Below are 55224 nucleotides of genomic sequence, written 5' to 3' on the forward strand. Positions count from 1 at the left end.
CCGCAAGCGCGGCCTGGCGTTGCGGGAGCACGGCCTGGGCCTGGCCGCCCTGGACGCGCTCGCCGAGGACGCTCCGCTCTGGCGTCGTCACGAGCTGGTGTTCGCGATCCTCGCCTGCGAGTCCGAGCCGGTCGACCCGCGCCTCTGACCCCCGCCCACCCCGGGGGCAGGGGGTGGGCGGGTACCCTATGTGGCCGTGGACACAGCAGAGAAGACCCGGATGATCTCCGAGAACGTGGCGTTGAACCCGCTCGACCCGAAGGACCTCATCCACACCTTCGGGATGATCGGCGTCTGGGCGATCCTGTTCGCCGAGACCGGTCTGCTGGTCGGCTTCTTCTTCCCGGGTGACTCGCTGCTCTTCCTGGCCGGGGTGGCCGCCTCGCCGGTGGCCGACGCCATCTTCGGTGACGGCACCCGGTTGTCGCTGGCCGGGCTGATGATCGGCGGCCCGATCTGCGCGATCGCCGGCGCGCAGCTCGGGCACTGGCTCGGCGCGCGTTACGGCCGACGCATGTTCGACAAGCCCAACTCCCGGCTGTTCAAGCGGGAGTACGTGGCGAAGGCGGAGTACTACTTCCAGAAGTTCGGCCCGGCCAAGGCCGTGGTGCTGGCCCGGTTCATCCCGATCGTGCGGACGTTCCTGAACCCGGTGGCCGGGGTGCTCGGCATGCCGGCCCGGCAGTTCTTCGTGTGGAACGTGGTCGGCGCGGTCCTCTGGGTGGACGGCATCCTGCTGATCGGCTACCTGCTGGCCCGCCAGATCTACGACGCCATCGGCGACAAGATCGACAGGTACATCCTGCCGGTCGTCGCGTTGATCATCCTGATCTCGGTGCTGCCGATCTTCTTCGAGTTCCTCCGCGACCGGAGGGCGCGCAAGCGCGGCGAGGCGGTCGCGGTGATCGCCGCGGCGACCGCGGCCGGCGCCGTGGACGCCGCCCGGGACGCTCTCGACGGCGACGACCACCCGCACGGGCACGGCGGCCAGCACCGCCGCTGACCGGTTCGGACACACCGAAGGCCGGCCCCCGGGCGGGGGCCGGCCTTCGCGTCTGACCTGTCGGGTCGCGGGTGACACGGATGACGACAGCCGTCACCGTGCGTCGATGGCGCCACCCCTGGCACGCCACCGGTCACCCACATCCGGGCGGAACGGCCTGTCGGGTTCGACGCGCGTGTCAGCGCGCCGGGACCCGGCCGGCCGACCCGTCCGCAAACGGGCCGTGGTGTCAGCGAGCCTTCTTGGTGGCCCGCTTCCGCGGCGGGGTGAGCAGATCCGCGATCGTGGCGATCGCGGTCGGCACCAGCCGGTAGTACGCCCAGACACCGCGCTTCTCCCGCTCCAGCAAGCCGGCCTCGGTGAGGATACGCAGGTGGTGACTGACCGTCGGCTGCGAGAGGCCGAGCGGCGCGGTGAGGTCACACACGCACGCCTCCCCCTCGGGAGCCGACTGGATCAGGCTGAGCAGCCGCAGCCGGGCGGGGTCGGCGAGGGCCTTGAGGACCCCCGCCAGCCGCTCGGCGTCGGCGCGTTCGATCGGCTCGCCGGCAAGCGGCGAGATCTGAGGCATGGTCATTTCAGCCAACGCAGTTCCCACGTATTCCATCCTTCCACCAGCAGCATCGATCCGCCTGCATATCAGCAGATCCGAATCGGCAAACTTTTAGGCCACAAGGCCGAGGTCAGCCAACGTATAGGCCGCCCGATAAGGCAGTCCGGCGGCTCGCACCGCGTCGCCGGCGCCTCGATCAACAATAACCGCCACGCCCACGACTTCCGCGCCCGCCTCACGCAACGCCTCGATGGCGGTCAACACACTTCCGCCCGTGGTCGAGGTGTCCTCCACCGCCAACACCCGACGCCCGGACACGTCCGGCCCCTCGATCCGGCGCTGGAGGCCGTGCGCCTTGCCCGCCTTCCGGACCACGAAGGCGTCCAGCGGGCGGTCGGCGCCGGCCGAGGCGTGCAGCATCGCGACGGCCACCGGGTCGGCGCCCAGGGTCAGGCCACCGACCGCGTCGTACGCCCAGTCCGCGGTGAGGTCGCGCATCACCCGGCCGATCAGGGGAGCGGCCTGGTGATGGAGCGTGACGCGACGCAGATCGACGTACCAGTCCGCCTCACGGCCCGACGAGAGCACCACCCGACCGTGGACCACAGCCAGGTCAGTGATGAATTTACGCAGGTCGTCGTGGTCGCCCATGGCGATAGAGCGTACTTCCCGAGTCTGTACGCCGTCTGCGGGGCCCACCGCCGTCAACCCTCCGGGCGACCGATGAGTGGCGATGCCCGGCTACGCTGTGCGACCGTCCATCCCGGCCCGGCGACGGATCGACCCGATCGCCGGGTGCACCGCCCGGTCACCCACCAGCCCGGTCGACAGCTCCCCGGGTGTCGCGCGTGAAGCCGCGCAGCAGCCGTTTCGGCGCGTGCCGCAGCCCGGCCACGGCCAGCTTGTACTTCCAGTCCGGAACGCTCACCAATTTGCCTTTGCCCAGGTCACGCAGCCCTTCATCGACGACGGAGTCGGCCCGCAGCCAGGCCCAGGCGGGCAGTCGGGACATGTCGATGCCGGTTCGCTCGTGGATTCCGGTACGCGTGTAGCCGGGGCAGAGCGCCATCACGCGTACACCGAGCGGAGCCACCGACTGGCCGATCGACTCACTGAAATTGGTCACCCACGCCTTGCTGGCGGAGTATGTCGATCCCGGCATGGGCACCCCGAACCCCGCAACCGAAGAGACATTTATCACTGCCCCATGACCTCGTTCGATCATCGGGCCGAGAGCCGCGTGGGTGAGCCGGAGCACCGCCAGCACGTTGAGCCGCACCAACCGCACCTCGTCCGGGACCGCCGACCTGACGAACGGAGTGTCCAGACTGACCCCGGCATTGTTCACCAGCAGGTCCACCGGCGGGCCGGCGGTCAGCCGGCGCTCAACCACGGCCCAACCGTCGTCGGTGGACAGATCGGCCGGCACGGTCCTGACCTCGCCGCCGTGCCGGCCGGTCAGCTCGGCCGCCAGCGCGTCGAGCCGGGCGGCGTCCCGGGCCACCAGCACCAGGTCCCACCCGTCGGCGGCGAGCCGGCGGGCGAACGCCTCGCCGATCCCCAGGCTGGCGCCGGTGATGAGGGCCCGGCGACGGACGGGTGCGGCGGCGTCGGTCATGGACGATCCTCCGGAGGGGGCGGGCCGGACGGGGACGACGGGGGCGCGGACGGCGGCATCGACGGCGCGGACGCGGGTGGCGGCTGCGGCGCGGACGCGGGTGGGTTCGAGGGCCCGGTCGGTGCGGTCAGGCCGGGTGGCGGGCCCCAGGGCGTCGGCCCGGAGGCGGGCCCGCCGGACACGGTCGCGCCGTAGCCGGTGGCCGGGCCGGACCGCGCCGGGGCCGGACGGCGCAGGAAGGCGTTCGCCGAGGGCGCCGCGAGCAGCGCGGCGACCACCACGTACCCGAGGATCTGCGCCACCAACATGGCCGCGTTCGCCGCGATCCAGAAGTTCGGGTACGCGTCGCCGACCAGCCCCAGCAGGTCGGCGGTGACCCGGTCGTCGGCACCGAGCCGCAGCGGGGCGGCCCGCTGCCCGACCAGCGTCGCGAACCCGCAGCAGCCGCAGAGCAGCCCCAGCCCGGCGACCGCCCAGGTGGCCACCCGTGCGCCGGGGCGACCGGAACGCAGCCCGAGCGCGAGCCCGACCAGCAGCAGCGCGGCCAGCACGCCGAGCACGGCGGCCAGCACGGTCGAGCCGCGCAGCAGGCCGGCGACCCGGTCGATGTCGTCCCCGCCCGCATCGGTGCCCGCCGCGGCGGCCCGGAAGCGGTCCACCGTGCCGCCGGCGATCACCAGGTTCGTCGCCGCGTACGCCACCGCGCCGACCGCCATCAGCAGCAGCACCGCCACCGCCGCGACGACCGTGCCCGGCCGGCGGAGCGCGGCCCGATCGGGGTACGACACGACAGGTCCCTCCGGTAGGCGTCGGCTTGCAACCTACTCGGAGGGACCGTCGGCGTCGCTGATATCCGGACGTCAGTTTCCGGAGGGCGGCTCCGGGTCACGGCGCTCGCCCGGCTGACCGGTCGGCCCGGTCGGCCCGGTCGGTCCGGTCGGCCCGGTCGGTCCGGCCGGTCCGGCCGGTCCGGCCGGCGGCGTGGTCGGCGGCTGGTCGGGGGTCGACGGGTACGCCGGGTACGCCGGGTCGCCCGACTGCCCCGGAGCCGACGGGTAACCGGGGTCGGCCGACTGGCCCGGTGCCGACGGGTACGCCGGGTAGGCGCCACCCGGCACCGGCGGCTCCCAGCCCGCCTTCGGCTTGCGGAAGAACTCGTTCGCCTTCGGCAGCGCCAGCAGGATCAGCGCGCCCAGCAGCGCGAGCAGCGCGACGACGCCGAGCAGCGTGCTGACCGGGGCGAACCAGGACGGCAGCGCGTCCTCCAGCCGGCGCTGGATCTCCTGCCCGCTGGGCAGGTCGCCGCTGGTGTTGCCGCCGCCCATGGTGCCGCCGGAGACGCCGTTGAGCAGGCTGCCACCGGTGCAGCAGAACAGGATGCCGCCCACCACCCAGGTGGTGATGCGGGAGGCGTTCTTGCCCCGGTTGTTCAGCAGCGCCAACACGACGAGACCGGCCGCCAGCAGCAGCGACAGGATCGACGTGCCGATGGTGAAGGCGTACGCGACGTCGCCGGCCGACTCGGCCGAGGTGCCGGCGTACGCGTCTTTCAGCACGTCCCGGATCTTGCCGATGACGGACAGCGTCACGATCAGGTTCAGCACCTGGATCGCGGCGACGAGAATGAGCAGCCAACTGGAAAGCGTCACCACACTGGGACGCGCGCGGGGCGAGGTGCCCGGAGCATCGACCATGATTCTCCCTCCCTGGATGAGATCACCACCGTAGCGATCCCGGGCCAGGTGAGCACGGCAGAAGGGCTCAGCGGTCGGCGGCGCGGCGCAGCCGCCGGTGCTCGGCGGTGACCACGCCGAGCAGCGTCAGGTCGAGCGCCCCTGTCGGTCAGCCCGCCGGGCAGGCCGCTGAGCACCAGGTCGAGCGCGTAGAAGCAGTCGGTGCGGGCGGTGACGAACTTGCCGACCTCGTCGATGAAGAGCCCGAACCCGAAGCCACCGACCACCGCGCCGGCGGTGCGTGGCCCGCCGCCGAGGAACACCAGCGCGATGCCCAGGCCGACGACGAGCAGCAGGCCACCCCGGAGCACGTGCGCGATGTGCAGCCCACCGCCGCCGAGCTGCGGGTAGTTGGCGGCCTGGAGGTAGGCCCGGACGGCCAGCACGGTGACCACACCGGAGAGCACGAACGCCCGGAGGTACGCGGCGGCGTCGATCGCCCGGGTCGGCAGCCGGCGGTGTGCCCGCATGCTCCGAAACCTAGTAGCCGCGCCACTCCTCGCGGGCGTACTCCAGGACCCTGGGCTGCAACAGCGTGGAGGCGGGCACGTCCACCCGGCCACGGTCGGCGGGGAACGTGGCGGCGGCGGCGAGCACCGCCGGGGTGAGGAAACGCAGCGGCGGCGCGTCGGCCGGCAGGGCCAGCTCCGGCGCTGCGTCGCCGGGCGCGGCGAGCACGAACCCCCAGTCGCCGAAGCTCGGCACGTCGACGTGGTACGGCACGGTCGCGAACCCCGCCTCCCGCACCGACCGCTCGATCGACCAGTACGACCGGGGCGCGAAGTAGGGCGAGCCGGACTGCACCACCAGCCGCCCGCCCGGGGCCAGCACCGGCCGGACCAGCGCGTAGAACTCGACCGTGTAGAGCTTCGCGGTGGCCGTCTCGTCCGGGTCGGGCAGGTCGGCGATCACCACGTCGAAGCGTTGCGTGGCGGTCCGCAGCCAGCCGAACGCGTCCAGGTTGAGCACCCGTACCCGGGGGTCGGTGAGCGAGGCGTGGTTGAGGTCGCGCAGTTGCGGCTCGCTGCGGGCCAGCGTCACCACGGCCGGGTCGAGGTCGACGAGCGTCACCGAGCGCACGTCCGGATACTTCAGGATCTCCCGCGCGGCCAGCCCGTCGCCGGCGCCGAGCACCAGCACGTCGCCGTGCGGCCCGCGCATCGCCGGGTGCACCAGTGCCTCGTGGTAGCGGTACTCGTCGACGGAGCTGAACTGGAGGTCACCGTTGAGGAAGAGCCGCAGGTCGGTGTCGGTGTGGCCGACCTCCCGCACCGAGCGGGTCAGCACGATCTCCTGGTAGCGGCTGCGTTCGGCGTGCACCACCGGGTCGCGGTAGAGCTGCTGGCGGGCGGTCACCTCGAAGTCGTGTGCGGTCACCCAGGCGTACCCGAGCAGGAGCGCGACCACGACGGAGCCGGCGCCGAGGCCGACCCGCGCCCGGCGGCCCAGCTCGTCGCGGAACACCGTGAAGACCAGCACCACCCCGGCGACGGCGTTCACCGCGCCGACCACGAGCGCGCCCTTGAGCTGGCCGAAGATCGGCATCAGCAGGAACGGGAAGGCCAGCCCGCCGAGCAGCGCGCCCACGTAGTCGGCGGCGAACAGGTCGGCCACCGCGCTGCCCGCCGACTGCTCGCGGATGCGTTGCAGCATCACCATCAACAGCGGGATCTCCGCGCCGATCAGCAGGCCGAGCACGAACGCGGTGCCGACCAGCGCCGGGCCGTAGAGGTCCAGCCAGGCGAACGCCGCGTAGAGGCCGAGCACGGAGAGGCCGCCGAGCAGCGCGAGCGTCAGCTCGATCGCGGCGAACGCGGGCGCGGCCCGGGACTGCAACGGCTTCGCGACCAGCGCGCCGACGCCCATCGCGAAGACCATCACGCCGAGCACGATCGACGCCTGCCCGACCGCGTCGCCGATCAGGTAGCTGCCGAGCGCGACCAGCGCCAGCTCGTACACCAGGCCGCAGGCCGCGCAGACGAAGACCGCGAGCAGGACCGCCGCGCGGGCCGCGCGCCACCGCGGCCGCGCGGGCACGTCGACGGTCACGCTTCCTCCCGGGTACGCCCGGCGGGTCCCGCCCCGGCGCGCTGCGCGGGCCCGGCTCCCCGGAGCTGCCGTCGTCGCTGTCGCACGCCCACGGCGATGAGCAGCGCGGCGGCCAGCAGCAGGCCGACGGCGGTGAACAGCCAGCCCTTGCGGTCCCGCAGCAGGTCGTTGCCGGCGCTCGGCAGCGGGGCCGGCGTGCCGCTCGGCGTGGCGGTCGGCGTCGCGGCGGCGGGGGCGGGCTCGGCGAGCCCGACCTCGGCGGCGAGCAGCGGCAGCACGGTCGCCGATCGGGTGATCGCCCAGCCGGGCTCGTCGACGAAGGCGTCCTCGTCCAACCCGAAGCGGCTCAGGCCCGTCGCGATCGGGTAGAGGTCGGCGTGTTCGATGTCGGCGGAGCCGTCGACGCCGACACTCGCCGAGTCCCGCGACTCGCTGCTGGAGGACGTGTAGCGGACGACCGCGGAGACTTCGATCCAGCGCGGGCACCGCGGATCGTCCCGCACCGGCACCCGGTCACCGAGGTTGGAGCCGACGCTGATCTCGGTGCTGTAGTCGTAGAGCACCCAGCCGTAGCAGATGCCCTGACCGGTGCTCGCGGCCTGAAGGAGCGGCACGGTCGCGGTCCGCTGCTCGGTCGTCGGTGCGGGCACGTCGGTGCTCTCGCCGCCCCTGATCGCCCCGATGACGCAGGCGCCGACCGTGACCCCGATGATCACCGTCCAGATCAGCACCTGTTGGCGCTTGTTCGGCGGGGTGGTGGCCTTCCCGGTCATCAACTGATGGCGGCGGCGATGATCGCGCCGGTGGCGACGTGCACGGTGGCGGAGATCCACACCGCCGGGTGCGGCTCGGGGTCGACCAGCAGCTCGCCGAGCTTGCCGGGGGTGGCCACGTCGAGCAGCACGAACGCCGCCGCCATGAGCACCAACCCGAGGAATCCGTACGCGGCGGCGCCGACCAGCCCGAGCGTGAAGTCGTCGTCACTGGCCACGATCGCGGCGACCACGACGGTGCCGACGCCGACCAGGTTCGAGGCGAGCAGCAGCGTGGCGTTGCGGTTGCGCTCGGCCCAGATCAGCTCGTGGAGCTTGCCGGGGGTGGCCAGGTCGACAAGCAGGTAGCCGACGGCCATCAGGACCACGCCGACCACGCCGTAGGCGAGGGTGACCAGCAGATCGGTGACGAGATGCTGCACAGGAACTCCAGGGTGAGGGGGTCGGACGGGCTACTTGCCGGCGCCGGGGCCGCCGCCCCGGACGGTGCTGCCTCGGCCCCAGCCCCAGCTGTTGCCGACGACGCTGTGGTACCGGGGGTACGCGGTGGACATCCGCTCCAGCAGGATCACCGAGCCGACGGCGAGCGGGAGGATCACCACCGAGTCGTCGTCGTAGCGCAGGTACACGCCGCTGCCGTCGACGTACTGGTCGGCTGGCTGCCAGGTGTCGGTGATCTCCTTCGAGACCTGGCTCGGCGACCGGTTCGAGGTGTACGCGACGGCCTGCGAGCCGATGTCCCGCCCGGACGCCCGGGAGTAGTGGTCCTGCACGTAGCCGCGTGGTGAGAAGTTGCCGTAGAAGATCGCGAAGGCAGCGACCAGGGCGCCGACCACGGCGACCGCCACGCCCACCACGAACCACCGTCGGTACGTCACAGCTCCTCCACCACCGTCTCGGTCAGGACCAGCTCGTTTGTCTGGGGGTAGGCGTGCCAGGTGCGCCAGGCGACCGGGCCGCCCGGCGGGTCGGGTCGGACGGCGAGCGCGGTGACCGCGTCCTCGTCGCCGGGAAACACCCCGACCAGGGCGAACGGGTCGCCGGCCAGTTCGGCGCGGAGCGCCGCGACCCGGGTGCGCAGGCCGTCGCCGGCCGGCCGCAGCACGGTGGCGGTGAACCGGTAGCCGGCGTTCGCGTCGTGCAGCGTGTCCGGCAGGTGTGGCCGGCGGCCGGGCAGGCAGGCGACCGTCTCGGTCAGCCCGCCGAGGACCACCTGGTGGGAGGCACCGAGCAGGCGCAGCCGCAGTCGGGTCCCGCCGGGCAGGTCGACGTCGCGGACGGCCAGCGCCGGCAGCTCCGGGCCGCCGAGCGTCAGGCTCAGGTCGGCGGCGCGGCTGTCGACGTACGGGGTCTGAAGGGCGACGAGCACGCTCACTTCACCTGGTCCGGGCCGCCTTGCGGATAGATCATCACCTCGGCGCGGCGCAGTTCCTCGCCGAGGTTCACCTCCCAGCCGGCCTCGCCGTACGCCTCGAACGACAGCCGGGCCCCACCGGGCGCCTGGTAGTCGTAGTAGCGCATGGTGCCGCGCGGGTCGAGGCCGGTGCCCTCGGTCGCGGTGTAGCGCGCCTGGCCGGACTCGTCCCAGTTGTAGCGGCGGCCGGCGATCTCCAGCGTCGGGGCGCCCGGCGTCACCGTGGCCCCCGGCTCGCTGGTCCAGAGCACCATCTCCAGGTCCGGCTCCGCCTCGACGGAGAGCCAGCGCTTCACGCCGCCGGCGTCGTCGAGCAGGTGTTCCGCCCAGCTCCAGCCGCCCTCGACCAGGTGCACCGAGCCGCGCACGGTGTACGGCACCTGGCGGATCTCGACGATGTCGCCGGGCTTGAGCGCGCGCGGGTCGCCGCGCAGCGCATCCGCGTCCCGGTCCCGGAACGGGTCACCGGGTGCCGCCTTCGGGCGTGGCGCCGAGCGGGACCTGCGCAGCGCGATCACGGCGATCACCACGCCGGCCACCCCCAGCAGGCACCCCAGCGTGGCCACCACGTACGCCACCGAACCGTTCATGACCGCCTCCCCCCAACCTGCATTGGCGGAGACGGTAACAACCCCGCGCACCTCGGCCGAAGCGCTGTTCGCTGAGTGTGCGATCAGCTACGGTCTGCCGCCGCGAGCCGCTCGGCCGCGTACTCACGCAGCGTGGTGCGGCCCATCACGCAACCGTGGAACGTGGTGAACTCGCCGTCGTCGTCGCGCAGCCGTTCCCAGGCGTTGCGGCCGGCCGCCGGATCGACGGCTTCCAGCAGCGTCGCCGCGTACGCCTTCCCCGCCGGCGAGCCCTTCTTCAGCAGCCGCTCGACCCGCTTCCGGCCCGACTCCGGGTGCTCGCGCAGCTCCTGCTCCAGCCGCCGGTACGCGTAGGTCGGAGGCAGCACCTGCCCGGCGAACCCGACCCCGCCGAAGGCCAGCGTGTCCGCCCCGTCAAGCTCCCGCACCGCCTGATCCAGCTCCCGCTTCCCACTCATACCCCACTATGTGCCCACCCCACCCCCTCCCCACCCCTCCCCCTCCCCCCTTCCCCGCCCCGCCCCTCAGGCGTTGATCAAGGAGTTTGCGTCGGCCGAGGGCCCTTCGGGTGACGCAAACTCCTTGATCAACGAAGTGGGGGTGGGAAGTGCGGCCGGCAGGGGGTGGGTAGGGGAAAGGCCCGGCCGGGAGGCCGGGCCTTTCGGGGTGGAGCGGGTCAGGCGGCGGTTACGGTCAGGGCGTCCTTCGTGTCGGCCAGGTCGACCTGGACCGTGTCGCCGTCGCGGATCTCGCCGGCCAGGAGCGCCTTCGCCAGGCGGTCACCGATGGCCGACTGCACCAACCGGCGCAGCGGGCGCGCGCCGTAGATCGGGTCGTACCCGTGGTCGGCCAGCCAGGTCCGGGCCGCCTCGGTGACGTCCATGCCGAGCCGACGGTCCGCCAGCCGGCGCCGCAGCCGGTCGAGCTGGATGTCGACGATGGCCCGCAGGTCCTCGCCCTGGAGCGCGGCGAACACCACGATGTCGTCGAGGCGGTTGAGGAACTCCGGCTTGAAGTGCGACCGAACCACCGCGAGCACCCCCTCCCGGCGCTCCTCCTCGCTGAGCGTGAGGTCGCTGATCACCGACGACCCCAGGTTCGAGGTGAGGATCAGGATGGCGTTGCGGAAGTCCACCGTCCGGCCCTGGCCGTCGGTGAGCCGGCCGTCGTCGAGCACCTGGAGCAGGATGTCGAAGACGTCCGGGTGGGCCTTCTCCACCTCGTCCAGCAGGATCACCGAGTACGGCCGGCGGCGCACCGCCTCGGTGAGCTGGCCGCCCTCCTCGTATCCGACGTAACCGGGCGGGGCGCCGACCAGGCGGGCCACCGAGTGCTTCTCGCCGTACTCGCTCATGTCGATGCGGACCATGGCCCGCTCGTCGTCGAAGAGGAACTCGGCGAGCGCCTTGGCCAGCTCGGTCTTGCCGACGCCGGTCGGGCCGAGGAAGAGGAAGCTGCCGGTCGGGCGGTCCGGGTCGGCGACGCCGGCCCGGGCGCGGCGGACCGCGTCGGAGACCGCGCCGACCGCCTCGGCCTGGCCGACCACGCGGGCCCGCAGCGACTCCTCCATCCGGAGCAGCTTGGCGGTCTCGCCCTCCAGCAGCCGGCCGGCCGGGATGCCGGTCCAGGAGGCGACCACGGCGGCGATGTCGTCCGCGCCGACCTCCTCCTTGAGCATCGCGCCGTCGGCCTGGAGCCGGGCCAGTTCCTCCTCGGCCTGCTTGAGCTCACCCTTGAGCGTGGGGATCCGGCCGTAGCGCAGCTCGGCGGCGCGTTCCAGCTCGCCGTCGCGCTCGGCCCGCTCGGCCTCGCCGCCGAGCCGCTCCAGCTCCTCCTTGGCGGTGGAGAGCTTGGTGATGTGGCTCTTCTCGGTCTGCCAACGCTCGGAGAGCGCGGTGAGCTGCTCACGCTTGTCGGCCAGTTCCTTGCGCAGCCGCGCCAGGCGCTCGGCGGAGGCGGCGTCGGGCTCCTTGGCCAGCGCCATCTCCTCGATCTCCAGCCGGCGCACCGCCCGCTCGATTTCGTCGACCTCGACCGGGCGCGAGTCGATCTCCATGCGCAGCCGGGACGCGGACTCGTCGACCAGGTCGATCGCCTTGTCCGGCAGGAACCGGTCGGTGATGTAGCGGTCGGAGAGCGCGGCGGCGGCGACCAGCGCGGCGTCGGTGATGCGTACGCCGTGGTGCACCTCGTAGCGCTCCTTGAGCCCGCGCAGGATGCCGATGGTGTCCTCGATGGTCGGCTCGCCGACCAGCACCGGCTGGAAGCGGCGCTCCAGCGCCGGGTCCTTCTCGATGTGCTCGCGGTACTCGTCGAGTGTGGTCGCGCCGACCATCCGCAGCTCGCCGCGGGCCAGCATCGGCTTGAGCATGTTGCCGGCGTCCATCGAGCCCTCGCCCTTGCCGGCGCCGACCACGGTGTGCAGCTCGTCGAGGAACGTGATGACCTGCCCGTCGGAGTTCTTGATCTCCTCCAGCACGGACTTGAGCCGCTCCTCGAACTGGCCGCGGTACTGCGCGCCGGCCACCATCGCGCCCAGGTCCAGCGAGACCAGCTTCTTGTTCCGCAGTGACTCGGGCACGTCGCCGGCGACGATGCGCTGGGCCAGGCCCTCGACGATGGCGGTCTTGCCGACGCCGGGCTCACCGATCAGCACCGGGTTGTTCTTGGTACGCCGGGACAGCACCTGGATCACGCGCCGGATCTCCGAGTCCCGGCCGATCACCGGGTCGATCTTGCCGTCGCGGGCGCTGGCGGTCAGGTCGACGCCGTACTTGGCCAGCGCCTGGTAGGTCTGCTCCGGATCGGCGGTGGTGACCCGACGGTCCCCGCCCCGGACGGTCGGGAACGCGGCGACCAGGTTCTCCTCGGTGGCGCCGGCGTTCTTCAACGCGACCGAGACCGCGCCGCCGACCCGGGCCAGCCCGGCCAGCAGGTGCTCGGTGGAGGTGTACTCGTCGCCGAGCGGCCGGGCGATCTGCTCGGCGGCGCCGATGGCGTTGACGAACTCCCGGGCCAACGTCGGCTCGGCCAGGCTGGAGCCGCGCGCGGCGGGCAGCGCGTCGACCGAGCGCTGGGCGACCCGGCGCAGCTCGGCGGCGTCGGCGCCGACGGCGCGCAGCAGGCCGGCGGCGGTCGAGCCGTCGGTGTCCAGCAGGGCGAGCAGCAGGTGCCAGGGCTCCACGGTGGCGTGACCGCGCTGGTTCGCCAGCGCGACGGCACCGGTGATGGTCTCGCGGCTCTTGGTGGTGAGGCGTTCCGTGTTCATGGGCTCCCCCGGGATCGGCGTGTCCACTGGACATGACACAACCAGAGTTGAGTCTATTCCGCTCAACTCCGGGTGTGTGACCCGGGTCACTTCCCGGTCGACCGCCACCGCCAGTCGAGTTCACCGGCGGCCGGCGGCGGCCCGGGCAACGTCGGCCCCTCAGCGGTCAGGCCGGCCAGCAGAACCGCGAGGTGGCGACGGCGCAACTGCCGGGTCCGGTCCGGATCGGGTACGCGAATCGCCGCGCACCCCTCCAGCAGCAGCCCGACGTCCTGCGTCACCACGTCCGGCCGGAGCCGCCCGGCGTCGCGCGCCCGCCCGACCAGCGCGTCGACCAGCTCGTTCGCCCGCACCGCGGCGTGACCCATCTCCTCCGTCGGGGTGAAGGTGCCGGCCAGGTGCACGGTGAGGGAGTGCACGTCGGCGTCGACCACACGCTCCAGGAAGCCGGCGAGCGCGGCCCAGTCGTCCGGATCGGCAGCGGCCTCCTCAGCCGCCGCGACGAACCGGCGCAGCCCGTCGTGGCAGAGCTTGCGCAGCAGGTCCTCCTTGCCGGCGTACCGCCGGTAGAGGGCACTGATGCCGACGCCGGCCCGCTCGGCGACGGCGGCGATGGGGGCCTTCGGATCGTCCAGGAAGACCGCGCGTGCGGCAGCCAGGATCGTCTCGTCGTTGCGCGCCGCCTGCGCGCGCCGGCCGGCCAGCGGCGGGCTGTCGATCGGGTTGGGCATGGGTCGAGGATAACAGTGGAACGGATCGTTCCGCTCTGTTACTGTGAAACGGAACGAAACATTCCGTTCTGAAGGAGCAGTCATGTCGGACGCCACTCTCCGCCCGTTCCGCGTCGAGATCCCGCAGTACGCCCTCGACGACCTCGCCGACCGCCTGCGCCGGACCATCTGGCCGGGTGAGCTGCCGGGCGTGGGCGCCGCCTACGGCATGCCGACCGAGCGGGTGCGGGCGTTGGCGACGTACTGGCTGGAGAAGTTCGACTGGCGCGCGGTCGAGGCCCGGCTCAACGCCCACCCGCAGTTCGTCACCGAGATCGAGGGAGAGGAGATCCACTTCCTGTACGTGCGGTCGTCCCGGCCGGACGCCACCCCGCTGGTGCTCACCCACGGGTGGCCCGGCTCCGTGATCGAATACCTGGACGTGATCGGCCCGCTCACCGAGCCGACCGATCCGGCCGCGCCCGCGTTCCACCTGGTGATTCCGTCCTTGCCGGGATTCGGCTTCTCCGGCCCGACCCGCAGTGCCGGCTGGAACCGTTTCCGCACCGCCCGGGCCTGGGCCGAGCTGATGGCCCGCCTCGGCCACCACCGGTACGGCGCGGTCGGCAACGACGCCGGCTCGATGGTCTCGCCCGAACTGGGCCGCCTCGACCCGGACCATGTGCTCGGCGTGCACGTCACCCAGCTTTTCTCGTTCCCGTCCGGCGACCCCGCCGAGTTCGACGGGCTGACCGAGGCCGACCAGGCCGCGTTGCAGCACCTCCAGTGGTTCTACGAGAACAAGTTCTCCTTCAACCAGGTGCAGAGCCAACAGCCGCAGACGCTCGCGTTCGCGCTGGCCGACTCGCCGGTCGGCCTGCTCGCCTGGAATGGGCAACTCCTCGACGAGAGCCTTGACCCGGACTTCGTCCTGGCCAACGTCGCGATCTACTGGCTCACCGGCACCGTCGGCTCGGCGATGCGGTTCTACTGGGAGGACGCGCACGCCACCGAGCAGCCGACCGGGCCGACCACGACGCCGACCGCGCTGGCGATGTTTCCGGGCGACTTCCAGTCGATCCGCCGGTTCGCCGACCGGGACCACGCCAACATCGTCCGCTGGCACGCCTTCGAGGCGGGGCCCGAGCAGCGCGGGAGCGTCGGCGGACACTACGCCGCACACGAGGCGACCGACGTGCTGGTCGGTGACATCCGGCAGTTCTTCGCCGGGCTCCGCTGAGCGGGCCCGAGGCTCGGGTGCGAGCTGATCGCCCATCACCAGGTCTCCGCAGGGAGCAGCATGTGCCCGGCAGAGGTAGCCTCACCGGCGTGCGAGTACGTGTCGAACAGACCGCCTTACCGGGAATCGGCGTACGTCATGACCTGATGACGGAATCCGGCCGCCGGCTCGGCGTGGTCTCCCATCGCAATGGCCGCCGCGACCTGGTCCTCTACGACCCGGACGATCCCGACTCCTGTCAGCACGACATACCGCTGACCGACGACGAGGCGGAGGCGCTGGCCGACATCCTCGGCGCGTCGCTGATGCTGGGTCAGCTCTCCGGGCTGCGCGAGCAGGCTGCCGGGCTGCTGACCGAGCAGATCGTCATCCCGGCCGGCTCGAAGTACGTCGGTCGGCGGCTCGGCGACACGAAGGCCCGCACCCGGACCAGCGCGTCCATCGTGGCCGTGCTGCGTCAGGGCGAGGTGAACGTCTCGCCCGACCCCACCTTCCGGTTCGAATCCGGCGACGTGGTCGTCGTGGTCGGCACCCGACAGGGGCTCGACGGCGTCACCTCCATCCTCGCCGAGACCGACCCGGACGGCTGACGCGTATGCACGAAACCCAAATCCTGCTCGTCGAGGTCGGCGCGCTGCTGCTCCTGCTCGGCCTGCTCGGCCGGCTCAGCCGTCGCGTCGGCGTCTCGCCCATCCCGCTCTACCTGCTCGCCGGCCTCGCCTTCGGGCACGGCGGCCTGCTGCCGCTCAACGCCAGCGAGGAGTTCTTCGCCGTCGGCGCGGAGATCGGCGTGATCCTGCTGCTGGTCATGCTCGGGCTGGAGTACAGCGCGAACGAACTGGTCGGCAACCTCCGCTCTGCCGCGCCCGCCGGGCTCATCGACGCGGTGTTCAACGCGCTGCCCGGCTTCGCGTTCGCGCTGCTGCTCGGCTGGGGCTGGGTCGCCGCCGTGGTGCTCGCCGGCGTCACCTGGGTGTCGTCCTCGGGTGTGATCGCCAAGGTGCTCGGCGACCTGGGCCGGGTCGGTAACCGGGAGACCCCGGTGATCCTCTCTGTCCTGGTGATCGAGGACCTGGCGATGGCGCTCTACCTGCCGCTGGTCACCGCGCTGCTCGCCGGGGTCGGCCTGATGAAGGGCGGCATCGCGCTCGCCATCGCGGTGTTCACCGTGGTCGTCGTGCTGGCCGTGGCGATCCGGTACGGGCACCTGATCTCCACCGCGCTCTCCGCCAAGGATCCGGAGGCGCTGCTGCTCGGCGTGCTCGGCCTGACCCTGCTGGTCGCCGGTATCGCGGCCAAGCTCCAGGTCTCCGCCGCGGTCGGCGCGTTCCTGGTCGGCATCGCGCTGTCCGGGCCGGTCGCGCACCACGCCACGGAACTTCTGTCGCCGCTGCGGGACCTCTTCGCCGCGGTCTTCTTCGTGTTCTTCGGGCTGGTAACCAACCCGCTGGACATGCCGCCGGTGCTGCTGCCCGCGCTGCTGCTGGCCGTGGTGACCATGGCGACGAAGGTGGCCACCGGCTACCTGGCCGCCCGTCGGGCCGGGATCGCCGAGCCCGGACGCTGGCGGGCCGGCCTGGCGCTCACCCCGCGCGGTGAGTTCTCCATCGTCATCGCCGGGCTGGCCGTGTCGGCCGTCTACCCGGTGGAGCCGAAGCTGGCCGCGCTCGCCACCGCGTACGTGCTGATCACGGTGGTGACCGGCCCGCTGCTCGCCCGACTGCCGGACACCACCTGGTTCAAGCAGTGGCTGCGCCGACGCGCCGCCGCCACCCGACCGGTCACGGTGCCGGTGGGCGACTGACCCGCGGCCGGGCCTGATCGGCTGCTCAGCCGGTCCGGCCCGGCCAACGGTTGTCAAATTGATTCTGGGAAGGTCTACCACTGCTCCGCCGAAGCGCGTTAACGTGTCGCCCCAGCAGTCTGGGTCCGCGGGTGGCCGGAGCCCCCGTCAGCGTCAGCGGAAGGTCGGCCGGTGAACGTGCGGGAAGAGACGTTCCACGGCTTCGCCAACCCGGTCGACCCGTCGCCCGCCGAGCTGCGGGCCTGGGCGTACCAACCGGACTCGGTGCCGCTGGCCTCCATGCCACCGGACTGGGACCTGCTGGTCGCCGGTGACCACCTGGTGCAGACGCTGTTCGACCTGGCCATGGACCGGTCCTGCCCGGCCCGCCGGTTCGCGCTGCACTGCCTCTACATCTACGCCGCCGACGGCATCCGGACGAACTTCCGCGCGCACCCGAAACGCCGCTTCCGCAAGCTGGTCGAACAGGCCGAACGGACCGGCGACGACCTGATGCGCAACTGGGCGCACAACAGCCGGGTGCTGCTCGCCCGCCCGGATCTCTTCGTCTACCGCGACTGGTGCGAGGGCGGCCTGGTGCGCGAGAACCGCCGCCTCTGACCCCCGCCGATCTTGGAGTTGTGGCGCCAAGGTTTGCGGTGTGTGCGCCTTTTGCGAGGTGCCATAACTCCAAGATCGGCGCGGGTGGCGGGTGGCGGGCGAACGGGCCGGGACCCCCCGTGGGTCCCGGCCCGCACGTCGGTGGACCGTCAGGTCGATCCGCCCTGCTTCCTGCGCCGCTCGTCGTCCCTGGCGCGGTCCACACCGTGGTCGGTCTGGTCGGCGAAGCGCCCTTCCTTGACCTTGTCGCTGAAGCGGCCCTCGGTGACCCGGTCGAACCGCTCCTTGACGTTCTCGGCCACCTTCTCGAGGCGTTCCTCCGCGCGTTCCGCCACTTTCTTCGCCGGTTCCGCCATGGCTCCCCCCGCCAGCCCGGATTCCGTTTCGGGGCATTTATCCCTGATCCAAAGAGTAGTGGAACCCATCTCGCCGCGCCCCACTTTCCGCAACCTCCACGCCGGCCGGCACTCACCAACTGTGCAGCCGTGGGGGCAACCGGGAGATGACGGAGGGCCGGCCCGCCCCCGGGAACAGCGGGGAGCGGGCCGGCCCTCGGACGAGCGCGAGCAGCAGGTGTCAGCGATCGGGGGTACGGCGGGGACGCCAGACCACGAGCGCGGTGGAGGTGCGGTTGGTGGGCACCAGGTCGCCGCGGGGGAAGCCACCCAGCGACTCCAGCTCGGCGATCCGCCGGTACGCGGCGTCCAGCTCCGCCTCCAGCCGGGCCACCCGCTGCTGCGCCTCCTCCAGCAGCCGCTCCAGCCCGATGATCCGCTTGACCCCGGCCAGGTTGATCCCGTCGTCCTGGCTGAGCCGCTGCACCTCGCGGAGCAGCACCACGTCCCGGACGCTGTACCGGCGACCGCCGCCGGCCGCCCGACCGGGCTGCACCAGGCCCAGCCGGTCGTACTGGCGCAGCGTCTGGGGGTGCATGCCCGCCATCCGCGCCGCCACCGAGATCATCAGAATCTTGGCTTCGTAGGCCGGGTCACCCGAGCCGACGTACTCCTCCGACATGCCCGTTCACCTCCGCTGCCGCCGTCAACCGAATCGACGTACCCGCGCGTCGAGATGTTCCCGCGCGGCGGGCGGAGTCTGTGCCGCGAAGGTCTCCAGCGCCGCCCGCGCCTCGTCCGACACCTTCGCCGGGACCACCACGTCGAGCGTGACCAGCAGGTCACCGGCGCGCCCGTCGTTGCGTACGACGCCCTTGCCCCGGGCCCGCAGCACCCGCCCGGCGGGGGTACCCGGTGGCACCCGCAACGTCACCGTGCCGTCCAGGGTCGGCACCCGCAGGTCGGTGCCGAGCACCGCCTCGGCGTACGTGATCGGGACGTTCAGGGTCAGATCGTCCCCGGTGCGTCCGAACAGCTCGTCCGGGCGCACCTTCACGTGCACGAACAGATCGCCCGCCGGGCCGCCCCGGTCGCCGGGTTCGCCGCGACCGGCCAGTCGGATCCGCTGGCCGTCGGCCACCCCGGCCGGGAAACGCACGGTCAGCGTGCGGGTCTTGGTGACCCCGCCGCTGCCGTGGCACTCCGGGCACTTCTCCTCGACGATCGTGCCGACACCCTGGCAGTTGCGGCACGGCTCGGAGAAGCTGAACGACCCCTGGTTGCGGGTGGTCACGCCGGCGCCGTGGCAGACCGGGCAGGCCAGCGGCGTGGTGCCCGGCTTCGCGCCGTTGCCGTGGCAGGTGTCGCAGACCCCTGGTGCGCGCAGCGTCAGCGGCAGCGTGACGCCGCGGACCGCGTCGGAGAAGTCCAGCGCCACCTCGGCCTCGACGTCCCGGCCCCGGGCCGGACCGCGCGGGCGTGCCCCGCCGCCGGCGCCGCCACCGGAGAAGATCGTGCTGAACAGGTCGGTGAAGCCGCCGCCACCGAACCGGGCGTCGCCACCACCGCCGGCACCGCCGCCGCCGAACAGGTCGGAGACGTCGAACGGCGCGCCCCCGGACTGGCCCGCGCCGCGGGCGCCGCGCCGGAACGCGCCCGAGCCGAAGAGCGACCGCATCTCGTCGTACTCGCGACGCTTCTTCTCGTCGCCGAGCACCGCGTACGCCTCGGAGACGGTCTTGAACCGCTCCTCGGCCCCGGCATCACCGGGGTTGTGGTCCGGATGCGACTCCCGGGCCAGCTTCCGGTACGACTTCTTGATCTCGTCCGAGGAGGCGGACTTGTCCACGCCCAACGCGGCGTAGTAGTCCTTCTCGATCCAGTCCTTGGAACTCACCGGTCCACCCCCTTCCACGGGTCGAATCCCGGTCGTCCCGCCCGCCCGGTGCGGGCGGGCGGGACGTCACGGGTCGGCACTACTCCGGGTCCGCGACCGCGACCAGGGCCGGCCGCAGCAGGCGCTCGCCGAGTTGGTAGCCCCGGCGCATGACCTGCACGCAGGTCGGCTCCGTCACGTCGGCGGAGGTCTGGTGCGCCACCGCCTCGTGCCGGGTCGGGTCGAACGGGTCGCCCTGCTCACCGAACGCGGTCAGGCCGAACTTGCCCAGCGCGGCGGTGAGCTGGTCGGCCACACTGCCGAACGGACCCACCAGGTCGCCGTGCTCGCGGGCCCGGTCCAGGTCGTCGAGGATCGGCAGGAGCGCGGTGAGCACCCCGCCGGTCGCCTGCTCCTGGACCAGGTTGCGGTCGCGGTCGACCCGCTTGCGGTAGTTGGCGTACTCCGCCGACACCCGCTGGAGGTCGCGGGTGCGCTCCTCCAGGTCGGAGCGGAGCGACTCCAGCTCGGCGCCGAGCGGCGCCTTGCCGGTCTCGTCGCTCGGCTCGGCCGGCGCGTCGACCACGGGGGGCCCGGCGACGTCGGCGTCGCCGCCGATCTCGTCGACCACGACCTCGGCCTCCTCGACCAGCCCTTCGGCGGGCGCGTCGGCGGCGGCGTCGGCGGCGGACGGGTCGTTCGCCGGCTCCTCGGTCACCTTGCCGAGCTTGCGCTTGTCGCGGATGACGACCCGCGGCTCGTCGCCGGCGTCCTTGCCGGCGCCCGCGGAGCCACCCGGCGCCGACCCGGTGGAACCCGGGTCGGCCGCTCGTGGCGTGTCCGTCATGCGGTCACCTCATCCCTCTGCGGTGCGGATCGTGCCGGGGACCGACTGTCACTTCTTGTCCTCGTCCACGATCTCCGCGTCGACCACGTCGTCGGCGCCGCCGGCCTGCGGACCGCCGGTCGCACCCGCGCCGGCACCCGGCCCGGCCGCACCCGCACCGGGAGCGCCCGGCTCACCCTCCTGCTGCTGCGCGTAGAGCAGCGAGCCGGCCTGCTGGGAGACCTGGGCCAGCTTCTCGTGCGCGGCCTTGATCTTCTCGATGTCCTGCCCGCCGAGGGCGCTGCGCAGCTCGCCGAGCGCCTCGTTGAGCTGGTCCCGGTTCTCGGCCGGCAGCTTGTCGCCGCTCTCGGCGAGGAACTTCTCGGTCTGCCACTGGAGCGCCTCGGCGACGTTGCGGGTCTCCGCCTCCTCGCGGCGGCGCTTGTCCTCGTCCGCGTGCTCCTCGGCGTCCCGGCGCATGCGCTCGATGTCGTCCTTCGGCAGCGAGGAGCCGCCGGTGATCGTCATCTTCTGTTCCTTGCCGGTGCCCAGGTCCTTGGCGTGCACGTTGACGATGCCGTTGGCGTCGATGTCGAACGTGACCTCGATCTGCGGCACGCCGCGCGGCGCCGGCGGGAGGCCGGTCAGCTCGAACGTGCCGAGCTTCTTGTTGTAGGCCGCGATCTCCCGCTCGCCCTGGAACACCTGGATCAGCACCGACGGCTGGTTGTCGTCGGCCGTGGTGAAGACCTCGGAGCGCTTGGTCGGGATGGTGGTGTTGCGCTCGATGAGCTTGGTGAAGATGCCGCCCTTGGTCTCGATGCCGAGGCTCAGCGGCGTCACGTCGAGCAGCAGGACGTCCTTGACCTCGCCCTTGAGCACGCCGGCCTGGAGCGCGGCGCCGACGGCAACGACCTCGTCCGGGTTGACGCCCTTGTTCGGGTCGCGGCCGGTGAGCTGCTTGACCAGGTCGGTGACGGCCGGCATCCGGGTCGAGCCGCCGACCAGGATGACGTGGTCGACGTCGGAGACCTTGATCCCGGCGTCCTTGACGGCCTGCTCGAACGGGCCCTTGCAGCGGTCCAGCAGGTCCTGCGTCATGCGCTGGAACTCGGCGCGGCTCAGCGTCACGTCGAGGTGCAGCGGGCCGGCCGAGCCGGCGGTGATGTACGGCAGGTTGATGTTGCTGGTGGTGGCCGCGGACAGCTCGATCTTGGCCTTCTCGGCCGCCTCCTTGAGCCGCTGCATGGCCATCTTGTCCTGCGAGAGGTCGATGCCGTGCTCGCCGCGGAACGTCTTCACCAGGTGGTCGATGATCCGCTGGTCCCAGTCGTCGCCGCCGAGCTGGTTGTCACCGCTCGTCGACTTCACCTCGACGACGCCCTCGGCCAGCTCCAGCAGGGACACGTCGAACGTGCCGCCACCGAGGTCGAAGACCAGGACGGTCTGCTCCTTGGAGCCCTTGTCCAGGCCGTACGCCAGGGCGGCCGCGGTCGGCTCGTTCACGATCCGCAGCACGTTGAAGCCGGCGATCTCACCGGCCTCCTTGGTGGCCTGGCGCTGCCCGTCGTTGAAGTAGGCCGGGACGGTGATCACCGCGTCGGCGATCTGCTCGCCCAGGTACGCCTCGGCGTCCCGCTTGAGCTTCATCAGCGTCCGCGCGGAGATCTCCTGCGGGGTGTACTTCTTGCCGTCGATGTCGACGGTCCAGTTGGTGCCGATCTCCCGCTTGACCGAGCGGATGGTCCGGTCGGGGTTGGTCACCGCCTGGCGCTTGGCGACCTCACCGACGAGCACCTCGCCGTTGCGGGCGAACGCGACGATCGAGGGAGTCGTACGCGAGCCCTCAGCGTTGGCGATGACGGTGGGCTCACCGCCCTCGAGAACGCTGACGCAGGAGTTCGTCGTGCCGAGGTCGATGCCGACCGCACGTGCCATGTTCGCTTCCTCGCTTCATAACGGGTGAGCAGGTCGGTTGGCCTGCCCGGCGGGGTCGCCCGGAAGGCAGCCGCGCCACAAGTTGAGTGAACTTGACTCAATAGTGCCACGCGATCGGCAAACCGCAAGTCGAGGTTGAGTCGACTCGACGCAACCTGACCGTTATTACCGTCCGGTTGTCTTACCTTGCGTCGGTCGGGCACGCTTTAGCGGTGACGACGCATGGCGATTCCGCCACCCGTGCCGGCGCGCCCGCCGTCGCAGCCCGCACCGGAGCCCCCACCGGGGACGACCAGCCCGCCGAAGCCACGGCGGGCCTGTCCGCCGCGCTCACCGAGCTGCGGGCCGCGATCGACGCGGCTCGCTTCCCGCTCGCCCTGCCCTCGGCCGAGCCGGCCCGGCACGCCGCCCGGAGCCTCACCGACCAGCTCGACGACTACCTGCTGCCGAGGTTGGCCCGACTCGACGCCCCGCTGCTCGTGGTGGTCGGCGGCTCGACCGGCGCCGGCAAGTCGACGCTCGTCAACAGCCTGGTCCAGGCACGGGTCAGCGCGGCCGGGGTGCTCCGGCCCACCACCCGTTCCCCGGTGCTGGTCTGCAATCCGGCCGACGCCGCCTGGTTCCGCCAGGGCGAGCTGCTGCCCGGCCTGACCCGCACCACCGAGCCGAGCGAGCACCCGGGCACCCTCCAACTGGTCACCGCCCCGGCGCTGCCGGCCGGGCTGGCCTTTCTCGACGCCCCGGACATCGACTCGGTGGTGGACGCCAACCGGGCGCTCGCCGGGCAACTGCTCGCCGCCGCCGACCTGTGGTTGTTCGTCACCACCGCCGCGCGCTACGCCGACGCCGTGCCCTGGGAGCTGCTGCGCAGCGCCCGGGCCCGGGGCACCGCCGTCGCCATGGTGCTCGACCGGGTCCCGCCCGAGGCCGCCGACGAGATCGCCGCCCACCTGTCCCAGATGCTCGCCTCGCAGGATCTGGGCGCCGCGCCGTTGTTCGTGCTGCCGGAGACCTGGGTGGACGGGCAGGGCCTGCTGCCGGACCGGATGACCGCGCCACTGAGCGGCTGGTTCGCCCGGCTCGCCGGCGACGCGGAGGCCCGCTCGGCGGTGGTCCGGCAGACGCTCGACGGCGCGCTGGCCGCCCTGCATCCGGTGGTCGAGGGGTTGGCCGACGCCGCCGACGAGCAGATGACCGCCGCCGAGGCGCTCGACGAACGGGTCCGGGCCGCCTACCGGGGCGCCGAGCGCACCGTCGACCAGGGTCTCCGGGACGGCCGGCTGCTCCGGGGCGAGGTGCTGGCCCGCTGGCAGGAGTTCGTCGGCACCGGCGAGTTCTTCCGCAGCCTGGAGGCGCGGATCGGCCGGCTGCGGGACCGGATGGTCGCGGCGGTCACCGGTCGGCCCGCCCCGGCGGCGGAGCTGCGGACCGCGATCGAGTCCCAACTGGTCACGCTGCTGCGCGGGGTGGCCGCCGAGGCGGCCGAGAACGCGTACACCGGTTGGAAGGCGCACCCGGCCGGCGCGGCGCTGCTCGAACCGGAGCTGGCGTACGCGTCGGCCGACCTGCCGGCACGCGGCGAGCAACTGGTCCGCGACTGGCAGCGCGCGGTGCTGGAACTGGTCCGCGTCGAGGGCGGCGACCGGCGGTTCGTGGCCCGCACGGCGGCGTACGCGGTCAACGCCACCGGCCTGGCCGTCATGATCGGCGTCTTCGCGTCCACCGCGTTCATCCCGACCGGCCTGGAGGTCGCCGCCGGCACCGGCACCGCGGTCGCCGGGCAGACCGTGCTCCAGGCCATCTTCGGCGACCAGGCGGTGCGTAACCTGTCCCGCAAGGCGCGGGTGGACCTGCTCGACCGGGTCGGCGCGCTGCTCACCGAGGAGGCCGCCCGCTTCCTGGCCCGCACCGAGGCCGCCCGCCCGGCCACCGACGCCGGTGAGGCGTTGCGCCAGGCAGCGGTGACGGTCGAGCGGGCCCGGCACCGCAGCGGCCTCACCACGGCCGACGGCGCCCCGTCGCCCACCCACACCGACCAGGACGGACGCCACCACCCGTGAGCGCGAGGAGCGAGCCGGGCCTGCGAGCCCCGCAGGCGCGAACAAGGACGGCATCATGACGAACCTCGTGGGACGGATGCGCGAGGCGTTCCGAAGCGACCAACGGATCGATCCGGACGTCCTGATCGCGCGCCTCCAGGCGGTCCAGCGGTTCCTCGGCGCGGTGGACGGCCAGGTGCCGGACGCCCAACTGGTGGCCGCGCACACCGTGGTCGAGCGGGCCGGCGACCGGCTCGCCCTCTCCGGCCGGCACACCGTGGTCGCGCTCGCCGGCGCCACCGGCAGCGGAAAGTCGAGCCTGTTCAACGCGCTGGCCCGGATGGACCTCTCCCCGGTCGGCGTGCGCCGGCCGACCACCGGCGTGGCCCACGCCTGCGTGTGGGGCCCGCTCGACGGCGCGGTACGCCTGCTCGACTGGGTCGGGGTGCTGCCCCGGCACCGGTTCGTCCGGGAGAGCCCGCTGGACGGCGACGACGAGTCCAACCTGCACGGTCTGGTCCTGCTGGACCTGCCCGACTTCGACTCGGTGCAGCACCACCACCGGCTGGAGGTCGACCGGCTGCTCGGCCTGGTCGACCTGGTGGTCTGGGTGGTCGACCCGCAGAAGTACGCCGACCGCGTGATCCACACCGGCTACCTGCGCGAGTTCCACCGGCACAAGGACGTGACCGTGGTGGTGCTCAACCAGGCCGACCGGTTGCACCCGACCGAGCTGCCCACCGTCCTCGACGACCTGCGCCGGCTGCTCGACGCCGACGGGCTGGGTGGGGTTCCGCTGCTGCCCACCGTGGCCACGGACCCGGCCGGGCTGGCCGGGTTGCGGGCCGAGCTGGAGAAGACGGTCGCCGAGCGGCAGGCCGCGCTGCGCCGGCTCTCCGGCGACGTGGACGCCGTGGTGACCGACCTCGAACCGTTGGTCGGGCCGGAGCCGCCACGCACCCGGCCGGGTGACGCCTCGGCCCGGGAACTCACCCGGGCACTGGCCGGGGCGGCCGGCGTGCCGACCGTGGCGCAGGCGGTCCAGGGCGCGTACCGGCACCGGGCGGTGAGCAGCACCGGCTGGCCGCTGGTGCGGAGCTGGCGGAAGCTGCGCCCGGATCCGCTGCGCCGGTTGCACCTGCCGGGGCGGGACCCGGACGCGCCGGCCGAGAGCCTGATCTCGGCCACCTCCGTACCCGATCCGACCGCCGCGCAGCGCTCGGCGCTGAACCTGGCCATCCGGGCGGTGGCCGACCGGTCCGGCGCCGACCTGCCGGCGCCGTGGCCGACCGCGTTGACCGCGGCGGCCCGGTCCCGGCTGGCCGAGCTGCCGGGCGCGCTCGACCACGCGGTCGCCGCCACCGACCTCGGCATGGACCGGCGGCCGGCCTGGTGGCGGGTGGTCGGCGGGATCCAGTGGCTGGTCACGCTCGCGGCGGTGGGCGGCCTGGTCTGGCTGGTCCTGGGGTACGCGCTGCGCTTCCTCGGCCTGCCACCGCTGGACTACCCGAAGCTCGGCGAGGTGCCCTGGCCCACCGTGCTGCTGCTCGGCGGGCTGCTGGCCGGGCTGCTGGTGGCGGCGCTCACCCGGCCGGTGGTCGGGTGGGCGGCCCGGCGGGCCCGCGACCGGGCCGAGCAGCGCCTGCTCACCTCGGTCGGCAGCGTCGGCGAGAAGTACGTGCTGGATCCGGTCTGGGCGTTGCTGGCGCGTTACGGCGCGGCACGGGACGCGCTGCACGAGGCCGGCCGGCGCTGAATCGGGTGCGCGGAGCGGTGTGACGGCCGTCGGCGCGGCGTAGGGTCGATGCATGGCCACGCCACAGACCCCCTACGACGCGGTGCTGCACGCCGCGCGCGACGTGACGAGGCTCGACTCCGCCCTGGACGCGGAGATGCTCGGCGCCGCGTTGCTGGGCAGCGTCTACGCCGTCGCGGAGCACGACCGACAGCGAGCCGTCCACGAGTTCGTGGCCGGTTTCCTCGCCGCCACGTCACGCCGGCGCAGCGCCGCCGCGACCACCATCCGCGCCGTCTTCGCCGCCCTGGTGCCGGACGCCGAGGGCGCCGCCCGGGTCCGGCCCGGCACGTACGCCCCGGCGTGGGCCGGCCAGCTCGGCCGGGTGCGCCTCACCGGCACCTGGGCGTACGGCGACGTGTACGGCGACCAGACCTCCTACCTGGCCACGTTCGCCTACGAGGACGAGGAGCAGGGCGGGCCGGAGCACGCTCTGGTGGCCCTCGTCGACCACAACATCGGCATCACCAAGGACGTGTTCGTCGGCGGTCCGGCGGCCCGGATCGTCGAGCAGGCCCGGGAGATCTGCACCGAGGACGAGCTGACCTGGTTCCGTGCCGAGGACCCGGCGCGGATGCACGCGGAGGTGGGCCGCCACCTGGCGGTCACCGACGACCTCGGTGAGTTGCCCGCCCAGGGTTCGCTCGCCACCGACCGGGCCCTGGTGGGCGCCCGCCTGGCGGCCCTGCCCGGGCCACGACCGCCGACCGGGCCGGCGGTCGTGCCGCCGGCCACCGACGAGGAGCGGACCAGGCTGGTACGCGCCTTCCTCGACTCGCCCGAGGCCGCCCGTTTCGGCCTGCCCGAGGTGGCCGACGGCGAGCTGGCCTCGCTGCACTTCTGCCTGGGTCTGCTACTGGATCACGCGGCGAGCTTCCCGGACGCCGACCCGATGCGGTGGAGCCCGATGGTCGCCGAGCTGTTCCTGCTCGACTGGGTGCACCGTCGTGCCGTGCTGGACATGGACGACGCCGCGATGCTGCCCCGGGTGTTGCGGGCCTGGGCGGCGTACGCGGGCCGGCAGCGTGGGCTGGCGCCCCCCGCGACCGCCCGGACGGACGAGGCGATCACCGAGATGGTCCCCGAGTTCGCCCGGCTCTACAGCACCGGTGAGCGGCGGAGCGCGGCCACCGCGGCGGTGGCGCAGTTGATGGCGGACGGGGTGGACCCGGACGACCCGGCGGCGCTGGACGCCTGGATCGAGGCGAACCGGCACCGCCTCACCGACGACCCCGCCTGAGCCGTTCCGGCTCGCCACTCGGCGACGGCCCCTGGCTCGGCTCCGTCGTGGGCCCGGAGGTCGGCGCCGAGGTCGGCCCGGACGACGACGGCTCGGCGGTCGGCCCGGACGTCGGCTCCGAGGTCGGCCCGGACGTCGGCTCGGCGGTCGGTCCGGACGAGGTGCCGGTCGGCTCGGGGGTGGGCGCGGAGGAGGTGGTGGTGGGCTCGGGCACCGGGACCGGATCCTGCGCCGGGTCGGACGCCGAGGGCGAGGGCGAGGGCACCGGCGACGGCCTCGGCGGCCGGGCCGGTGTGGACCGGGGCGGTTCGGGCGGGGCCACCGGCGCGGTGGCCGGCCGGGACCGACCGGAGCCGAGGTCGCTCCTGTCGGGCGGGATCGGGGCGGCCGGGAACACCGGTCGCGGCGGCGCGGTGGCGGTGACGGCGTCGACCGCGGGCGTGGACGCCGTCAGCACCGGGGCCGGGGTGGTCCGGGGCAGCGGGATGACCACCGGCCCGACCGAGGGCGTCGGGATGAACGGCGTGCCGGCGTCGGGCAGGGCGCTGTTCCCCACGGTCGCCGAGCCGGTGCTGATCGCGGCCAGGATCGGCATCGAGGCGGTACCGGCGAGCAGCGCGACGGTCAGCAGGTAGCCCCGGCTCGGGCCACCGGCTCCGGGGGCGCGGTGCGCGCCGACCACCGGTCGGTAGCGGGCGGCGGGCAGGGCCCGGTGCCGGCCCAGGAAGGGGGCACCGGGAGGACCCTCTGGTTCGGACACCGGCACACTCCTCGTACGCGTCGACGGAACGGAACAGCACGCCCGAATATCCGGACAAAAGCCGCGTGAGCACTCATCGCCAGCTTGACCGAGTGACAGTCAGTTCACCAGCCGCAACCGCGTGTCGACACACATTTTGTCCGCCGGGGCCCGTCACCTGTTGGGACAAAAGCGCTCATCCGTCGCGAAGCCGATGGAAGCTCACCGTCGGGGGAGGCCATACTGTGGGCCCGCTCACCTCCTCTGCAATCATTCAGGCACGACGGCAACGCAGCCGCTACCTCCGCGCACCCCGCGGCTGGTGCGGAACGGCGCCGGCGCTCCCGGGCCTGGGTCCCCCGACGGACCCCGGCTCACGCCGCGCGGCAACCCTCACCGGGGCTAGGCGCGGTCGCCAGGGACCGACCCGGCAGCAGCCGGGCGGGCGCACGAGGTGCGCGGCTCGGGTCACCCCCGGCGGCGCAGACAGACAGGGAGAGACCGATGGCAAAGGGCGACCCCGGGGCCGCCACCCGCAGCAAGCGGGCCGCACCCCGTACCAGGCGCGCCGCCGCGACCGGCGAACCGGAACTCGTTCAGCTGCTCACGCCGGAAGGCGAGCGGATCGAGACCGCGCTCGGCCCGGACGGGACCGAGTACCGCGTCGACTTCACCGACGAGGAGTACCGCGGGCTCTACCGCGACCTCGTGCTGGTCCGCAAGCTCGACGCCGAGGCGACCGCCCTGCAACGCCAGGGCGAGCTGGGCCTGTGGGCGAGCCTGCTGGGCCAGGAGGCCGCGCAGGTGGGCTCCGGCCGGGCGCTGCGCGCGCAGGACATGGCGTTCCCGACCTACCGGGAGCACGGCGTCCTCTACTGCCGCGGCATCGACCCGATCATGCCCCTCGGCCTGTTCCGCGGCGTCGACCAGGGCGGCTGGGACCCGAATGAGTTCAAGTTCAACATGTACACGATCGTCATCGGGGCGCAGACCCTGCACGCGACCGGGTACGCCATGGGCGTCGCGATGGACGGCAAGACCGGCGGCGAGGACGGCGAGGCGGTGATCGCCTACTTCGGTGACGGCGCCACCAGCCAGGGCGACGTCAACGAGTCGTTCGTCTGGGCCAGCGTGTTCAACGCGCCGTTGGTCTTCTTCTGCCAGAACAACCAGTACGCCATCTCCGAGCCGCTGGAGCGGCAGACCCGCGTCCCGCTGTACCGGCGGGCCGGCGGTTTCGGCTTCCCCGGCGTCCGGGTGGACGGCAACGACGTGCTCGCCTCGTACGCGGTGACCCGGCACGCGCTGGACACCGCGCGCAGCGGCCAGGGCCCGTCCCTGATCGAGGCGTACACCTACCGGATGGGCGCGCACACCACCTCGGACGACCCGACGCGTTACCGGATCGCCAGCGAGGTCGAGGCCTGGCAGGCCAAGGACCCGATCGCCCGGATGAAGGCGTTCCTGCTCAAGCAGCAGATCGTCGACGAGTCGTTCTTCACCGAGATCGACGAGCAGGCCCGTACCGAGTCGGTGCACCTGCGGGAGCGGGTGCTCAACATGCCCGACCCGCAGCCGGTCAGCATGTTCGACCACGTCTACCCGCACGGCTCCCCGGAGCTGGACGAGCAGCGGGCCCGGTTCTCGCAGTACATGGAGTCGTTCGAGGGGAGCGCGCACTGATGGCCACGGAGACGCTCACGCTCGGCAAGGCACTCAACACCGGTCTGCGACGGGCCCTGGAGAACGACCAGAAGGTCGTCATCATGGGCGAGGACGTCGGCAAGCTCGGCGGCGTGTTCCGGATCACCGACGGCCTCCAGAAGGACTTCGGCGACCAGCGGGTGATCGATACCCCGCTGGCCGAGTCCGGCATCATCGGCACCGCGGTCGGCCTGGCCATCCGCGGCTTCCGGCCGGTCTGCGAGATCCAGTTCGACGGCTTCGTCTACCCCGCGTACGACCAGATCGTGTCGCAGGTGGCGAAGATGCACTACCGCTCGCAGGGCAAGGTGCGGATCCCGATGGTCATCCGGATCCCCTACGGCGGCGGCATCGGCGCGGTCGAGCACCACTCGGAGTCGCCCGAGGCGTACTTCGCGCACACCGCCGGCCTCAAGGTGGTCACCTGCGCGAACCCGCAGGACGCGTACGTGATGATCCAGCAGGCAATCGCGTCGGACGACCCGATCGTGTTCCTGGAGCCGAAGCGGCGCTACTGGGAGAAGGGTCCGGTCGACCTGGACGCCCCGCTCACCGACGCGTACCCGCTGCACAGCGCGCGGGTCGCCCGGCCGGGCACGGACGCCACCGTGCTGGCGTACGGCCCGATGGTGCGCACCGCGCTGGACGCGGCCACCGCCGCCGCCGAGGACGGCCGGGAGCTGGAGGTCATCGACCTGCGGACGCTCTCGCCGCTGGACCTGACCGCCGCGTACGAGTCGGTGAAGCGCACCGGCCGCTGCGTGGTCGTGCACGAGGCGCCGGGCAACCTGGGCCTCGGGTCGGAGGTCGCGGCCCGGATCACCGAGGAGTGCTTCTACTCCCTGGAGTCCCCGGTGCTGCGGGTGACCGGCTTCGACGTCCCCTACCCGGCCGCCCGGGTGGAGGAGGAGTACCTGCCGGACCTCGACCGGGTGCTCGACGCCGTCGACCGCACCTTCGGCTGGTGAGCGGCATGTCCCGGATCAAGGAGTTCAACCTGCCCGACCTGGGCGAGGGCCTGACCGAGGGCGAGATCCTCGCCTGGCTGGTCAAGGTGGGCGACGACATCGAGCTGAACCAGCCGATCGTCGAGGTGGAGACCGCGAAGGCGGCGGTCGAGATCCCGGCGAAGTGGGCCGGCCGGGTGCAGGCGATCTTCCACCCGGAGGGTTCGACGGTCGAGGTCGGCGTGCCGATCATCGCGATCGACACCGACCCGGGCGCCGGGCCGGTGGAGCAGTCGACGACCGGCACACCCACCGCCGACCTGCCCACCCCGTCGGCGGCCTCGCTGGCCGCCGTCGAGGTGGCACCCGAGGAGGGCATGGTCGAGCCGGGCCTGATCGGTGGCGTGGCGCCGGGTGGGCGTACCGCCGTGCTGGTCGGCTACGGCCCGCGCAACGCGCCGGCCAAGCGCCGCCCGCGCAAGGGCGCCGCCCCGGCGCCGGCCGCCCCGACCCAGGCGGTCCCGGTGCCGGCCGCGCCGGTCCAGGCCGCGCCGGTGCCGGCTCCGGCGGCGACCCCGGTGGCCCCGACGCCCGCGCTGAACGGCAACGGCCGGGCGGGCGGCGGCCCGGTGCTGGCCAAGCCGCCGGTCCGCAAGCTCGCCAAGGACCTCGGGGTCGACCTGGCCGCGCTGACCGGTTCCGGTCCGCTCGGCTCGATCACCCGCGAGGACGTACAGCGGGCGGCGAATGGGACCCCGGCGGCGGCCGAGCCGCTGACGGTCACCGCGCTGTCGACGTCGGCCGCGTCGGCCGCGAGCTTCGGCGCGGACCGCGAGCAGCGCATCCCGGTCAAGGGGGTACGCAAGCTCACCGCGGAGAACATGGCCCGCTCGGCGTTCACCGCCCCGCACGTGACGGAGTTCCTGACCGTCGACGTGACCCGGGCGATGAAGGCGCTGGACCGGCTCCGCGACCGGCGCGAGTGGCGCGACGTGCGGGTCTCCCCGCTGCTGCTGGTCGCCAAGGCGGTGCTGCTGGCGGTCAAGCGGTACCCGATGGTCAACTCGACCTGGGCCGGCGACGAGATCGTGGTCAAGGAGTACGTCAACCTGGGCATCGCGGCGGCCACCGAGCGCGGCCTGATCGTGCCGAACATCAAGGACGCCGGCCGGCTGACGCTGCGTGAGCTGGCGGACGCGATGACGGCGCTGGTGCAGACCGCGAAGTCGGGGAAGACGTCCCCGGCGGACATGTCCGGCGGCACGCTCACCATCACCAACGTCGGCGTCTTCGGCGTCGACACCGGTACGCCGATCCTGCCCCCGGGCGAGTCGGCGATCCTCGCCTTCGGCGCGGTACGCGAGCAGCCGTGGGTGCACAAGGGCAAGGTGAAGGCCCGGCTGGTCACCACGCTCGGCCTCTCCTTCGACCACCGGATCATCGACGGTGAGCTGGGGTCCAAGTTCCTGCGCGACATCGGGGACTTCCTGGCCGATCCGGAGGCGGCGCTGCTCGCCTGGACCTGACGTACCACCGCTCCGGCAACGGCCGGTGTGCCACGGGTGAACGCCCGGCACACCGGCCGTTGCCGTTGATGAAGGAATCTTCGGCTCAGTGATGAGGATGCCTACGATCCTTAGGCAGGTGGCTCAGCTCACCTTGCAATCGATGGCGATCATGCGTGCGGTGCGGTTAAATAGAGACATCAAGGGCTGACAACCGAATAGCCAGGAGGAGAGACCCAAGATGAGCATGATCGAGCGAATCCGCACCCGCCGCGACGCCAACCGCCGGGCCCGTGCCATCGAGCACGCCCTGCGTTCCGCCAACTCGCCCGCGGTCCGCGCAGAGCTTCTCGCCATCGCCCAGCGTCACATGAGCTGACGCCACCGACGTTCCGCACTCCTCCAGTGGAGAAGACCCGCCCGGCACCCCGGGCGGGTCTTCGGCGTTCCACGTCGGCCGGCACCGGGATTCCACCCCGCCGCACCGCCCGGTACGGTTGGCACGGTCGCCAACCGGCTGCTCCGGACCGACGTGGAGAGTGAAACTCATCGACGTCGACCGGTGACTTTCGGTGACGGCCGATGCTCCCCCGAGCGTCCCCGGGCGGCCACCGGATACGGTGCGGGGAGCCCGCACGGCCGGTACCCGCCGGCGACGCCGGCAGCCATGCCGACGGTCCCCGGCCGGCATCGGCGGTCGACCTGTGATGGAGGAGGAGCACCCATGACGTCCGAGGCTCCGCACCACCCCGGCCAGGAGCCGGGCGAGGTGTCGCCGGGCACCGGCGGACCGGTGCCGTACGGTGACCAGCCGGCGCAGCAGGACAACGGGTACAACGGCACGCCCGACCTCGGCTGGGCCCCGCCCCCGCCGGCCGGTCGGCCCGCCCCGCCGGCTCCGGCCTGGGCCGCGGCCGACGACCAGCCGCCCGCCTGGGCCCCGCCCGCCGGCCAGCACGTCACCGGTCGCGCCACCGCCCAGGTGCCCCCGCCCGCCGAGTCGGGCGGCCGGGGCGCACAGCCCGCCTGGGCCGGCCCCGAGCAGGGCGCACCGGCCTGGGCCGGCTCCGGTCCGGGTGCTCCCGGGTGGGGGCCGGGCGAGTCGGCCCGCCCGGACGCGTCCGGCGAGCCGGCGCCGCCGGCCTGGGCCCCGACGTCGGGCGGTCCCGCCGAACCGGCGCCGCCCGCCTGGGCCACCGAGCAGCATCGTCCCGCCCGCGGCGCCGCCGGGGAGCAGCCCGCCTGGGCGCAGCCCGAGACGGGCGCGCGGGGCACCGGCTACGTCCCGGCGCCGGCCACCGTGCCGAACGAGTCCTGGGTCACCCCCGCCGGCTCGGACGACCCGCACCGCTCCGGCGGGTTCACCCCTGCCGCGCAGCAGGGCGACGACGCCGGCCACTCCGGAGGCTGGGCCGTCGGCACCGCCGCCCAGTCGGACGACCCGAACCGTTCCGGCGGCTGGAACCGCCGCGACGAGCAGCCCGGGGCGCAGCCGGACGACCGGTCCGGCGGTTGGGCCCCACGTGACACCCAGCCGGCCTGGGTTCCGCCCGGCCAGCAGAGCGGAGCCACCTGGCCTCCGCCCGAGCCGACCGCCCGGGCCGCCGCCAAGGTCTCCGTGCCCGGCGCCGTCCGGCCCGAGCAGGCGTGGTCCACTCCGGAGCAGTCCGACCAGGACAGCCGCTCCACCCGCACCGAGGACGACCCGCACCGCTCCGGCGGTTGGCAGGCGGCCGGCGGGCAGCAGCACGACGATTCGGCCCGATCCGGCGGCTGGCCCGCCCCGCAGGGAGAGAACCGGGTGGGCGGCCGGGACGGTTCCACTCGGGACGACGACCCGGACCGCTCCGGCGGTTGGGCCGCCGGCGGGCGCGCCGCCGTCGCGTCCGAGGTCCCGCAGCCAGCCGGCTGGGGCGAGTCGAATCAGCCCCACCCCGCGGGCTGGAACGACGCCCCCGCCCGGCCTCGGCGCGACGGCGACGACCAGGCCGGTGGCTGGAACGACGCTCCCGCGATGCCGCAACGTGACGCCGATGACCAGGCCGCCGGCCGCCACGCTCCGGCGTTGCCGCAGCGTGGCGGCGAGGGACCGGCCGGCGGTTGGGGCGGCGCCGCAGCCGGGCCGCAGCAGCGGGAGACCGAGCGGCCGGCGGAGGAGCCGGCCCGGCCCGGGTGGGGCGGCAACCAGGACGAGCGGGCGTCCGCCGAACCCTGGTCGCCCGCCGAGGCGTGGGGCCACGCCGACGAGGCACAGCCGGCACCGTCGCGCGGCTGGCAGCCCGCCGAGGACGGACCGGTCTACCAGCCCGCGCCCGCACCGGGCATCTCACCCGGCCACGCGGTACCGCTGCCCGCACAGAGCCAGCGGGTGCCGGGGGCCGCACTGGCGGCCTCACCGCCCGCCGACCATGCCGTCGCCGCGCAGTTCGGCCCGGCCGAGCGTGCACCCCAGGCGTACGAGCCGGAGCGTGGTGACGCCGGCTGGGGCGCCGCCCGGTCCGCACCTGAGGAGCCGCAGTCGCCGGCCGGTCCGGTCCTTCCCGGCCCGCGCACCTCGCCCGAGGCCGGCGCCGCCGGTCCGGTCTCGGCCAGCGCCTCCGTCCCGGTGGCCAGCCGGGTCACCCCGCCGGCCGACCAGTCGGCACATCCGACCGCCGCGTCCGCGCCGCAGCCCCGGGTGTACGGCCGGCCGACCCGACCGGAGCCCGAGGACGCCCCGGAGGCGGACGACGCGCACGGCTACCCCGGCCAGGACGCTCCGTCGGCCTTCGCCGGCCCGCAGGCCCGACCGGACGACGGACCCGGCTTCGGGTCGCCGTCCCGAACCGACGACGGACACGGCTACGGCGGGTCCCCGTCCCGTGGCGACGACGGACACGGCTTCGGATCCTCCTCCCGTGGCGACGACGGACACGGCTTCGCCGGGCCGCGGGGGCGTGCTGACGACGCACCCAACTTCGCCGGCCAGCAGTTCCGCTCCGACGACGCACCCGGCTTCGGCGGACCGCACTCCCGGCCGGACGACGCGCCCGCCTTCGGTGGTCCGCAGTCGCGGCCCGACGGTCCGCACGGCTACCCCGGTCAGGACGGTCCGCCCGGCTACGGCGGGCCGCAGTCCCGGTCCGACGACGACCCGCGCGGATTCGGCGACCGGCCGTCCTCGCCGGCCGGCCCGCCGCCGTTCCCGGTCGGTGTGCCGTCCTTCATGGACCCGCCCGGCAACAACCGCCCCGCCAACGGGGTGCACCCGCAGGACGACGAGCAGCCCGGCGGGTCACGCGACTCCTTCGGCGGCCAGCAGAACCCGTTCGGCGGTCCGGGCGGCCACCAGGACGCGTTCGGGGGCCCGGGTGGCCGTCAGGACGCGTACGGCGGTCCCGGTGGCCGTCCCGACCCGTTCGGCGGTCCGGGTGGCCAGCAGGACGCGTACGGTCCGACTGCTGGTGGGCGTGCCTCGGTCGCCGTACCGGGTCAGGGTCCGGCGGGTGAGCCGGGCGGCTTCCCTCCCGCCTTCCCGCCGCCGTCCCCGCAGGCCCCGCCGGCCTGGTCCCCGGAGGGTCCGGCCGACGACTCGGATCAGGGCCGCTTCGACGCGTTCAAGCCGGACGCCGAGCCGAAGACCGAGGCGCCCGCGCCGAAGGTGCGCAACGGTCGGGTGCTGGCTCTGGTGCTCATCGCGGCCGTGCTGATCCTCGCCGTGCCGCTCGGCCTGCTCACGCTGCTCGGCAAGATCGGCGGTGACGACAAGCCGGCGGGCTTCGACCCGGCGGTCGGCTCCTGCATCAAGCAGACCGGCACGACCGCCGCGGCTGCCGACTGCGGTGAGCAGGGCGCGTTCACCGTGGTGTCGAAGGTGGACAACAAGGACAAGTGCGCCGACCTGTCCCAGCCCACTGTCGTCCTCCAGGGCGGCGGCACCAACCGGGTGCTCTGCCTGAAGCCGGCCGGCCAGTAACCCTCACGCGAAGCGCCCGTCCCAACACGGGACGGGCGCTTCGTGTGGTCGTGTCAGCCGCGGTCGGCGACCTGGGCGACGAACGCCCGCCAGGAAGCCGGCTCAAAGGCGAGCGCCGGGCCGGTCAGGTCCTTCGAGTCCCGCACGCCAACGACGCCGGGAAGGTTGTCGGCGACCTCGACACAGTCGCCACCGTTGCCGCCACTCTTCGTGCTCTTGCGCCACTGTGCGCCGGTCAGGTCCATGATGCTGCCGCTTCTCTCAGAAGGTCCAAGGAATGCCCTCGGGGAAGTGCCTCGCCGCGGATGCGTTCCCACCGTCGTTCAAGCGTAGCAATCTCGGTAGCCTGGTCGATGATTTGCGCTCTTGCCTGGCTGTCGACGTGCGCCGCTCGCGTGCCGTCGGGCAGCTCGGCGAGCGTGAAGGGCCCGTCGAGCCCGGGATACGTCGCGGTGTCACGCGGCACGACGTGAAGCTGAACGTTCGGCATCTCGGCGCAGTTCAGGAGGTGGGCGAGCTGGGCCGCCATGAGCGCCCGGTCCCCTGCGGCGGCACGCCGGATCACCTGCTCATCAATCACCGCAACGAATAGTGGGCCCTGGTCGCCGGTCAGGATCGCTTGCCGCTCCAGCCGCGCGGCTACCAGCTCGCCGACTTGGTCTTGCGAAAGGGGCTGACCGCCCAACGTCGCGCGGGCGTACGCCTCGGTCTGGAGAAGACCCGGCACCCACGCGAGTTGGAACGCGCGCAGTGCGACTGACTCCCGCTCGATGTCGACCCACGGGCGGAACCACACGGGCTCACGGCGCTTGTGCGCGTCTGGCCAAAGTTCCGCGGGCTCCTTTTGGAGGATTCTCGCGACCTCGGCACGATGCCGGCTCTGGGGGATACGTCCCGGGTTGGCCCAACGGGCGACGGTCTTCGGGTGAAGGTCAAGCCGACCTGCCAAGCTTTCGGCCGTCTCGCTCGCCTCTGCCATCGCAGCGATAAAGGCGTGATTCATGCCTGGTCCCTTCCAGAGCCAAGAGAACGTCCCACAGAAATCATCTAACGCTGTGTGATTGTCAAGCAACCCGAAGCAATGTTCTCTGTAGACGGCGCGGCCGGTGGGACGAGGGGCCCGGTGACCGTGTCAGTCAGGGGACCGCCTCGTCCGGTAGGCACCAGCGCGGGGCGGTCCCCCTCCCAGTTCTACGAGAGGAGCGCGCTATGCCCAGGGAGAAGCTGAAGCTCTACCGGACTGCCGTCCTGTCCTCCCGATTCCACCGTCCGCGCCTGCGCCTGGTCCCGCCCGGCCTGGCCTGCTCCTGCGGCCTGATGACCTGGCGCTGCTGCATGAGGCTGCGCCGCCGCGCCCAATTGACTCCGATCTACCCGCCGCCCCCGCCGCCGGCCCGCCGGCTCGCGAACAGTCGCGCGTGGATGTCCTCCCCGGCGGCAACGACCCTCTTCCGCCGCAACGGTGACCTCCGGTGACCGCGCCACGCCGCCCGGTCGGCGCACCCGCCGCCCCCCTGTTCTGTTCCGGCGACGTGCTTCACCTGACCCGCTCGGCGTCCCCGCAGTTCGTTTGCCCGATCGTGGTTCGCGTGATTCGTACGCTGGACTGGTCCACGTACGACGGGTGGTGCTGGGTAGACGGCTACCAGCTCGGCCCGGACGGTGCCGCGACCGCCCGCCGGTCCCTGTTCGTGCGGACCGAGGGCGTGTTTCGCCTGACCGATCGCCCGCCGGTACAGAAGCCGCTGATGCGCCGCCCGGTTCCCCGCACACCCGTTCGGGCGGGTGCCTGATGAAGGCCCTCACCGACAGGCACGACCCGGCCCGCCCGGAGTGGACGTGCACGGCCACCGAACACCCCTGGCCGTGCACGGTCGCCCGAACGGCCCTCCTCGCCCAGTTCGCCAACGACCGCCGAGGGCTGATCCTCCACCTCGGCGCGCGCCTCGCCGACGCGATCGACGACTTCGCCGCGCAGACCCACGGCGACGTCCCGCCCGGCCTGACGGACCGCTTCATGGGGTGGGTCCCCGAACTACCCGAGGAGCCCGCCGAGCGGGAAGGGGCGTGCGCGTCCCTGAGAGGGCCTAGAAAATCGATCAGGGCCGGAGATAGGGCCGAGGCTGCCGCCCTTCAGAAGTTCTAAAGGCCGCAACCGCGAGCACACTGCGCTGGTCGCGACCGGCAACACTCTCGCGGCCCGTCGGTCCTCTGGAGGTCTATCGCCTCCGCGATGGCCGGTACCGGACCGCGTCGGCTGTGCTGACCCTCGGCGGATCGGTGTCACGTACGCCTCTCCCGCCGCCCCGTCGCGCAGGCTGGGCCGCGTTGGTACGGCACCGTGGGGTGATGACCGCACGCGTACGCGCCCCCGAGCTGCAGGGCCGAGCCTGTCGCCGCGTGCCCGGCCCACCCCCTGACCGCCTAGCCCACACCGTCCGGACCCGCCCCACTCGGGCCCGGAACAGGTGGGCCCGCGATCTCTTCACTAAGCTCCGCCGCGACGTCGCGACCCGCGACGACGACAGAGCATGACCCCTGCGAGGTGCCCCCTTCGACCCCCTCACAGCACCGAAGCGGTGTGGGCGGACGACAGGGCTAAAAGGGCGGTTCGAGATTCCGCTTCCGGTACAGACTTAACGCCACCGCTACCGCATCATAAAATGACTCACCGTCTACCCACGTCTTATCTGCGATATGGCTCCCAAGGTGTTCCTGCCTTGCCAGAGCGTCGACGGAAACGCCGTAGCGTGGAGCATTGCCGTAGGTCATTAGCCCGTGCTCTGTGATTACCCACTGCGGCGGGCACACCTGCCAGATGGGCCGACGGTCGACGTCGGCCTGCGCCACCATTAGCGCCTCAGTCAAGCCTTCGAAGAGAGCTTTAACGTCAAGATGAGGTTCCGTTGTCTTCCGCTGTAGGACGCGGCCCAATCGAACGAGGACTGTCTCAACCTCGTCCTTACCGCTCCAGGGCACTACCTCCAGCGCCGTACCGTCGAATTCTTCAACCGTGAAAGTGATCTCCTCATCGCCCCGGAAGTAATCGGGTTCTTCGTTGAAGCCAATCTGAACGTACAACTGCCGGTCTTCGGACACGCAGACGCGGGGCCCGCGACGCTGTGAGATGAGCCCAAGTTCGTTCGCGCGCACCAGCGCTCGCAACACCGCATCGCGTGTCGGGGCGCTCCCGAGCGCTTCGAACGCCTCCGCGTCCGCGCGACTCTCTTGGGCGAGACGGGAAGTCACCGAGGCGGCAATGTCATCGATCCGCCGCTCTACGCCCTGCTCGAACGTCTCGACACGATCCACCAAGGCCTGAACGCTGGACTGTGTCTCTGAACCCACCTGTTCAATGCGTTGGTCTAGGCGCTTGGTCAAGAGGTAGACGGGCACGACCAAGATCACAGATGCGCCGATGTTGACAAGCACCCCGGAAGCCCAGTTCCCGAGCCCGTCCGAGGTCAACACGTAGCCGCCGAGTAAGGCACTGACGCCGGCGGCGGTGGCGATGCTCACCCACAGGGGAAGGCCGCGAGGCCGCTTCAGACGCACCAGGCAATTCTGCCTGTAGTTGGCAACACCCCCGCACCCCGGCAAGGGGCTTGCTTGGTCGGGCTAGCCTCGGGCCCGTGCTAAGACCAATCAAAGCGCTACGCGAAACCTCCGACGATGAACTCATCGCCGAGCACGATAAGATCGCAATACACACCGTTGTTGGGACGGCCTACTACGTGGACGAGTTGGAGCGCCGGGAGCGCCGCCGCGCAATCGAAGCATCAGACCGCCTCGCCCGCCGCGCCTACCGGCTGGCCTGGTCCAACACCCTACTTGCGCTGGTTGCCGCAGTCGCCGCGATCGTCGCCCTGTTCAAGTAAGAAGCCCTCGCAGCCGGACCGCGCCCGGCTGCGAGGGCTTCCTGCGTTACCCGCCTACGATGCCCGCTGACCTGAGGGCGTCGAGCCCCGCAACTGCGGGCGCATCGACGCATCGCGCTCGCGCTTGAAGTAAAGGGCGTGGAGGCACCACTCCACCGAACTACCGTCCCGGAGATGCTGCGCGATCGTCTTGCCGTGGACCTCGGCGAAGAGATCGTCCGTCCGGAGACCGTTATCCACAAGCCTCATCACCTCGGCGAAGCGCAGCGGATCGACGCCCTTGTCCAGCCACTTCTTGACCCTGTCAACGTCGTGGTTCGAGAGGTGGGCCCATGCCGCGACGACCTCGGCCCGGCTCGCGCCGGCTGTCGTCCAATCGACTAGCTCGCCGATGTGGTGATCGATGCGCTTGACAGCGATCGCGCGATCACGGTCACCGTTACGGGGCCTCGGGTCGTTCCCGCGCCGCCGCCAACGCTCACGTTCGCGCCGGTTGAGACCGAGCGCGCGCAATCCCGATTCGAGATCGTCGTTCTTCTTCAGGGCCAAGTCCGCCCCCGCCGCGCCATTTTCGGCGCGACGACCAAGGAGATTTTCTCGGATGCGAAGAAGCTCCTCGTCCTCACCGTCGTGCAACTTACCTCCATCATCAGTACAGGTGTCTGATTGTAGGCGGTACGTCACGCGAGGAGAAAGCCTCGCCGCCGACCTGGGCGAACCGCGCCGTCGCCGCGACTGACCGCGGCCCCTGTCGACCTGGCGGACGTCCTCGGTATCGGCGTGACAGTCTGGCGTGCATGGCAACCTCATCCCGCGTCCGCGCGCCCGAACTACGGGGCCGCGCTTGGCTGAACACTGGCGGACGAAACCTGACATTGCGGGACCTGAGAGGTCGCTGCGTCATCCTAGATTTCTGGACCTTCTGCTGCATCAACTGCCTGCACGTGCTGGACGAACTGCGCCCGCTCGAGGAGAAGTACGGCGACGTGCTGGTCGTGATCGGGGTGCACTCGCCGAAGTTCGAGCACGAGAAGGACCCGGACGCGCTGGCCGCGGCCGTCGAGCGGTACGGCGTGCACCACCCGGTGCTCGACGACCCCGAGATGGACATGTGGCAGCAGTACGCGGCGAAGGCCTGGCCGACGCTGTCGGTGGTCGACCCGGAGGGCTACGTGGTGGCCACCATGGCCGGCGAGGGGCACGCCGAAGGGCTGGCCCGGCTGGTCGACGACCTGATCGCCACGCACGAGGCGAAGGGCACGCTGCACCGGGGCGAGGGCCCGTACGTCCCGCCGGCCGAGCCGGAGACGGCGTTGCGCTTCCCCGGCAAGGTCGTCCCGCTCGACGGCGGCAACCTGCTGGTCTCCGACTCGGCCCGGCACTCCCTGGTCGAGCTGGCGCCGGACGCGGAGACCGTGGTGCGCCGGATCGGCGCGGGCACCCGTGGACGCACCGACGGCCCGGCGGCCGGCGCGACGTTCGCCGAGCCGCAGGGGCTCTGCCTGCTGCCCCCGCACGTGGCCGAGGTGGCCGGCTACGACCTGGTCGTCGCGGACACGGTCAACCACCTGCTGCGCGGCGTACGGCTGGAGACCGGCGAGGTGGTCACCGTGGCCGGCACCGGGCGGCAGTGGCGCTCGTCGGTCGACGACCACGCGCACGACGCGCGCGCCGTCGACCTTTCCTCCCCCTGGGACGTGGCCTGGTACGACGACCGGGTGGTCGTGGCGATGGCCGGCATCCACCAGCTCTGGTGGTTCGACCCGATCAAGCGGACCGCCGGCATGTACGCCGGCACCACGGTCGAGGCGCTGCGGGACGGTCCACTGCCGGACGTCTGGATGGCTCAACCGTCCGGCTTGTCCGTCTCGGCGGACGGTTCTCGGCTCTGGATCGCCGACAGCGAGACCAGCGCGGTCCGCTGGGTCGAGGCGGGCGAGATGCACACCGCCGTGGGTCAGGGGCTGTTCGACTTCGGGCACGTCGACGGCCCGGCCGATCAGGCGTTGCTCCAGCATCCGCTGGGCGTGTGCGCGCTCCCGGACGGCTCGGTGCTGGTCGCGGACACGTACAACGGCGCGGTGCGCCGCTTCGATCCGGCGACCGGCCAGGTCGCGACCGTGGCCGACGGGTTGGCCGAACCGAGCGACCTGGTGGTCACCCCGGCGGGCGAGGTGCTGGTGGTCGAGTCGGCCGCGCACCGGTTGACCCGGCTGGCACCCGGCGCGTTGACGGCGGCCGGCGCGAGCACGGTGGCGGGCGCGCGGCACCGGATGGAGCGCAAGCCCACGGACGTGGCGGCCGGGGAGCTGACGCTTGACGTGATCTTCACACCGGCGCCGGGGCAGAAGCTCGACGACACGTACGGGCCGTCGACCCGGCTGGTGGTCTCGGCGTCCCCGCCGGAGCTGCTGGTCGACGGCGCGGGCACGACCACCGACCTGTCCCGGCGGCTGGTGGTCAGCGGGGACGTGACGCAGGGGGTGTTGCAGGTGACCGCCCAGGCGGCGACCTGTGACGCCGACATCGAGCACGCCGCCTGCCACCTGACCCGGCAGGACTGGGGCGTACCGGTCCGGGTGGTCACCGACGGCGCCACCCGTCTCCCGCTGGTGCTGCGCGGCCTCGACGAGTCCTGAGCCGACGAGCGTTAGGAGGGGCCCCCTGTTATGCGTCAGGCGTTAACAGGGGGCCCCTCCTTTCACGCGAACGGAGTGAGCGTGACCCCCGCGTCGACGAGTGCGGCGCGGACCAGCTCCGCGCACCGCACCGCGCCGGGTGTGTCGCCGTGCAGGCAGATCGACTCGACGGGGCAGGAGACCACGCTGCCGTCGACCGCGACCACGGTCCGCTCGACGGCCATCCGGACGGCCCGCACGGCGACCTGGTCCGGGTCGGTCACCAGCGCGTTCGGGGCGCCGCGCGGCACCAGTGCCCCGTTGGGCAGGTAGTTGCGGTCGGCGAAGCCCTCGGCCACCACCCGCAGGCCGGCGCCGACCGCGAGCTGGGCGAGCACGGTGCCGGGCTGGCAGAGCACCGGCAGCTCGTGGTCGTACCCGCTGATCGCCGCCACCAGCGCGGCGGCCTGGGCCTCGTCGCACGCCGCCGCGTGGTAGAGCGCGCCGTGCGGCTTGAGGTAGCGCACCCGGGTCCGGTAGAGCCGGCAGAACGCGTCGAGCGCCCCGAGCTGGTAGATCGTCTCGTCCCGCAGCTCGGCGAAGTCGTAGGCGATGTGCCGGCGGCCGAAGCCGGCGAGGTCCCGGTAGCCGACCTGCGCGCCGACCGCGACGCCGCGTTCGGCGGCGGCGGCGCACACCCGGTGCATGGTGGCCGCGTCCCCGGCGTGAAAGCCGCAGGCCACGTTGGCGGAGCTGATCAGCCCGAGCAGCGCCTCGTCGTCGCCGAGCCGCCAGCTACCGAATCCCTCACCGAGGTCCGCGTTGAGGTCCATGGAACCTCACCGTAGTCCCCGGGCGGGCCTGGGCGAGCGCTGTCACGTCGTCCACCACCCCGATGACCGGGTAGCCACCGGTGGTGGGGTGGTCGGCCAGGAAGATCAGCGGCTGGCCGTTCGGCGGCACCTGCACCGCGCCGAGCACCAGGCCCTCGCTCGGCAGTTCGCCGGCCACCGCGCGGGGCAGGGCGGCGCCGGCCAGCCGCGCGCCGACCCGGTTGCTGTCCGACCCGACGGTGTACGCGCTGCCGTGCAGCAGGTCGAGCGCGGCGGGCGTGAACCAGTCCTGCCGGGGGCCGGGGCGCACGGCCAGCGACACCTCGGTCGGCACCGGCGGGGTGACGGTGAGGTCCACCGGGGGCGGCGGGCCGGCCGGTGCGCCCAGCGGCAGCCGGTCCCCGTCGCGCAGCGGCGGCGGCCCGAGGCCGGAGAGCGTGTCGGTGGACCGGCTGCCGAGCACCGGTTCGACGGTGATCCCGCCGCTGACGGCCAGCCAGGTCCGGACCCCGGCGCGGGCCGGACCGATCCGCAGCACCGCGCCGGCCGGCAACGACAGCGGTCGCCCGACGTCGCCGGGGCGTCGCTCGACCTCGCCGCGGCGGGGCCCGGTTGGGCGCGCCTCGGCGGGCCCGGGGGCGGCGGTCCGCGAACGCCGCTCGACGAGCACGTCGGCGGGGGCGCCGGTGAGCGCCACGGTGACCGCCCGGGTGACGCGCAGCACGCACCCGGTCAGGGTGATCTCCAGGCCGGCGGCGTGCTCCGGGTTGCCGACGAGGCGGTTGGCCAGGCGCAGGGCGGCCGGGTCGAGCGCGCCGGACCGGGGCACGCCGAGGTGCGCCCAGCCGGGCCGGCCCTGGTCCTGGACGGTGGTGAGCGCGCCGGCCCGCAGCACCTCGATCATGGCGCGTCGACGAACCGGACCCGGGTGCCGGGCGTGAGCCGGGCCGGCGGGTCGGCACGCACGTCGAAGAGGGTCAGCTCGGTCCGCCCGACCAGCAGCCAGCCGCCGGGTGAGGCGGCGGGGTAGATGCCCGCGTACGGGCCGGCCAACGCGACCGAGCCGGCCGGCACCCGGGTACGCGGGGAGGCGAGGCGCGGCACGGCCAGCTCGGGCGGGAGGCCGGTGAGGTAGGCGAACCCGGGCGCGAAGCCGCAGAACGCGACGCGGAACTCGGTACGCCGCAGCCGGTCGACCACGGTCGGCACGTCGACGCCCCAGTGGCCGGCGACGGTGGGCAGGTCTGCCCCGTCGTACGCCACGGGCACCCGGACCTCGGCGGCGGCGGTGCCGGCGGCGGCGTTCCGGGGGTGCCAGCCGGCGATCCGTGCGGCGGTGGCCGCCGGGTCGGGCACGCCGTCGAGCAGCACGGTGACCGCGGCGGGAACGATCTCGTCGGCGGCCAGCTCGCCGGCCGCGCGCCGGTGCCACAGCTCGGCGCGCCACGCCTCGACCTGGTCGGGGTCGTCGCAGTCGAGGAGCAGGGCGTGCGCCCCGACGGGCCTGATCCGCATCCGGTCATCCTCGCGTCGTCGGGCGTGACGGTCCACACTACTTGCAAGTAACCTACGGTGGCGTAACCTGAGGAGGTGACCACCTCCGCACCGCTCCGGCTCCGGCCGGTCGACATCGGAAAGCCGCGCATGCGCGGCTGGCTCCACGCGTACGCGTTCTTCGCCGCGCTCGCCTGCGGCATCGTCCTCTGCTCCATCGCCGCCACCCGGCCCGGCTGGGCACCGCTGGTGAGCTGCCTGATCTACAGCCTCACCGTGTGCGGCCTCTTCGGCACCAGCGCGCTCTACCACCGGCGGGTCTGGTCCGAACGCGGCTACCAGATCATGCGCCGGATGGACCACTCGATGATCTTCTTGTTCATCGCCGGCACCTACACCCCGTTCTGTGCGCTGCTGCTGGACACCCGGCACGCCACGATCATGCTCAGCCTGGTCTGGGGCGGCGCGCTGGCCGGCGTCGCGGTCAAGCTGATCTGGCCGCACGCGCCCCGCTGGGTCTCCGCCCCGCTCTATCTGGCGCTGGGCTGGGTGGCGGTGGCGATGCTGCCGGAGATCCTGCACTCCGGCGGCGTCACCGCGCTGGTGCTGCTGAGCGTGGGGGGCGCGATCTACAGCGTGGGCGCGGTGTTCTACGCGCTGCGCCGGCCGAACCCGTGGCCCACCGTCTTCGGCCACCACGAGTTCTTCCACGCGTGCACGCTGGTCGCGGCGATCTGCCACCACATCGCGATCTACTTCGCGCTGTTCGCCTGAGCCGACCCACCCGAACCGGGCCGGGACATGCGCGAGGGCCCCGCGCCGTTGCGGGGCCCTCGGGTCTCGGGTGGGTCAGGCCGGGTAGCCCGAGCCCGGGCGGCGCACCTCGCGGTACTCCTCGCGCACGACCCGGTCGCCCTGCACCGGCACCACCGGCTCGGCGACGACCTGCTGACGCACCGGCGCGGCGACCACGCGGCGGCGGCTGTTCCAGAAGTAGAGCGTCGTGAGCAGACCGGCGAGACCGGCGAGCATGAGCACCCAGCCCACCACGTTGAGGTTCAGCCATCCCAGGTTGGCGTCGATGGCGAACGCGAAGATCGCGCCGAGCGCGATGAGGAAGATGCTGGCACCGATGCCCATGACGTCGCCTCCTTGGCGTCCTGCTGGCGTTTCTGCCCGCCGCGGCCATGGATGAGGTAGCGGCACACATCGACATACCCACGCGCCCCGATCGCCAATCAGGCAAGCTGGGCGGATGACGGACGGCAGGAACCGGCAGCGGACGTTGGTGCTGTTGCGGCACGCCAAGGCCGAGCAGTCCCGGGACGCCCCGGACGCGGAACGACCGCTGACCGCGCGGGGTCACGCCGACGCCGCGGCGGCCGGCGCCTGGCTGGCCCGGCACGGGCTGCTCCCCGACGTGGTGCTCTGCTCGCCGGCCCGACGCACCCGGCAGACCTGGCACGGGGTGGCGCTGGGCCTGGCCGGGTCCCCACCGGAGGGCGGCCCGGCGGGCCCGGCCCCCGCCGTCCGCTACGAGCCGACCGCGTACGAGGCGCACCCGGACGAGCTGCTGGAGCTGGTCCGGTCGGTGGACCCGACGGCCGGCACGGTGCTGCTGGTCGCACACAATCCGGGCATCTCGCTGCTCTCGGCGCTGCTCGACCCGGAGCGGGCGGATCCGGAGGGCCTGCGCACCACCGACCTGGTGGTGCACGAGCCGGCCGGCGCATGGACGCAGCTCTCCCAAGCCCCGCTAACCACCCGCCACACCGCCCGCGGCTGAGGTGCAAGGCCGGGCCCCCTGTTAACGCATTCGGTAGAGGCGAGCGCCCCGCTTGACTGTGCGGGCGGGGCGGTCAGGAAGGCGGGGCGGTGGGCGGCGGCGGGTCGGGCGGCGGCGGCATCATCGCGGTCGGGTGGGAGAGCCGGTTCTCCTCCACGATGAGCGTGCGGGCCCGCTTGCGACGGTCCTGCCAGAACCACAACGTGGTCAGCAGGACGCCCAGCCCGGCCAGGATGAAGACCCAGCCGACCGCGCGCAGGTCGATCCACCAGACGTTGGCCCGGATGGCGAAGGTCATGATCGCGCCGAGCGCGATGAGAAAGATGGCGCTGCCAATGCCCATGTGCGCTGCACTCCCCCGTGCGGTGGCCCTTGGGCGTACTCCGGTCGTGGTCCGCGACGGTTACCCGCCCACCGGCCGGCCTATCCACCTCCGGCGCCACCAACGACGACGGCCGGCGGGCTGTCGCCCACCGGCCGTCGAGGTGAAAGGGGAGGAAGTGCCCGCGAGGGCTTAGAACGCCTCCTCCGGAAGGTCCATGATCTCCAGGTCGGCGCCCTCGATGATCCGCCGGTCGGCGCCGATGCGGGGCAGCACCTCGCGGGCGAAGAACCGGGCAGCGGCCACCTTGCCGGTGTAGAACGCCTTGTCGCTGGCGGAGACCTCACCGGCCAGCGCCTTCAACGCCACGTCCGCCTGCTTCTGGAGCAGCCAGCCGACCACCAGGTCACCGATCGCGAGCAGGAACCGGCGGCTGCTCAGGCCGACCTTGTAGAGCGCGCGGGCGTCGCCGGCCTGGGCCTCGCCCAGCCACCCGGTCATCACACCGATCATGTTCTGGATCTCGGCGAGCGCCTTGCCGAGCGCCTGCCGCTCCTCCTTGAGCTGGCCGTTGCCGGCCTCGGAGGCGATGTGCTCCTGGATCTCACCGGCGACCGCCATCAGCGCCTTGCCGTTGTCCCGGACGATCTTCCGGAAGATCAGGTCGAGGCTCTGGATGGCCGTGGTGCCCTCGTACAGGGTGTCGATCTTGGCGTCCCGGACGTACTGCTCCAGCGGGTAGTCCTGGAGGAAGCCGGAGCCACCGAACGTCTGGAGCGACTCGTGCCCGAGCAGCTCGTACGCCCGCTCCGAGCCGACGCCCTTGACCAACGGCAGCAGCAGGTCGTTGACCCGCTTGGCCAGCCTGGTGGCCTTCTCGTCGCCGGCCGCCTCGGCGAGCGCGACCTTGTCCTGCCAGCTCGCGGTGTAGCAGACCAGCGCGCGCAGGCCCTCGGCGTACGACTTCTGCATCAGCAGCGAGCGGCGCACGTCCGGGTGGTGGGTGATGGTCACCCGCGGCGCGGTCTTGTCGGCCTGCTGGATCAGGTCGGCGCCCTGCACGCGGTTCTTGGCGTACTCCAGCGCGTTCAGGTAGCCGGTGGAGAGCGTGGCGATGGCCTTGGTGCCGACCATCATCCGGGCGTACTCGATAATCATGAACATCTGGCGAATGCCGTCGTGCTTCTCGCCCAGCAGCCAGCCCTTGGCCGGTACGCCGTGCTCGCCGAAGGTCACCTCGCAGGTGTTGGAGACCTTCAGGCCCATCTTGTGCTCGACGTTGGTGGCGTAGACGCCGTTGCGCTCGCCCAGCTCACCGGTCTCGGCGTCGAAGTGGAACTTCGGCACCACGAAGAGGGACAGGCCCTTCGTGCCGGGGCCGCCGACGCCCTCCACGCCGACCGGACGGGCCAGCACGTAGTGGACGATGTTGTCGCTCAGGTCGTGCTCACCGCTGGTGATGAAGCGCTTGACGCCCTCGATGTGCCACGTGCCGTCCGGCTGCTGGACAGCCCGGGTGCGGCCGGCACCCACGTCCGAGCCGGCGTCCGGCTCGGTCAGCACCATGGTCGAGCCCCACTGCTTCTCGATGAACAGCCGGGCCCACTTCTGCTGCTCCTCGGTGCCCTCGACGTGCAGCACGTGCGCGAAGGACGGGCCGGAGGCGTACATCCAGACCGGGGCGTTGGCCCCGAGCACCAGCTCGGCCAGGGACCACCAGAGCGCGCGGGGGGCGTTCGTGCCGCCGAGCGCCTCCGGCAGGTCGAGGCGCCAGAACTCGGAGTCCATGAACGCCTGGTACGACTTCTTGAACGACTCGGGCAGCGGCGCGGTGTGCGTGGCCGGGTCGAAGACCGGCGGGTTGCGGTCGCTGTCGGAATAGCTGGCGGCGAGGTCCTCGCGGGCCAGGCGGTCGACCTCGGAGAGGAAGCTACGGGCGGTGTCGACGTCCAGGTCCGTGTACGGCTCCTGGCCGAACGTCCGGTCCGCCCCGAACACCTCGAACAGGTTGAATTCGAGGTCCCGAAGGTTGCTCTTGTAGTGGGTCATGCTCGCTGGCCCCGCTTCCGGACAGGTGTTACCGATCAGTAACTCCAGACTGTATTACTCACCGGTAGGCAACGACAACCCGATCTCGGAAGTGACAGCGATTACACACTTCCCATTCACCCGTCGGCGGCGCCGACCTCCCAGCTCGGCACCGGGGCCGCCGCCGCGCTGCGCGGGCCGGTGTACTCCATCAGGACCAGCGCGATGTCGTCGTCGAGCCGGTCCTGCACCCACTCGACCAGGGCGGTCTCCAGCGAGGCGAGCCCGTCGCCGACCGTCCCGTGACCGAGCAGTCGCCAGGCGCGGTCGGCGGTCGGGAAGAACTCGCCGTCCCGCCGGGCCTCGCCCAGCCCGTCGGTGAACAGCAGCAGCCGGTCGCCCGGCTCCAGCCGCTCCACCCGGGGCCGGACCACCGGCATGAAGCCCAGCGGCGGCGCCGGGGCCGGCGGCTCCAGCGGGATCACCGCGCCGCGGCGCAGCAACAGCGGCGGCGGGTGTCCACAGTTGACGATGGTGAGCGTGCCGCCGCGCTCCTCGACCAGCGCGGCGGTGACGAAGTCCTCGTCGCCGACGTTGCGGGCCACCGCCCGGTCCAGGTCGGTCACCACCGCGCGCAGGTCGGCCCGCTCGTAGGCCACGTGCCGGTAGGAACCGAGCACGATGCTTGCCAACCGGACCGCGTCCAGCCCCTTCCCGCGGACGTCCCCGATGATCATCCGGACGCCGTACGGGGTGTCCATCACCTCGTACAGATCGCCGCCGATCTCGGCGGTGGCCGTGGAGGAGATGTAGCGCGCGGCCACCGCCAGCGTGCCGACCTGCGGACCGAGCGGACGCAGCACCGCCTGCTGGGCGACCGCGGCGAGCCGGGTCAGCTCGGCGATCCGCTCCGTCTGACGCTGCCGCACGGCCGCCGTGGCGGCGGAGATCGCGGTGGCCAGCACGATGGCGGCCACGCTGACGGCGGTCACCAGCGGCATGCCCTTCTCGGCCGCGGCGAAGGCGACCCCGGCCGCGGTGGCCAGCGCCCCCACGGCCAGCACCACCCGCCAGGAGGCCAGCGCGCCGGCGAGGACGGGCGCGGCGGCCATCAGCGCGAGGTAGTGCACCGGCCGGCCGTCGGCCGCCTCCGCCGCCGACACGATCGCGAGCAGCGCGAGGGCCGCGCCGAGGCCGGCGCGGGATCCGGGGCTCAGCGGGCCGCGGCCCGGCTGGAAGGGTTGCGTACGTACATCGGACAGCATGCCTGATGGATGTGAACCGGAGAACGAACGCGGCCCGTCCGTCGCGGAAGTTCTGCCGGACCGGCTGTCAGCCGAGCACCTCGTAGCGGACGTCCACCTCGCCGAGACCGGTCGAGGCGATGGCCGCGAACGCGGCGCGGGACAGGTCGATGCACCGGCCGTCGATGTAAGGGCCCCGGTCGTTGATCCGGACCACCACGGACTTGCCGTTGGCCGGGTTGGTGACCCGGACCCGGGTGTTGAACGGCAGCGTCTTGTGCGCCGCGGTCAGCGCGTCCGGGTCGAACGTCTCGCCGTTCGCGGTCATCTGGCCCTCGTCGTAGAAGGACGCGCCGCAGGAGCCGCTCTCCACCACCTTCGGGGCGGCGGTCTTCTTCTTCGTCGCGGTCGGCTTCGGCGCCGCGGTCCGGGTCTTGCCCCGGGACGCCGGCTGGGTGCGGGTCGGCTTCGGGCTCGGGGTGGCCTTCGGCGACGGGCTCCGGCTCGCGGTGGCGGAGGCGCTCGGCGACGGCGCGGCCGAGGTGGGGGCCGCCGTGCTGGGCGGGGCCTCGACCAGGGCCGGCGCGGCGGGCGGCTCGGCGGCGGTGAGCTGCACCGCGCCGACGGTGCCGCCGACCGCGAGCGCCACGCCGACCGCCGCGGTGGCAGCGATGCCGGCCGGCGAGGAGAACAATCTGCGGGTACGAAGGTGCCTAGCAGCCACCGGGCCGGTCCTTTCGTCAACTCAACAAACCGGCCCGGACCGTAACGAGAGAAGCACTTCCGACGTCAACGTGATCATGGTGGTATGGCCGCATTTGCTGTGCTACGTGTAGCCGATCAAGCCACGGCCGTTGGGCCGAACGGTGGACGGGTGGGCAGGATGGAGGCGTGCTGAACCGTCGCCTGGTCGAACTGTTCCGCTGGGCCGACCCCGGGCCGGACAGCAGCCACCTGGTCAGCGACCTCTCCGGCTGGTGGCGTGACCCCGAGGTGCTCGCAGAGGTCGGGCCGGCGCTGGCCGGCCTGCACCCCGACGCGCGCCCGACCGTGGTGGTCGCCCCCGAGGTGACCGGGCTGCTCCTCGGCCCGCTGGTCGCGGTGGCCGCCGGCGCCGGGTTCCTGCCCGCGTACAAGGACGGTGGCGAGCGACGCCGGATCGGGCCGACGCGGTGGGCCGGGACCCCGCCGGACCACCGGGGGCAGCGGCTCCGGATCGGCGTGGACGGCCGGCGACTCGGCCCCGGCGACCGGGTGCTGCTGGTGGACGACTGGGTCGACACCGGCGCGCAACTGGACGCGCTGTGCCGGCTGGTGCGCGACGCCGACGCCGAGCCGGTCGGCGCCGCCGCGCTGGTCGCCACCTGCCCGGCGGCCGTCCGCGCGCGACTGCGGGTCCGCGCGCTGCTCACCGGCGACGACCTGCCCTGAGGGGTTGACCTCAAGCATGCTTCAACCCCGACCATCGGCGGATGGACGACGGCATCCTCGACGAGGCGTACCACCGACTGCACCGCACCGGCCCCGAGTTCGAAGGCTGGCTCTCCAACCACGGGCCGATGGCCGCCGAGGCGCTGGTCCGGCACGGGCAGGGCGCCCGCGTACACCGCTGGCTCGACGGCTACCTGCGCCGGCTCGACGACCTGCCCCGGGGGCTGCGGCCGATCGACGACTGGCGGGCCGCGCTCGGTGACCCGAAGCGGGCCGGCGACTGGCTCGACCACTTCGACCGCGAGCTGCGCGACCGGCCGTGGCGGGAGGTGCTCGGCGAATGGTGGCCCCGGCTGCTCCCCGGGATCGCGGCCGGCGCCACCCACGGCGTGATCCGGGTCGGACACGCGGTGCGGGTGCTACACACCGACGGGGAGACCCCGGAGCGCCGCGCCGAGCTGGGCCAGGCGCTCGGCTACTGGGCGGCCCGCTGGCAGCCGGTCCCCGGCGCCGGCCCGCTCACCGGTCACGCCGACGTCGCGGCGGCACTGGCCGGGGTGCCCCGGATCGCGGACCGCAGCGGCGGCATCCGGGAGCGACTGGGCCGGCTGACCGGGGAGCCCGGCTGGTCGACAGCGGTCACGGCGCTGCGTCCGCCGACCGACCCGGACCGGGCGGCCGGCACGCTCACCGAGGTGGTGCACCGCGCCGCGCTGGACTACCTGCGGTTCGGGCACGGCGAGCCGGTGATGCTGGTGCACGCGGTCACCGCGCCGACCGCGGTGCTGCGTACCCTGCCGGCCCTGGACCCGGCGCTGCGGGCGCCGAGCGTCGCCGCGGCCTGGGCCGCGACGGCGGCCGTGACCTCGGTGTACGCCGCACCCGCGCCGACCGCCGCCACGCCTGTCGACGGGCCCACCGATCCGGCCGAGGTGTTCGCCCGGGCGGCCCGGCACGGCGACGAACACGTGGTGAAGCTGGCCGACGCGGCGCTGGAGGCGTACGCGGCCACCGGCGACGAACGGGTGCTGGCCGCGCCCGGCCACGCCGCCCGTCTGATCTGACCGGTGTCAGGGCTGGTGTGAAGGAGGGGCCCCCTGCTAACGCATTCTGCATAACAGGGGGCCCCTCCTAACGCCTCTAGCCGACGCGGCGCAGCTCCGGCAGCAGCGCCGCCGCCTCGGTCAGCACCGCCTCGTCGCCGGCGTACCAACTGCTGGCCCGGGGCCAGTGCGTGATCACGTCGGTGAAGCCCAGCCGGGCCGCCCGGGCCGCCTGCTCCGCGAGGAAGTCCGCGCTGGTCAGCGAGAAGACCGGAGCCGAGTCGAGCGAGAGGTAGCGGTCCAGGGTGGCCGGGTCGCGGCCAGCCTGCTCCAGCGCCCGGGTCATCCGGTCGGACAGCTCCGCCACCGTGTCCCACCAGCCCGCCAGGTCGTCCCCGCCGAGGCCGGTGGTCACCCACCCCTGCCCGAACCGGGCGACCAGGCGCATCGACCGGGGACCGTTCGCGGCCAGCACGAACGGCACCCGGGGCTGCTGGACACAACCGGGGTTGTTGCGGGCGTCCACCGCCGCGAACCACTCCCCGCGCCACGTCGTGCCGTCCTCGCGCAGGATCAGGTCGAGCAGCTCGGTGAACTCCGCGAACCGGTCGACCCGCTGCCGGGGCGGCAGCGTCTCGCCGCCGAGCACGGCCGAGTCGAAGCCGATGCCGCCCGCGCCCAGCCCGAGCAGCACCCGCCCGCCGGAGACGTCGTCCAACGCGGTCACCTGCCGGGCGAACGCCGCCGGATGGCGGAAGTTCGGCGAGGCCACGAGCGTGCCGAGCCGGACCCGGGAGGTCACCGAGGCCGCCGCGGTCAGGGTCGTCCAGGAGTCGAACCACGGCCCGTCGACCAGGTCGCGCCAGCCCAGGTGGTCGTACGTCCAGGCGTGGTCGAAGCCCCACTCGTCCGCCTGCGCCCACCGCCGGCGCGCCTCCGACCAGCGTTGGTCCGGCAGGATCACGATGCCAATCCGCATGATCCCCAGCGTACGGCCCGGAGCGTCCCGCTACGTGGTCACGAGATCGGCCACCACACAGGCGATGTTGTCCGGCGCGCCCGCCGCGTACGCGAGATCGACGAGGTGCCCGACGGCGGTCTCCGGGTCGTCCGCCCCGGCCAGCGCGGCGTGCAGCGCGCCCGGGTCGACCACCGCGGCGAGGCCGTCCGAGCAGAGCAGGTAGCGGTCACCGGGCAGGGCGGTCCGCAGCGCCAGGTCCGCCTCCACCTCGCCGCCCGCGCCCAGTGCCCGGGCCAGCAGCGCCCGCTGCGGGTGCGCCCCGGCCTCGGCCGGCGTGAGCCGCCCCTGGTCGACGAGCGTCTGCACGTACGTGTGGTCCTGGGTGAGCCGGGACAGCTCGCCGCCCCGCAGCAGGTAGGCCCGGGTGTCCCCGACGTGCACCAGGGCGAGCCGGGTGCCCCGCCGGACGATCGCGGTGAGCGTGCTGGCCGGCCGGTCCGCGTCGGTGGCCTGCGCGCGTACCGCCCGGTCGGCCCGGCTCACCGCGTCGCCCAGCGCGGCGAGCAGATCGCCCGCCGGCGCGTCGGCCGCCGCCAACGGCCGCAGCGCGTCCACCGCCGCCGCGCTGGCGGTTGACCCGCCCGGACCGCGTACGCCGTCGGCGACCGCGAGCAGCGTGTCGCCGGCGTACGCGACGTCCTCGTTGGAGTCCCGGACCGCGCCGGTCTCGCAGCGCGCCGCGTACCGGAAGGTGTGCTCGGACATGATGGTGCCCCTCTCGCTGAGCTGGTCGACGAGGAGTGCGACGGCCCGGCCACGGGCCTCGGCGTCCGCGCTGACCCGCCGCCACCAGGCGTCCAGCGCCTCGGCGGCGGCCGGCGGCGGCAGCGCGCAGACGGCCCGGATCTCGGCCAACGGCATGCCGGCCCGGCGCAGCGCGGCGATCAGCCGCGCCCGGTCGAGCTGCTCCGGCGCGTAGTAGCGGTAACCGGAGTGCGGATCCACGGCGGCCGGCGGCAGCAGCCCGCAGTCGTCGTAGACGCGCAGCGCCTTGGCGGTCAGTCCGGCCGCGCGGGCGAACGCCCCGATGGTCAGCAGCCGCACGTCAGTCTCCTCCTCACGCCGGCCCCGGTGGGCCGGCCCGGATCACGTTGCGGCTTGCCGCAGGGGCCGGGTCAAGAGCGTTGACCATATATCGAAGACTTATATATGTTGTCGACATGACCCAGATGCGGGAGCCGACGTTCCTGATCCTCACCTCGCTCGCTGGCGGGCCGAGGCACGGCTACGGCATCACCCAGGAGGTCGCCACGCTCTCCGCCGGGCGGGTGA

At 72.9% G+C, this 55224-nt stretch carries 58 protein-coding genes (2 of these 58 only partly in view); 24 read left to right on the forward strand and 34 right to left on the reverse strand.

Going from position 1 to position 55224, the window contains the following annotated elements:
• Positions 1–148, forward strand: partial view of a polynucleotide kinase-phosphatase gene (locus TPA0908_RS00560; protein WP_281933624.1) — the 3' end only. It extends 2369 nt beyond the left edge of the window; the window shows 148 of its 2517 coding nt (coding positions 2370–2517); its start codon lies beyond the left edge, outside the window; its stop codon occupies positions 146–148.
• A gap of 72 nt (positions 149–220) precedes the next feature.
• Positions 221–1003: a DedA family protein gene (locus TPA0908_RS00565; RefSeq protein ID WP_107162643.1), complete on the forward strand. Its 783-nt coding sequence runs from the start codon at positions 221–223 to the stop codon at positions 1001–1003.
• 229 nt (positions 1004–1232) lie between these two features.
• Here TPA0908_RS00565 and TPA0908_RS00570 read toward each other — a convergent pair whose 3' ends face one another.
• The 15 genes from TPA0908_RS00570 to TPA0908_RS00640 all read right to left on the reverse strand — a co-directional run bounded on the left by TPA0908_RS00570 (position 1233) and on the right by TPA0908_RS00640 (position 13732).
• Entirely contained in the window at positions 1233–1610 is a 378-nt protein-coding gene (locus tag TPA0908_RS00570; RefSeq protein ID WP_007073957.1) for an ArsR/SmtB family transcription factor, read from the reverse strand.
• Between the two features lie 57 nt (positions 1611–1667).
• Entirely contained in the window at positions 1668–2207 is a 540-nt protein-coding gene (gene pyrE / locus TPA0908_RS00575; protein WP_281933627.1) for an orotate phosphoribosyltransferase, read from the reverse strand.
• Positions 2208–2364: 157 nt separating this feature from the next.
• Positions 2365–3174, reverse strand: coding sequence for an SDR family NAD(P)-dependent oxidoreductase (locus tag TPA0908_RS00580; protein ID WP_281933628.1), 810 nt, complete (start codon positions 3172–3174; stop codon positions 2365–2367).
• Complete coding sequence (locus TPA0908_RS00585) at positions 3171–3962, reverse strand: hypothetical protein (protein ID WP_281933629.1); 792 nt, start codon at positions 3960–3962, stop codon at positions 3171–3173. Before TPA0908_RS00585 ends, TPA0908_RS00580 begins: the two co-directional genes overlap by 4 nt.
• 72 nt (positions 3963–4034) lie before the next feature.
• Entirely contained in the window at positions 4035–4868 is an 834-nt protein-coding gene (locus TPA0908_RS00590) for a hypothetical protein (protein ID WP_281933630.1), read from the reverse strand.
• Positions 4820–5377, reverse strand: a complete 558-nt coding sequence (locus tag TPA0908_RS31740) for a hypothetical protein (RefSeq protein ID WP_374709154.1) — start codon at positions 5375–5377, stop codon at positions 4820–4822. The genes TPA0908_RS00590 and TPA0908_RS31740 overlap by 49 nt, the downstream gene beginning before the upstream one ends.
• A gap of 10 nt (positions 5378–5387) precedes the next feature.
• Positions 5388–6956: a polyamine aminopropyltransferase gene (locus TPA0908_RS00600; RefSeq protein WP_281933632.1), complete on the reverse strand. Its 1569-nt coding sequence runs from the start codon at positions 6954–6956 to the stop codon at positions 5388–5390.
• Positions 6953–7729 (reverse strand): hypothetical protein, encoded by a 777-nt coding sequence (locus tag TPA0908_RS00605; protein WP_281933634.1) that lies wholly within the window; start codon positions 7727–7729, stop codon positions 6953–6955. The genes TPA0908_RS00600 and TPA0908_RS00605 overlap by 4 nt, the downstream gene beginning before the upstream one ends.
• On the reverse strand, positions 7729–8151 hold the full coding sequence (locus tag TPA0908_RS00610) for a DUF350 domain-containing protein (protein ID WP_281933636.1): 423 nt from the start codon (positions 8149–8151) through the stop codon (positions 7729–7731). The genes TPA0908_RS00605 and TPA0908_RS00610 overlap by 1 nt, the downstream gene beginning before the upstream one ends.
• Positions 8152–8181: 30 nt before the next feature.
• Complete coding sequence (locus TPA0908_RS00615; RefSeq protein WP_281933638.1) at positions 8182–8607, reverse strand: DUF4247 domain-containing protein; 426 nt, start codon at positions 8605–8607, stop codon at positions 8182–8184.
• Complete coding sequence (locus tag TPA0908_RS00620; protein ID WP_281933640.1) at positions 8604–9098, reverse strand: DUF2617 family protein; 495 nt, start codon at positions 9096–9098, stop codon at positions 8604–8606. The genes TPA0908_RS00615 and TPA0908_RS00620 overlap by 4 nt, the downstream gene beginning before the upstream one ends.
• Before the next feature lie 2 nt (positions 9099–9100).
• Positions 9101–9733: a DUF4178 domain-containing protein gene (locus tag TPA0908_RS00625; RefSeq protein WP_281933641.1), complete on the reverse strand. Its 633-nt coding sequence runs from the start codon at positions 9731–9733 to the stop codon at positions 9101–9103.
• Between the two features lie 83 nt (positions 9734–9816).
• Entirely contained in the window at positions 9817–10191 is a 375-nt protein-coding gene (locus TPA0908_RS00630; RefSeq protein WP_281933643.1) for a hypothetical protein, read from the reverse strand.
• Positions 10192–10409: 218 nt separating this feature from the next.
• On the reverse strand, positions 10410–13001 hold the full coding sequence (gene clpB / locus TPA0908_RS00635; protein ID WP_281933645.1) for an ATP-dependent chaperone ClpB: 2592 nt from the start codon (positions 12999–13001) through the stop codon (positions 10410–10412).
• 86 nt (positions 13002–13087) lie between these two features.
• The gene (locus TPA0908_RS00640; RefSeq protein WP_281933647.1) at positions 13088–13732 is read right to left on the reverse strand and encodes a TetR/AcrR family transcriptional regulator; all 645 of its coding nucleotides are present in this window, start codon (positions 13730–13732) and stop codon (positions 13088–13090) included.
• Between the two features lie 82 nt (positions 13733–13814).
• On the opposite strand from TPA0908_RS00640, the gene TPA0908_RS00645 reads away from it, so the two are divergent.
• From TPA0908_RS00645 to TPA0908_RS00660, 4 genes are all read left to right on the forward strand, one after another.
• Positions 13815–14951, forward strand: a complete 1137-nt coding sequence (locus tag TPA0908_RS00645; RefSeq protein WP_281933648.1) for an epoxide hydrolase family protein — start codon at positions 13815–13817, stop codon at positions 14949–14951.
• 89 nt (positions 14952–15040) lie between these two features.
• Positions 15041–15541 carry a cation:proton antiporter regulatory subunit gene (locus tag TPA0908_RS00650; RefSeq protein ID WP_107158231.1) on the forward strand — a complete coding sequence of 167 codons (501 nt, stop codon included), beginning with the start codon at positions 15041–15043 and terminating at the stop codon, positions 15539–15541.
• Between the two features lie 5 nt (positions 15542–15546).
• The gene (locus TPA0908_RS00655) at positions 15547–16755 is read left to right on the forward strand and encodes a cation:proton antiporter (protein ID WP_281933652.1); all 1209 of its coding nucleotides are present in this window, start codon (positions 15547–15549) and stop codon (positions 16753–16755) included.
• Positions 16756–16926: 171 nt separating this feature from the next.
• Positions 16927–17355, forward strand: coding sequence for a hypothetical protein (locus TPA0908_RS00660; RefSeq protein ID WP_107158229.1), 429 nt, complete (start codon positions 16927–16929; stop codon positions 17353–17355).
• A 149-nt stretch (positions 17356–17504) separates the two neighbouring features.
• On the opposite strand, the gene TPA0908_RS00665 is transcribed toward TPA0908_RS00660, so the two are convergent.
• From TPA0908_RS00665 to dnaK, 5 genes are all read right to left on the reverse strand, one after another.
• A complete protein-coding gene (locus TPA0908_RS00665; protein ID WP_281933655.1) occupies positions 17505–17711 on the reverse strand; it encodes a hypothetical protein in 207 nt (68 codons plus the stop codon).
• Positions 17712–17931: 220 nt separating this feature from the next.
• Positions 17932–18372, reverse strand: coding sequence for a heat shock protein transcriptional repressor HspR (locus TPA0908_RS00670; protein ID WP_107158228.1), 441 nt, complete (start codon positions 18370–18372; stop codon positions 17932–17934).
• 24 nt (positions 18373–18396) lie between these two features.
• A complete protein-coding gene (gene dnaJ, locus TPA0908_RS00675; protein ID WP_281933657.1) occupies positions 18397–19587 on the reverse strand; it encodes a molecular chaperone DnaJ in 1191 nt (396 codons plus the stop codon).
• A 79-nt stretch (positions 19588–19666) separates the two neighbouring features.
• On the reverse strand, positions 19667–20413 hold the full coding sequence (gene grpE / locus TPA0908_RS00680) for a nucleotide exchange factor GrpE (protein ID WP_281933660.1): 747 nt from the start codon (positions 20411–20413) through the stop codon (positions 19667–19669).
• A 48-nt stretch (positions 20414–20461) separates the two neighbouring features.
• Complete coding sequence (gene dnaK, locus TPA0908_RS00685) at positions 20462–22330, reverse strand: molecular chaperone DnaK (RefSeq protein ID WP_107158225.1); 1869 nt, start codon at positions 22328–22330, stop codon at positions 20462–20464.
• Positions 22331–22542: 212 nt separating this feature from the next.
• On the opposite strand from dnaK, the gene TPA0908_RS00690 reads away from it, so the two are divergent.
• The 9 genes from TPA0908_RS00690 to TPA0908_RS00730 all read left to right on the forward strand — a co-directional run bounded on the left by TPA0908_RS00690 (position 22543) and on the right by TPA0908_RS00730 (position 36254).
• Complete coding sequence (locus tag TPA0908_RS00690) at positions 22543–24390, forward strand: GTPase domain-containing protein (protein WP_281933663.1); 1848 nt, start codon at positions 22543–22545, stop codon at positions 24388–24390.
• Between the two features lie 55 nt (positions 24391–24445).
• Positions 24446–26125 (forward strand): GTPase, encoded by a 1680-nt coding sequence (locus tag TPA0908_RS00695; RefSeq protein ID WP_281933665.1) that lies wholly within the window; start codon positions 24446–24448, stop codon positions 26123–26125.
• 52 nt (positions 26126–26177) lie between these two features.
• Complete coding sequence (locus tag TPA0908_RS00700) at positions 26178–27404, forward strand: hypothetical protein (RefSeq protein WP_281933667.1); 1227 nt, start codon at positions 26178–26180, stop codon at positions 27402–27404.
• Between the two features lie 47 nt (positions 27405–27451).
• Positions 27452–28039: a hypothetical protein gene (locus TPA0908_RS00705; RefSeq protein WP_281933669.1), complete on the forward strand. Its 588-nt coding sequence runs from the start codon at positions 27452–27454 to the stop codon at positions 28037–28039.
• Between the two features lie 608 nt (positions 28040–28647).
• The gene (gene pdhA, locus TPA0908_RS00710; RefSeq protein WP_107158221.1) at positions 28648–29826 is read left to right on the forward strand and encodes a pyruvate dehydrogenase (acetyl-transferring) E1 component subunit alpha; all 1179 of its coding nucleotides are present in this window, start codon (positions 28648–28650) and stop codon (positions 29824–29826) included.
• Positions 29826–30815 (forward strand): alpha-ketoacid dehydrogenase subunit beta, encoded by a 990-nt coding sequence (locus tag TPA0908_RS00715; protein WP_281933672.1) that lies wholly within the window; start codon positions 29826–29828, stop codon positions 30813–30815. The genes pdhA and TPA0908_RS00715 overlap by 1 nt, the downstream gene beginning before the upstream one ends.
• A 5-nt stretch (positions 30816–30820) precedes the next feature.
• A complete protein-coding gene (locus tag TPA0908_RS00720) occupies positions 30821–32320 on the forward strand; it encodes a dihydrolipoamide acetyltransferase family protein (RefSeq protein WP_281934618.1) in 1500 nt (499 codons plus the stop codon).
• Between the two features lie 220 nt (positions 32321–32540).
• On the forward strand, positions 32541–32678 hold the full coding sequence (locus TPA0908_RS00725; protein WP_199199845.1) for a hypothetical protein: 138 nt from the start codon (positions 32541–32543) through the stop codon (positions 32676–32678).
• Between the two features lie 345 nt (positions 32679–33023).
• The gene (locus TPA0908_RS00730; protein ID WP_281933677.1) at positions 33024–36254 is read left to right on the forward strand and encodes an LppU/SCO3897 family protein; all 3231 of its coding nucleotides are present in this window, start codon (positions 33024–33026) and stop codon (positions 36252–36254) included.
• Between the two features lie 53 nt (positions 36255–36307).
• Here TPA0908_RS00730 and TPA0908_RS00735 read toward each other — a convergent pair whose 3' ends face one another.
• On the reverse strand, positions 36308–36499 hold the full coding sequence (locus TPA0908_RS00735; RefSeq protein WP_281933679.1) for a DUF397 domain-containing protein: 192 nt from the start codon (positions 36497–36499) through the stop codon (positions 36308–36310).
• Positions 36490–37257, reverse strand: a complete 768-nt coding sequence (locus tag TPA0908_RS00740; protein ID WP_281933680.1) for a DUF5753 domain-containing protein — start codon at positions 37255–37257, stop codon at positions 36490–36492. Before TPA0908_RS00740 ends, TPA0908_RS00735 begins: the two co-directional genes overlap by 10 nt.
• A gap of 469 nt (positions 37258–37726) precedes the next feature.
• Here TPA0908_RS00740 and TPA0908_RS00745 point away from each other — a divergent pair, with 469 nt between their 5' ends.
• Complete coding sequence (locus TPA0908_RS00745) at positions 37727–38047, forward strand: hypothetical protein (RefSeq protein ID WP_281933681.1); 321 nt, start codon at positions 37727–37729, stop codon at positions 38045–38047.
• The gene (locus tag TPA0908_RS00750) at positions 38047–38400 is read left to right on the forward strand and encodes a hypothetical protein (RefSeq protein ID WP_281933683.1); all 354 of its coding nucleotides are present in this window, start codon (positions 38047–38049) and stop codon (positions 38398–38400) included. Before TPA0908_RS00745 ends, TPA0908_RS00750 begins: the two co-directional genes overlap by 1 nt.
• A 452-nt stretch (positions 38401–38852) precedes the next feature.
• Here the strand turns inward: TPA0908_RS00750 and TPA0908_RS00755 are convergent, their stop codons facing one another.
• A complete protein-coding gene (locus tag TPA0908_RS00755; RefSeq protein WP_281933684.1) occupies positions 38853–39773 on the reverse strand; it encodes a hypothetical protein in 921 nt (306 codons plus the stop codon).
• Positions 39774–39886: 113 nt separating this feature from the next.
• Between TPA0908_RS00755 and TPA0908_RS00760 the strand changes: the two genes are divergently transcribed.
• Positions 39887–40132 carry a hypothetical protein gene (locus TPA0908_RS00760; RefSeq protein WP_281933685.1) on the forward strand — a complete coding sequence of 82 codons (246 nt, stop codon included), beginning with the start codon at positions 39887–39889 and terminating at the stop codon, positions 40130–40132.
• Positions 40133–40186: 54 nt separating this feature from the next.
• On the opposite strand, the gene TPA0908_RS00765 is transcribed toward TPA0908_RS00760, so the two are convergent.
• Positions 40187–40768 carry a hypothetical protein gene (locus tag TPA0908_RS00765; RefSeq protein WP_281933686.1) on the reverse strand — a complete coding sequence of 194 codons (582 nt, stop codon included), beginning with the start codon at positions 40766–40768 and terminating at the stop codon, positions 40187–40189.
• Positions 40769–40929: 161 nt separating this feature from the next.
• Between TPA0908_RS00765 and TPA0908_RS00770 the strand changes: the two genes are divergently transcribed.
• Positions 40930–42771, forward strand: coding sequence for an NHL domain-containing thioredoxin family protein (locus TPA0908_RS00770; protein ID WP_281933688.1), 1842 nt, complete (start codon positions 40930–40932; stop codon positions 42769–42771).
• A gap of 62 nt (positions 42772–42833) precedes the next feature.
• On the opposite strand, the gene TPA0908_RS00775 is transcribed toward TPA0908_RS00770, so the two are convergent.
• Genes TPA0908_RS00775 through TPA0908_RS00785 form a run of 3 tightly spaced genes read right to left on the reverse strand, consistent with a single transcriptional unit; the run spans position 42834 to position 45098 of the window.
• Complete coding sequence (locus tag TPA0908_RS00775) at positions 42834–43583, reverse strand: LamB/YcsF family protein (RefSeq protein WP_281933690.1); 750 nt, start codon at positions 43581–43583, stop codon at positions 42834–42836.
• Complete coding sequence (locus tag TPA0908_RS00780) at positions 43558–44487, reverse strand: 5-oxoprolinase subunit C family protein (protein ID WP_281933692.1); 930 nt, start codon at positions 44485–44487, stop codon at positions 43558–43560. The genes TPA0908_RS00775 and TPA0908_RS00780 overlap by 26 nt, the downstream gene beginning before the upstream one ends.
• Complete coding sequence (locus TPA0908_RS00785; protein ID WP_281933694.1) at positions 44484–45098, reverse strand: 5-oxoprolinase subunit B family protein; 615 nt, start codon at positions 45096–45098, stop codon at positions 44484–44486. Before TPA0908_RS00785 ends, TPA0908_RS00780 begins: the two co-directional genes overlap by 4 nt.
• A gap of 75 nt (positions 45099–45173) precedes the next feature.
• Between TPA0908_RS00785 and trhA the strand changes: the two genes are divergently transcribed.
• Positions 45174–45851, forward strand: a complete 678-nt coding sequence (trhA, locus tag TPA0908_RS00790; protein ID WP_281933696.1) for a PAQR family membrane homeostasis protein TrhA — start codon at positions 45174–45176, stop codon at positions 45849–45851.
• Positions 45852–45926: 75 nt separating this feature from the next.
• Here trhA and TPA0908_RS00795 read toward each other — a convergent pair whose 3' ends face one another.
• On the reverse strand, positions 45927–46217 hold the full coding sequence (locus TPA0908_RS00795) for a DUF6458 family protein (RefSeq protein WP_107158212.1): 291 nt from the start codon (positions 46215–46217) through the stop codon (positions 45927–45929).
• A 115-nt stretch (positions 46218–46332) separates the two neighbouring features.
• Here TPA0908_RS00795 and TPA0908_RS00800 point away from each other — a divergent pair, with 115 nt between their 5' ends.
• A complete protein-coding gene (locus TPA0908_RS00800) occupies positions 46333–46863 on the forward strand; it encodes a SixA phosphatase family protein (RefSeq protein ID WP_281933699.1) in 531 nt (176 codons plus the stop codon).
• Positions 46864–46936: 73 nt separating this feature from the next.
• Here TPA0908_RS00800 and TPA0908_RS00805 read toward each other — a convergent pair whose 3' ends face one another.
• The 4 genes from TPA0908_RS00805 to TPA0908_RS00820 form a co-directional block, all read right to left on the reverse strand.
• Positions 46937–47206 carry a DUF6458 family protein gene (locus tag TPA0908_RS00805; RefSeq protein ID WP_013283345.1) on the reverse strand — a complete coding sequence of 90 codons (270 nt, stop codon included), beginning with the start codon at positions 47204–47206 and terminating at the stop codon, positions 46937–46939.
• Between the two features lie 171 nt (positions 47207–47377).
• Positions 47378–49234: an acyl-CoA dehydrogenase gene (locus tag TPA0908_RS00810; protein ID WP_281933701.1), complete on the reverse strand. Its 1857-nt coding sequence runs from the start codon at positions 49232–49234 to the stop codon at positions 47378–47380.
• Positions 49235–49350: 116 nt separating this feature from the next.
• A complete protein-coding gene (locus TPA0908_RS00815) occupies positions 49351–50478 on the reverse strand; it encodes a PP2C family protein-serine/threonine phosphatase (RefSeq protein ID WP_281933703.1) in 1128 nt (375 codons plus the stop codon).
• Positions 50479–50545: 67 nt separating this feature from the next.
• Complete coding sequence (locus tag TPA0908_RS00820; RefSeq protein WP_281933705.1) at positions 50546–51181, reverse strand: septal ring lytic transglycosylase RlpA family protein; 636 nt, start codon at positions 51179–51181, stop codon at positions 50546–50548.
• 167 nt (positions 51182–51348) lie between these two features.
• On the opposite strand from TPA0908_RS00820, the gene TPA0908_RS00825 reads away from it, so the two are divergent.
• Together TPA0908_RS00825 and TPA0908_RS00830 are read left to right on the forward strand one after the other, a co-directional pair.
• Positions 51349–51888, forward strand: a complete 540-nt coding sequence (locus TPA0908_RS00825) for a phosphoribosyltransferase family protein (protein ID WP_281933706.1) — start codon at positions 51349–51351, stop codon at positions 51886–51888.
• A gap of 41 nt (positions 51889–51929) precedes the next feature.
• Positions 51930–52952, forward strand: a complete 1023-nt coding sequence (locus TPA0908_RS00830) for a questin oxidase family protein (protein WP_281933707.1) — start codon at positions 51930–51932, stop codon at positions 52950–52952.
• Between the two features lie 76 nt (positions 52953–53028).
• Here TPA0908_RS00830 and TPA0908_RS00835 read toward each other — a convergent pair whose 3' ends face one another.
• Together TPA0908_RS00835 and TPA0908_RS00840 are read right to left on the reverse strand one after the other, a co-directional pair.
• A complete protein-coding gene (locus TPA0908_RS00835) occupies positions 53029–53910 on the reverse strand; it encodes an LLM class flavin-dependent oxidoreductase (protein ID WP_281933708.1) in 882 nt (293 codons plus the stop codon).
• 30 nt (positions 53911–53940) lie between these two features.
• Positions 53941–54996: a MerR family transcriptional regulator gene (locus tag TPA0908_RS00840; protein WP_281933710.1), complete on the reverse strand. Its 1056-nt coding sequence runs from the start codon at positions 54994–54996 to the stop codon at positions 53941–53943.
• A 125-nt stretch (positions 54997–55121) separates the two neighbouring features.
• On the opposite strand from TPA0908_RS00840, the gene TPA0908_RS00845 reads away from it, so the two are divergent.
• Positions 55122–55224 carry the start of a PadR family transcriptional regulator gene (locus TPA0908_RS00845; RefSeq protein ID WP_281934620.1) on the forward strand. 218 nt of this gene lie beyond the right edge of the window, so 103 of the gene's 321 nt are visible here — the first part of the coding sequence; the start codon lies at positions 55122–55124; its stop codon lies beyond the right edge, outside the window.

Origin of the sequence: Micromonospora sp. AKA38 (assembly GCF_027925725.1) — a bacterium.
GTDB lineage: Bacteria > Actinomycetota > Actinomycetes > Mycobacteriales > Micromonosporaceae > Micromonospora.

Excerpts from the sequence above, each read along its gene's own strand:
- TPA0908_RS00565 (WP_107162643.1), top strand. The coding sequence starts at position 221 with ATGATCTCCGAGAACGTGGCGTTGAACCCGCTCGACCCGAAGGACCTC.
- TPA0908_RS00570 (WP_007073957.1), bottom strand. The coding sequence starts at position 1,610 with ATGGAATACGTGGGAACTGCGTTGGCTGAAATGACCATGCCTCAGATC.
- pyrE (WP_281933627.1), bottom strand. The coding sequence starts at position 2,207 with ATGGGCGACCACGACGACCTGCGTAAATTCATCACTGACCTGGCTGTG.
- TPA0908_RS00580 (WP_281933628.1), bottom strand. The coding sequence starts at position 3,174 with ATGACCGACGCCGCCGCACCCGTCCGTCGCCGGGCCCTCATCACCGGC.
- TPA0908_RS00590 (WP_281933630.1), bottom strand. The coding sequence starts at position 4,868 with ATGGTCGATGCTCCGGGCACCTCGCCCCGCGCGCGTCCCAGTGTGGTG.
- TPA0908_RS31740 (WP_374709154.1), bottom strand. The coding sequence starts at position 5,377 with ATGCGGGCACACCGCCGGCTGCCGACCCGGGCGATCGACGCCGCCGCG.
- TPA0908_RS00605 (WP_281933634.1), bottom strand. The coding sequence starts at position 7,729 with ATGACCGGGAAGGCCACCACCCCGCCGAACAAGCGCCAACAGGTGCTG.
- TPA0908_RS00625 (WP_281933641.1), bottom strand. The coding sequence starts at position 9,733 with ATGAACGGTTCGGTGGCGTACGTGGTGGCCACGCTGGGGTGCCTGCTG.
- TPA0908_RS00630 (WP_281933643.1), bottom strand. The coding sequence starts at position 10,191 with ATGAGTGGGAAGCGGGAGCTGGATCAGGCGGTGCGGGAGCTTGACGGG.
- clpB (WP_281933645.1), bottom strand. The coding sequence starts at position 13,001 with ATGAACACGGAACGCCTCACCACCAAGAGCCGCGAGACCATCACCGGT.
- TPA0908_RS00640 (WP_281933647.1), bottom strand. The coding sequence starts at position 13,732 with ATGCCCAACCCGATCGACAGCCCGCCGCTGGCCGGCCGGCGCGCGCAG.
- TPA0908_RS00645 (WP_281933648.1), top strand. The coding sequence starts at position 13,815 with ATGTCGGACGCCACTCTCCGCCCGTTCCGCGTCGAGATCCCGCAGTAC.
- TPA0908_RS00655 (WP_281933652.1), top strand. The coding sequence starts at position 15,547 with ATGCACGAAACCCAAATCCTGCTCGTCGAGGTCGGCGCGCTGCTGCTC.
- TPA0908_RS00665 (WP_281933655.1), bottom strand. The coding sequence starts at position 17,711 with ATGGCGGAACCGGCGAAGAAAGTGGCGGAACGCGCGGAGGAACGCCTC.
- TPA0908_RS00670 (WP_107158228.1), bottom strand. The coding sequence starts at position 18,372 with ATGTCGGAGGAGTACGTCGGCTCGGGTGACCCGGCCTACGAAGCCAAG.
- grpE (WP_281933660.1), bottom strand. The coding sequence starts at position 20,413 with ATGACGGACACGCCACGAGCGGCCGACCCGGGTTCCACCGGGTCGGCG.
- dnaK (WP_107158225.1), bottom strand. The coding sequence starts at position 22,330 with ATGGCACGTGCGGTCGGCATCGACCTCGGCACGACGAACTCCTGCGTC.
- TPA0908_RS00695 (WP_281933665.1), top strand. The coding sequence starts at position 24,446 with ATGACGAACCTCGTGGGACGGATGCGCGAGGCGTTCCGAAGCGACCAA.
- TPA0908_RS00700 (WP_281933667.1), top strand. The coding sequence starts at position 26,178 with ATGGCCACGCCACAGACCCCCTACGACGCGGTGCTGCACGCCGCGCGC.
- pdhA (WP_107158221.1), top strand. The coding sequence starts at position 28,648 with ATGGCAAAGGGCGACCCCGGGGCCGCCACCCGCAGCAAGCGGGCCGCA.
- TPA0908_RS00715 (WP_281933672.1), top strand. The coding sequence starts at position 29,826 with ATGGCCACGGAGACGCTCACGCTCGGCAAGGCACTCAACACCGGTCTG.
- TPA0908_RS00720 (WP_281934618.1), top strand. The coding sequence starts at position 30,821 with ATGTCCCGGATCAAGGAGTTCAACCTGCCCGACCTGGGCGAGGGCCTG.
- TPA0908_RS00725 (WP_199199845.1), top strand. The coding sequence starts at position 32,541 with ATGAGCATGATCGAGCGAATCCGCACCCGCCGCGACGCCAACCGCCGG.
- TPA0908_RS00730 (WP_281933677.1), top strand. The coding sequence starts at position 33,024 with ATGACGTCCGAGGCTCCGCACCACCCCGGCCAGGAGCCGGGCGAGGTG.
- TPA0908_RS00735 (WP_281933679.1), bottom strand. The coding sequence starts at position 36,499 with ATGGACCTGACCGGCGCACAGTGGCGCAAGAGCACGAAGAGTGGCGGC.
- TPA0908_RS00740 (WP_281933680.1), bottom strand. The coding sequence starts at position 37,257 with ATGAATCACGCCTTTATCGCTGCGATGGCAGAGGCGAGCGAGACGGCC.
- TPA0908_RS00750 (WP_281933683.1), top strand. The coding sequence starts at position 38,047 with ATGAAGGCCCTCACCGACAGGCACGACCCGGCCCGCCCGGAGTGGACG.
- TPA0908_RS00770 (WP_281933688.1), top strand. The coding sequence starts at position 40,930 with ATGGCAACCTCATCCCGCGTCCGCGCGCCCGAACTACGGGGCCGCGCT.
- TPA0908_RS00775 (WP_281933690.1), bottom strand. The coding sequence starts at position 43,583 with ATGGACCTCAACGCGGACCTCGGTGAGGGATTCGGTAGCTGGCGGCTC.
- TPA0908_RS00780 (WP_281933692.1), bottom strand. The coding sequence starts at position 44,487 with ATGATCGAGGTGCTGCGGGCCGGCGCGCTCACCACCGTCCAGGACCAG.
- TPA0908_RS00785 (WP_281933694.1), bottom strand. The coding sequence starts at position 45,098 with ATGCGGATCAGGCCCGTCGGGGCGCACGCCCTGCTCCTCGACTGCGAC.
- TPA0908_RS00795 (WP_107158212.1), bottom strand. The coding sequence starts at position 46,217 with ATGGGCATCGGTGCCAGCATCTTCCTCATCGCGCTCGGCGCGATCTTC.
- TPA0908_RS00800 (WP_281933699.1), top strand. The coding sequence starts at position 46,333 with ATGACGGACGGCAGGAACCGGCAGCGGACGTTGGTGCTGTTGCGGCAC.
- TPA0908_RS00805 (WP_013283345.1), bottom strand. The coding sequence starts at position 47,206 with ATGGGCATTGGCAGCGCCATCTTTCTCATCGCGCTCGGCGCGATCATG.
- TPA0908_RS00810 (WP_281933701.1), bottom strand. The coding sequence starts at position 49,234 with ATGACCCACTACAAGAGCAACCTTCGGGACCTCGAATTCAACCTGTTC.
- TPA0908_RS00815 (WP_281933703.1), bottom strand. The coding sequence starts at position 50,478 with ATGCTGTCCGATGTACGTACGCAACCCTTCCAGCCGGGCCGCGGCCCG.
- TPA0908_RS00830 (WP_281933707.1), top strand. The coding sequence starts at position 51,930 with ATGGACGACGGCATCCTCGACGAGGCGTACCACCGACTGCACCGCACC.
- TPA0908_RS00835 (WP_281933708.1), bottom strand. The coding sequence starts at position 53,910 with ATGCGGATTGGCATCGTGATCCTGCCGGACCAACGCTGGTCGGAGGCG.